General features: G+C 63.4%; 62 protein-coding genes (1 of these 62 running past the window's edge). 27 read left to right on the forward strand and 35 right to left on the reverse strand.

Features of this window, described 5'->3' with window-relative positions:
* Nucleotides 1-34: 34 nt before the first annotated feature.
* Complete coding sequence (locus AC1XDK_RS08470) at nucleotides 35-220, reverse strand: hypothetical protein (protein ID WP_483349395.1); 186 nt, start codon at nucleotides 218-220, stop codon at nucleotides 35-37.
* Nucleotides 221-499: 279 nt separating this feature from the next.
* Complete coding sequence (locus tag AC1XDK_RS08475) at nucleotides 500-1375, reverse strand: deoxyribonuclease IV (RefSeq protein ID WP_483349396.1); 876 nt, start codon at nucleotides 1373-1375, stop codon at nucleotides 500-502.
* A gap of 27 nt (nucleotides 1376-1402) precedes the next feature.
* Between AC1XDK_RS08475 and AC1XDK_RS08480 the strand changes: the two genes are divergently transcribed.
* On the forward strand, nucleotides 1403-1525 hold the full coding sequence (locus AC1XDK_RS08480; protein ID WP_483349398.1) for a hypothetical protein: 123 nt from the start codon (nucleotides 1403-1405) through the stop codon (nucleotides 1523-1525).
* A 7-nt stretch (nucleotides 1526-1532) separates the two neighbouring features.
* Here AC1XDK_RS08480 and AC1XDK_RS08485 read toward each other — a convergent pair whose 3' ends face one another.
* The 3 genes from AC1XDK_RS08485 to AC1XDK_RS08495 form a co-directional block, all read right to left on the reverse strand.
* A complete protein-coding gene (locus AC1XDK_RS08485) occupies nucleotides 1533-2342 on the reverse strand; it encodes a lipoate--protein ligase family protein (protein WP_483349399.1) in 810 nt (269 codons plus the stop codon).
* A gap of 105 nt (nucleotides 2343-2447) precedes the next feature.
* Entirely contained in the window at nucleotides 2448-2924 is a 477-nt protein-coding gene (locus AC1XDK_RS08490) for a YbhB/YbcL family Raf kinase inhibitor-like protein (protein ID WP_483349400.1), read from the reverse strand.
* Between the two features lie 46 nt (nucleotides 2925-2970).
* Complete coding sequence (locus AC1XDK_RS08495; protein WP_483349401.1) at nucleotides 2971-3342, reverse strand: DUF7475 family protein; 372 nt, start codon at nucleotides 3340-3342, stop codon at nucleotides 2971-2973.
* 181 nt (nucleotides 3343-3523) lie between these two features.
* Between AC1XDK_RS08495 and AC1XDK_RS08500 the strand changes: the two genes are divergently transcribed.
* The 3 genes from AC1XDK_RS08500 (at nucleotide 3524) to AC1XDK_RS08510 (ending at nucleotide 5657) form a co-directional block, all read left to right on the forward strand.
* A complete protein-coding gene (locus tag AC1XDK_RS08500) occupies nucleotides 3524-3802 on the forward strand; it encodes an RDD family protein (protein WP_483349402.1) in 279 nt (92 codons plus the stop codon).
* 63 nt (nucleotides 3803-3865) lie between these two features.
* On the forward strand, nucleotides 3866-5152 hold the full coding sequence (locus AC1XDK_RS08505; RefSeq protein ID WP_483349403.1) for a TIGR00341 family protein: 1287 nt from the start codon (nucleotides 3866-3868) through the stop codon (nucleotides 5150-5152).
* Between the two features lie 79 nt (nucleotides 5153-5231).
* The gene (locus AC1XDK_RS08510; RefSeq protein ID WP_483349404.1) at nucleotides 5232-5657 is read left to right on the forward strand and encodes a VOC family protein; all 426 of its coding nucleotides are present in this window, start codon (nucleotides 5232-5234) and stop codon (nucleotides 5655-5657) included.
* Nucleotide 5658: 1 nt separating this feature from the next.
* On the opposite strand, the gene AC1XDK_RS08515 is transcribed toward AC1XDK_RS08510, so the two are convergent.
* Nucleotides 5659-6051 (reverse strand): VOC family protein, encoded by a 393-nt coding sequence (locus AC1XDK_RS08515; RefSeq protein ID WP_483349406.1) that lies wholly within the window; start codon nucleotides 6049-6051, stop codon nucleotides 5659-5661.
* Between the two features lie 65 nt (nucleotides 6052-6116).
* Nucleotides 6117-6467 carry a DsrE family protein gene (locus AC1XDK_RS08520; RefSeq protein ID WP_483349407.1) on the reverse strand — a complete coding sequence of 117 codons (351 nt, stop codon included), beginning with the start codon at nucleotides 6465-6467 and terminating at the stop codon, nucleotides 6117-6119.
* A 119-nt stretch (nucleotides 6468-6586) separates the two neighbouring features.
* On the opposite strand from AC1XDK_RS08520, the gene AC1XDK_RS08525 reads away from it, so the two are divergent.
* Nucleotides 6587-6922 carry a cupin domain-containing protein gene (locus AC1XDK_RS08525; RefSeq protein ID WP_483349408.1) on the forward strand — a complete coding sequence of 112 codons (336 nt, stop codon included), beginning with the start codon at nucleotides 6587-6589 and terminating at the stop codon, nucleotides 6920-6922.
* A gap of 22 nt (nucleotides 6923-6944) precedes the next feature.
* On the opposite strand, the gene AC1XDK_RS08530 is transcribed toward AC1XDK_RS08525, so the two are convergent.
* Both AC1XDK_RS08530 and AC1XDK_RS08535 read right to left on the reverse strand, forming a co-directional pair.
* Nucleotides 6945-8084 carry a pyridoxal phosphate-dependent aminotransferase gene (locus AC1XDK_RS08530; protein WP_483349409.1) on the reverse strand — a complete coding sequence of 380 codons (1140 nt, stop codon included), beginning with the start codon at nucleotides 8082-8084 and terminating at the stop codon, nucleotides 6945-6947.
* Nucleotides 8081-8569: an Lrp/AsnC family transcriptional regulator gene (locus AC1XDK_RS08535; RefSeq protein ID WP_483349411.1), complete on the reverse strand. Its 489-nt coding sequence runs from the start codon at nucleotides 8567-8569 to the stop codon at nucleotides 8081-8083. The genes AC1XDK_RS08530 and AC1XDK_RS08535 overlap by 4 nt, the downstream gene beginning before the upstream one ends.
* A 180-nt stretch (nucleotides 8570-8749) precedes the next feature.
* On the opposite strand from AC1XDK_RS08535, the gene AC1XDK_RS08540 reads away from it, so the two are divergent.
* Nucleotides 8750-9982 carry an ABC transporter substrate-binding protein gene (locus AC1XDK_RS08540; protein ID WP_483349412.1) on the forward strand — a complete coding sequence of 411 codons (1233 nt, stop codon included), beginning with the start codon at nucleotides 8750-8752 and terminating at the stop codon, nucleotides 9980-9982.
* 3 nt (nucleotides 9983-9985) lie between these two features.
* Here the strand turns inward: AC1XDK_RS08540 and AC1XDK_RS08545 are convergent, their stop codons facing one another.
* Entirely contained in the window at nucleotides 9986-10780 is a 795-nt protein-coding gene (locus AC1XDK_RS08545; RefSeq protein ID WP_483349413.1) for a hypothetical protein, read from the reverse strand.
* A 120-nt stretch (nucleotides 10781-10900) separates the two neighbouring features.
* Here AC1XDK_RS08545 and AC1XDK_RS08550 point away from each other — a divergent pair, with 120 nt between their 5' ends.
* The 3 genes from AC1XDK_RS08550 to AC1XDK_RS08560 all read left to right on the forward strand — a co-directional run bounded on the left by AC1XDK_RS08550 (nucleotide 10901) and on the right by AC1XDK_RS08560 (nucleotide 13265).
* Nucleotides 10901-11089, forward strand: a complete 189-nt coding sequence (locus AC1XDK_RS08550; protein ID WP_483349414.1) for a hypothetical protein — start codon at nucleotides 10901-10903, stop codon at nucleotides 11087-11089.
* A 387-nt stretch (nucleotides 11090-11476) separates the two neighbouring features.
* Entirely contained in the window at nucleotides 11477-12946 is a 1470-nt protein-coding gene (locus AC1XDK_RS08555) for a sodium-dependent transporter (protein WP_483349415.1), read from the forward strand.
* Between the two features lies 1 nt (nucleotide 12947).
* Complete coding sequence (locus AC1XDK_RS08560) at nucleotides 12948-13265, forward strand: DUF8026 family protein (protein WP_483349417.1); 318 nt, start codon at nucleotides 12948-12950, stop codon at nucleotides 13263-13265.
* 60 nt (nucleotides 13266-13325) lie between these two features.
* Here the strand turns inward: AC1XDK_RS08560 and AC1XDK_RS08565 are convergent, their stop codons facing one another.
* Nucleotides 13326-14534 (reverse strand): cytochrome P450, encoded by a 1209-nt coding sequence (locus AC1XDK_RS08565; RefSeq protein ID WP_483349418.1) that lies wholly within the window; start codon nucleotides 14532-14534, stop codon nucleotides 13326-13328.
* Nucleotides 14535-14733: 199 nt separating this feature from the next.
* Between AC1XDK_RS08565 and AC1XDK_RS08570 the strand changes: the two genes are divergently transcribed.
* Complete coding sequence (locus AC1XDK_RS08570) at nucleotides 14734-14880, forward strand: hypothetical protein (RefSeq protein ID WP_483349419.1); 147 nt, start codon at nucleotides 14734-14736, stop codon at nucleotides 14878-14880.
* 17 nt (nucleotides 14881-14897) lie between these two features.
* Here AC1XDK_RS08570 and AC1XDK_RS08575 read toward each other — a convergent pair whose 3' ends face one another.
* Complete coding sequence (locus AC1XDK_RS08575; RefSeq protein WP_483349420.1) at nucleotides 14898-15563, reverse strand: HdeD family acid-resistance protein; 666 nt, start codon at nucleotides 15561-15563, stop codon at nucleotides 14898-14900.
* A gap of 85 nt (nucleotides 15564-15648) precedes the next feature.
* The gene (locus AC1XDK_RS08580) at nucleotides 15649-15894 is read right to left on the reverse strand and encodes a DUF202 domain-containing protein (protein ID WP_483349421.1); all 246 of its coding nucleotides are present in this window, start codon (nucleotides 15892-15894) and stop codon (nucleotides 15649-15651) included.
* A 146-nt stretch (nucleotides 15895-16040) separates the two neighbouring features.
* Between AC1XDK_RS08580 and AC1XDK_RS08585 the strand changes: the two genes are divergently transcribed.
* Complete coding sequence (locus AC1XDK_RS08585) at nucleotides 16041-16454, forward strand: DUF5518 domain-containing protein (RefSeq protein WP_483349422.1); 414 nt, start codon at nucleotides 16041-16043, stop codon at nucleotides 16452-16454.
* A 57-nt stretch (nucleotides 16455-16511) separates the two neighbouring features.
* Nucleotides 16512-17429, forward strand: a complete 918-nt coding sequence (locus AC1XDK_RS08590; RefSeq protein ID WP_483349423.1) for a serine/threonine-protein kinase RIO2 — start codon at nucleotides 16512-16514, stop codon at nucleotides 17427-17429.
* Here AC1XDK_RS08590 and AC1XDK_RS08595 read toward each other — a convergent pair.
* Together AC1XDK_RS08595 and AC1XDK_RS08600 are read right to left on the reverse strand one after the other, a co-directional pair.
* Nucleotides 17426-17578, reverse strand: coding sequence for a DUF1328 family protein (locus tag AC1XDK_RS08595; protein WP_483349424.1), 153 nt, complete (start codon nucleotides 17576-17578; stop codon nucleotides 17426-17428). The genes AC1XDK_RS08590 and AC1XDK_RS08595 overlap by 4 nt on opposite strands.
* A gap of 174 nt (nucleotides 17579-17752) precedes the next feature.
* Nucleotides 17753-18454: a DUF7504 family protein gene (locus AC1XDK_RS08600; RefSeq protein WP_483349425.1), complete on the reverse strand. Its 702-nt coding sequence runs from the start codon at nucleotides 18452-18454 to the stop codon at nucleotides 17753-17755.
* 227 nt (nucleotides 18455-18681) lie between these two features.
* Between AC1XDK_RS08600 and AC1XDK_RS08605 the strand changes: the two genes are divergently transcribed.
* Both AC1XDK_RS08605 and AC1XDK_RS08610 read left to right on the forward strand, forming a co-directional pair.
* Nucleotides 18682-19272, forward strand: coding sequence for a 50S ribosomal protein L15e (locus AC1XDK_RS08605; RefSeq protein WP_483349426.1), 591 nt, complete (start codon nucleotides 18682-18684; stop codon nucleotides 19270-19272).
* 162 nt (nucleotides 19273-19434) lie between these two features.
* Entirely contained in the window at nucleotides 19435-20049 is a 615-nt protein-coding gene (locus AC1XDK_RS08610; protein WP_483349427.1) for a TMEM175 family protein, read from the forward strand.
* Between the two features lie 263 nt (nucleotides 20050-20312).
* Here AC1XDK_RS08610 and AC1XDK_RS08615 read toward each other — a convergent pair whose 3' ends face one another.
* Together AC1XDK_RS08615 and AC1XDK_RS08620 are read right to left on the reverse strand one after the other, a co-directional pair.
* Nucleotides 20313-21329 carry an NADP-dependent oxidoreductase gene (locus AC1XDK_RS08615; RefSeq protein WP_483349429.1) on the reverse strand — a complete coding sequence of 339 codons (1017 nt, stop codon included), beginning with the start codon at nucleotides 21327-21329 and terminating at the stop codon, nucleotides 20313-20315.
* A 57-nt stretch (nucleotides 21330-21386) separates the two neighbouring features.
* Nucleotides 21387-22199: a CPBP family intramembrane glutamic endopeptidase gene (locus tag AC1XDK_RS08620; protein WP_483349430.1), complete on the reverse strand. Its 813-nt coding sequence runs from the start codon at nucleotides 22197-22199 to the stop codon at nucleotides 21387-21389.
* Nucleotides 22200-22297: 98 nt separating this feature from the next.
* Between AC1XDK_RS08620 and ubaA the strand changes: the two genes are divergently transcribed.
* The 4 genes from ubaA to AC1XDK_RS08640 all read left to right on the forward strand — a co-directional run bounded on the left by ubaA (nucleotide 22298) and on the right by AC1XDK_RS08640 (nucleotide 25169).
* Nucleotides 22298-23116, forward strand: coding sequence for an SAMP-activating enzyme E1 (gene ubaA / locus AC1XDK_RS08625; protein WP_483349431.1), 819 nt, complete (start codon nucleotides 22298-22300; stop codon nucleotides 23114-23116).
* 110 nt (nucleotides 23117-23226) lie between these two features.
* A complete protein-coding gene (locus AC1XDK_RS08630) occupies nucleotides 23227-23796 on the forward strand; it encodes a DoxX family protein (RefSeq protein ID WP_483349432.1) in 570 nt (189 codons plus the stop codon).
* Nucleotides 23797-23832: 36 nt separating this feature from the next.
* A complete protein-coding gene (locus AC1XDK_RS08635; RefSeq protein WP_483349433.1) occupies nucleotides 23833-23958 on the forward strand; it encodes a hypothetical protein in 126 nt (41 codons plus the stop codon).
* Between the two features lie 92 nt (nucleotides 23959-24050).
* Entirely contained in the window at nucleotides 24051-25169 is a 1119-nt protein-coding gene (locus tag AC1XDK_RS08640; RefSeq protein ID WP_483349434.1) for a hypothetical protein, read from the forward strand.
* Nucleotides 25170-25184: 15 nt separating this feature from the next.
* Here the strand turns inward: AC1XDK_RS08640 and AC1XDK_RS08645 are convergent, their stop codons facing one another.
* From AC1XDK_RS08645 to AC1XDK_RS08655, 3 genes are read right to left on the reverse strand one after another with little or no spacing between them, the layout of a single operon-like run.
* Nucleotides 25185-26354, reverse strand: coding sequence for an NAD(P)/FAD-dependent oxidoreductase (locus AC1XDK_RS08645; RefSeq protein ID WP_483349435.1), 1170 nt, complete (start codon nucleotides 26352-26354; stop codon nucleotides 25185-25187).
* Nucleotides 26355-26388: 34 nt separating this feature from the next.
* Complete coding sequence (locus AC1XDK_RS08650) at nucleotides 26389-26901, reverse strand: winged helix-turn-helix transcriptional regulator (protein ID WP_483349437.1); 513 nt, start codon at nucleotides 26899-26901, stop codon at nucleotides 26389-26391.
* Between the two features lie 23 nt (nucleotides 26902-26924).
* A complete protein-coding gene (locus AC1XDK_RS08655; protein ID WP_483349439.1) occupies nucleotides 26925-27248 on the reverse strand; it encodes a DUF7471 family protein in 324 nt (107 codons plus the stop codon).
* A gap of 110 nt (nucleotides 27249-27358) precedes the next feature.
* Between AC1XDK_RS08655 and AC1XDK_RS08660 the strand changes: the two genes are divergently transcribed.
* The 5 genes from AC1XDK_RS08660 to AC1XDK_RS08680 are packed head-to-tail and all read left to right on the forward strand — an operon-like array spanning nucleotide 27359 to nucleotide 30716.
* Nucleotides 27359-27994 (forward strand): DsbA family oxidoreductase, encoded by a 636-nt coding sequence (locus AC1XDK_RS08660; protein ID WP_483349859.1) that lies wholly within the window; start codon nucleotides 27359-27361, stop codon nucleotides 27992-27994.
* 58 nt (nucleotides 27995-28052) lie between these two features.
* Nucleotides 28053-28772 (forward strand): hypothetical protein, encoded by a 720-nt coding sequence (locus tag AC1XDK_RS08665; protein ID WP_483349440.1) that lies wholly within the window; start codon nucleotides 28053-28055, stop codon nucleotides 28770-28772.
* Nucleotides 28773-28812: 40 nt separating this feature from the next.
* Complete coding sequence (locus AC1XDK_RS08670; RefSeq protein WP_483349441.1) at nucleotides 28813-29409, forward strand: anthranilate synthase component II; 597 nt, start codon at nucleotides 28813-28815, stop codon at nucleotides 29407-29409.
* Nucleotides 29394-30260 carry an aminotransferase class IV gene (locus AC1XDK_RS08675; protein WP_483349442.1) on the forward strand — a complete coding sequence of 289 codons (867 nt, stop codon included), beginning with the start codon at nucleotides 29394-29396 and terminating at the stop codon, nucleotides 30258-30260. Before AC1XDK_RS08670 ends, AC1XDK_RS08675 begins: the two co-directional genes overlap by 16 nt.
* A 48-nt stretch (nucleotides 30261-30308) precedes the next feature.
* On the forward strand, nucleotides 30309-30716 hold the full coding sequence (locus tag AC1XDK_RS08680; RefSeq protein WP_483349443.1) for a Rieske (2Fe-2S) protein: 408 nt from the start codon (nucleotides 30309-30311) through the stop codon (nucleotides 30714-30716).
* Between the two features lie 27 nt (nucleotides 30717-30743).
* Here AC1XDK_RS08680 and AC1XDK_RS08685 read toward each other — a convergent pair whose 3' ends face one another.
* Nucleotides 30744-31040: a transcriptional regulator gene (locus tag AC1XDK_RS08685; protein WP_483349860.1), complete on the reverse strand. Its 297-nt coding sequence runs from the start codon at nucleotides 31038-31040 to the stop codon at nucleotides 30744-30746.
* Between the two features lie 92 nt (nucleotides 31041-31132).
* On the opposite strand from AC1XDK_RS08685, the gene AC1XDK_RS08690 reads away from it, so the two are divergent.
* Both AC1XDK_RS08690 and AC1XDK_RS08695 read left to right on the forward strand, forming a co-directional pair.
* Nucleotides 31133-33148: a bacterio-opsin activator domain-containing protein gene (locus AC1XDK_RS08690; protein ID WP_483349444.1), complete on the forward strand. Its 2016-nt coding sequence runs from the start codon at nucleotides 31133-31135 to the stop codon at nucleotides 33146-33148.
* 78 nt (nucleotides 33149-33226) lie between these two features.
* Nucleotides 33227-34201 (forward strand): nucleotidyltransferase family protein, encoded by a 975-nt coding sequence (locus tag AC1XDK_RS08695; protein WP_483349445.1) that lies wholly within the window; start codon nucleotides 33227-33229, stop codon nucleotides 34199-34201.
* Between the two features lie 180 nt (nucleotides 34202-34381).
* Here the strand turns inward: AC1XDK_RS08695 and AC1XDK_RS08700 are convergent, their stop codons facing one another.
* Nucleotides 34382-35092: a diphthine--ammonia ligase gene (locus AC1XDK_RS08700; RefSeq protein WP_483349446.1), complete on the reverse strand. Its 711-nt coding sequence runs from the start codon at nucleotides 35090-35092 to the stop codon at nucleotides 34382-34384.
* 37 nt (nucleotides 35093-35129) lie between these two features.
* Nucleotides 35130-36269, reverse strand: a complete 1140-nt coding sequence (locus AC1XDK_RS08705; RefSeq protein ID WP_483349448.1) for a DUF373 family protein — start codon at nucleotides 36267-36269, stop codon at nucleotides 35130-35132.
* A gap of 162 nt (nucleotides 36270-36431) precedes the next feature.
* Here AC1XDK_RS08705 and AC1XDK_RS08710 point away from each other — a divergent pair, with 162 nt between their 5' ends.
* Nucleotides 36432-38816, forward strand: coding sequence for a DUF5059 domain-containing protein (locus AC1XDK_RS08710; protein WP_483349450.1), 2385 nt, complete (start codon nucleotides 36432-36434; stop codon nucleotides 38814-38816).
* A gap of 40 nt (nucleotides 38817-38856) precedes the next feature.
* Here the strand turns inward: AC1XDK_RS08710 and AC1XDK_RS08715 are convergent, their stop codons facing one another.
* The 11 genes from AC1XDK_RS08715 to AC1XDK_RS08765 all read right to left on the reverse strand — a co-directional run bounded on the left by AC1XDK_RS08715 (nucleotide 38857) and on the right by AC1XDK_RS08765 (nucleotide 51189).
* On the reverse strand, nucleotides 38857-40038 hold the full coding sequence (locus tag AC1XDK_RS08715; RefSeq protein WP_483349451.1) for a DHH family phosphoesterase: 1182 nt from the start codon (nucleotides 40036-40038) through the stop codon (nucleotides 38857-38859).
* 52 nt (nucleotides 40039-40090) lie between these two features.
* The gene (locus tag AC1XDK_RS08720; protein ID WP_483349452.1) at nucleotides 40091-40945 is read right to left on the reverse strand and encodes an SDR family oxidoreductase; all 855 of its coding nucleotides are present in this window, start codon (nucleotides 40943-40945) and stop codon (nucleotides 40091-40093) included.
* Nucleotides 40946-41012: 67 nt separating this feature from the next.
* Nucleotides 41013-41384 (reverse strand): DUF5791 family protein, encoded by a 372-nt coding sequence (locus tag AC1XDK_RS08725; protein WP_483349861.1) that lies wholly within the window; start codon nucleotides 41382-41384, stop codon nucleotides 41013-41015.
* Entirely contained in the window at nucleotides 41311-44649 is a 3339-nt protein-coding gene (locus tag AC1XDK_RS08730) for a DUF7286 family protein (protein ID WP_483349453.1), read from the reverse strand. Before AC1XDK_RS08730 ends, AC1XDK_RS08725 begins: the two co-directional genes overlap by 74 nt.
* A complete protein-coding gene (locus AC1XDK_RS08735; protein ID WP_483349454.1) occupies nucleotides 44646-45479 on the reverse strand; it encodes a DUF7284 family protein in 834 nt (277 codons plus the stop codon). The genes AC1XDK_RS08730 and AC1XDK_RS08735 overlap by 4 nt, the downstream gene beginning before the upstream one ends.
* Nucleotides 45476-45877: a DUF7285 family protein gene (locus tag AC1XDK_RS08740; protein WP_483349455.1), complete on the reverse strand. Its 402-nt coding sequence runs from the start codon at nucleotides 45875-45877 to the stop codon at nucleotides 45476-45478. The genes AC1XDK_RS08735 and AC1XDK_RS08740 overlap by 4 nt, the downstream gene beginning before the upstream one ends.
* Complete coding sequence (locus tag AC1XDK_RS08745; RefSeq protein ID WP_483349456.1) at nucleotides 45855-46352, reverse strand: DUF7283 family protein; 498 nt, start codon at nucleotides 46350-46352, stop codon at nucleotides 45855-45857. The genes AC1XDK_RS08740 and AC1XDK_RS08745 overlap by 23 nt, the downstream gene beginning before the upstream one ends.
* A 55-nt stretch (nucleotides 46353-46407) precedes the next feature.
* A complete protein-coding gene (locus AC1XDK_RS08750; protein ID WP_483349457.1) occupies nucleotides 46408-48120 on the reverse strand; it encodes a type II secretion system protein in 1713 nt (570 codons plus the stop codon).
* Entirely contained in the window at nucleotides 48117-50153 is a 2037-nt protein-coding gene (locus AC1XDK_RS08755) for an ATPase, T2SS/T4P/T4SS family (RefSeq protein ID WP_483349458.1), read from the reverse strand. The genes AC1XDK_RS08750 and AC1XDK_RS08755 overlap by 4 nt, the downstream gene beginning before the upstream one ends.
* 26 nt (nucleotides 50154-50179) lie before the next feature.
* The gene (locus AC1XDK_RS08760) at nucleotides 50180-50707 is read right to left on the reverse strand and encodes a DUF7311 family protein (RefSeq protein WP_483349459.1); all 528 of its coding nucleotides are present in this window, start codon (nucleotides 50705-50707) and stop codon (nucleotides 50180-50182) included.
* Complete coding sequence (locus tag AC1XDK_RS08765; protein WP_483349460.1) at nucleotides 50704-51189, reverse strand: DUF7310 family coiled-coil domain-containing protein; 486 nt, start codon at nucleotides 51187-51189, stop codon at nucleotides 50704-50706. The genes AC1XDK_RS08760 and AC1XDK_RS08765 overlap by 4 nt, the downstream gene beginning before the upstream one ends.
* 130 nt (nucleotides 51190-51319) lie before the next feature.
* Between AC1XDK_RS08765 and AC1XDK_RS08770 the strand changes: the two genes are divergently transcribed.
* Nucleotides 51320-52396, forward strand: a complete 1077-nt coding sequence (locus AC1XDK_RS08770) for a tubulin/FtsZ family protein (protein WP_483349462.1) — start codon at nucleotides 51320-51322, stop codon at nucleotides 52394-52396.
* Nucleotides 52397-52467: 71 nt separating this feature from the next.
* Here AC1XDK_RS08770 and AC1XDK_RS08775 read toward each other — a convergent pair whose 3' ends face one another.
* Nucleotides 52468-53475 carry the 3' portion of a pyridoxal phosphate-dependent aminotransferase gene (locus AC1XDK_RS08775; RefSeq protein ID WP_483349463.1) on the reverse strand. Its footprint extends 150 nt past the window's final position, so 1008 of the gene's 1158 nt are visible here — the last part of the coding sequence; its start codon lies off the right edge, out of view — the gene reads right to left on this strand; the stop codon is at nucleotides 52468-52470.

Genomic DNA, 53475 nt, shown 5'->3' on the forward strand with positions numbered 1-53475 from the left:
TCGTGTGGTCGTGGTAGACGGTTCCTCGGCAGTCCTACGAACTGCCGACGTTCCGCCAAATCGTCGCCGCGACGGCGACGACGACGCACGCCACCGCGAGCGCGGTCACGACCGAATTGCCGGAGGAGTCGAACCGCCACCCGAAAGCGACGTAGCCGACGACGCCGACGAGGCACGCGAGGAGACCGACGAACCGGAGGGAGGGGGATTGGGAACGCATGACATACATGTCGTCGCTTATTCGACAAAAAACCTGTCCACGTAGCGGGATGTGGACGAGACGGTTTTTCGGCGTTCGCTTTTCGTTCTTCTGCGATGGTACGAGCGGTCGCTGACAACGTCCATACCGCATCCGCCCCCGCACCGCCGGTGTCCCCACACCTCCCCGCCAGCGCGGCGATTCGCTCGCCGTTCGCATCGCTCCCGACTCGCGTAGAGCGCGCTGGCGCAACCTCCCGGCCGAGGAACCGAGCGCAAATCGTGGGGAAAATTCGAAATTTTACTCGTCGTTCTCCCGCAACTCCTTCACGCGGGCGATGTTCCACGAGAAGCCCTTGCCGTCTTCCGTCGGCGTTTCGAGGACGAGCGGCACGTCTTCGAGGTCGGGGTGGTTGATTATCGCGGACATGCCCTCCTCGCCGATGTACCCCTCACCGATGAGGGCGTGTTCGTCCTTGTTCGTGCCGCACTCGTGTTTCGAGTCGTTCAGGTGGATACACTTGAGGTGTTCGAGGCCGACGACGTCGTCGAACTCCTCGATGGTCTCCTCGACGCCCTCCTGCGTGGAGAGGTCGTAACCTGCGGCGAACGCGTGGGCCGTGTCGACACAGACGTCGAGGTCCTGCTCGGACTCCTCAAGTACCGTGGCGAGGTGTTCGAAGTCCCCGCCGAGTTTCGTCCCGCTTCCAGCGTCGCTTTCGATGAGGACGGTGACGCCCTCCGGGATGTCGAGTTCGTCCAGCGCGCTGGCGGCGTTGTCGAGGCCGCCTTCGACGCCCGCGCCGGTGTGCGCGCCGAGATGGACGTTGACGTATTCGACGCCGAGTTCGTCCGCGGCGTCCACCTCGGTCTGCATGCTGGCGATGGATTTCGCCCGGAGGTCGTCCTTCGGAGTGCAAAGGTTGACGAGGTACGAGGAGTGGATGACCCACGGGCCGTCGAGTTTCTCCTCGGTTTCGTCCACGAAGAGGGTGGTCTCCTCGTCGCTGAGGTCCGGGTCCTGCCACACCTGCGGCGAGGTGGTGAAAATCTGTCCGCAGTTGCCACCGAACGTGACCTGCCGACAGACCGCGTTCGCGATGTTGCCGTGTGGTGGTTTCGCTTCGTCGCTCGTGACCTTCGAACTGGAGATGGAAACGTGTGCGCCGACTCTCATAGTCACAGCCTACGGTTCGGAGGAGAAATGTACTTCGAAGCGCCGCCGACATATCCGGCAGGTTTCGCCACTTCTTCGACCCGACTCGTTAAGTCAGCAGTCCGAGAGAAGTTCGTCAGCGCGGCGAAGACGGGACAGTTTACGGCGTAGGAGGAAATTACGCGGTCGGGTCCTCGCGCCGCTTCGTCCACGCGTCGCTTCCGAACTTCGCCTTCGCGTGGTCGCGTGCGCGGGACAGTTCGTCGTCCGTCCACGACCCCGACGCCGCATCACCCCAGTCGCGGAGAGCCTCCTCGACGGCCGTAACCGCGTCGTCCCGGTCGATGCTGACCTCCTCGTTGATGGTCGTCACGCGTTCGTGGAACTCCGCCGCCGACGTTTCGGGCTTCGAAAACGTCGAGAGGTGACGCTTCGCGTCGAGAGCGAACTTCAGCGAGCCGTGTTGAATGACCGCGTCCTTCCGGCGGTACTGTGCGTTCCCGCTGATCTTCCGCCCGTTCGCCACCACGTCGTGTGCGGGGTGCAGTTCCCGGAGGTAACACGCCGGTTCGTGGATGACGGGAAGTTTCTCCTCGGTGAACCCGGCATCGACGCCCATCCGCTCGAACGCGTCGAAAATCGGCTCACAGAGGAGTTCGTAGGTCTCCATGAGGTCGCCCGGCAGTTCGTCGGCGGGGGCGATGATGGTGTAGGAGATGTCGCCGTAGTTGTCGTGATAGATGCCGCCGCCGCCCGTCGGCCGCCGCGTGACGGTGATGCCCTCCTCCTCGCAGAACGCCCAATTCACCGTCTCGGGTTCTTGGCGGTATCCGAGCGACAGCGTACTCGGGTCCCATCGGTACACACGGAGAGTCCGTGGTCCGCCGTCGGCGACGGTTTCGGCCGCGATTTCGTCAAGTGCCATGTTCATCGGGCCGTCCCACGATTCCTCTCGAACGAGTCGCCAGTCCCTATCCGCCAGCGTCATGCCAACATGTTCGCATGGCTGGACGAAATCGGTTACGGACGACGGACCGGCGAAAAGACCCCGACGAAACGGCGTATCCGGCGACGGTTGTAGCGGACGGAACCGCTACGACCGCTCGAAAATCCCCGTGAAACGGTCCTCGACCATCACGTGTCCCGCGAGCGCGTCGTCCAATCCCCGTCGCGGGACACCCGGAGGCAGGTCCAACACGTCATCGACGGCGAGCAGTCGAAACCGGTACTCGTGAGGGCCGTGTCCCTCCGGTGGGCGTGGGCCGCCGTATCCGATGTCGCCGAAGTCGTTCCGTCCCTGCGACGCGTCGCCGAGGGTCGTGACCGTCTCCGTCGTGGGCACGTCCTCCGGGATTTCGACGGTGTCCGGCGGCAGGTTCCACATCGTCCAGTGGGTGAACGTCGTGTTCGGTGCGTCGGGGTCGTCGACGATGAGGGCGAGCGACGCCGCGTCGTCGGGTGCGCCACCGACGGTCAGTTCCGGTGAGACGTCCGCGCCGTCCTTGGTGAACTTCTCGGGAATCGTCTCGCCGTGCGTGAACGCCGACGTTCGAATCGAGAGGTCGGTCATACGTCCCACGTCCGGTTCGCGTTTCAATAGGAATGGCGGCCGGGAGTCACTCCACCGTCTGCCACAACAGGAAGAGGACCACGATGAGCAGGAGTTGAACGAGTTTGTCCACGAGGCCGAGTGGTTCGTACACGTTCGGCCAGCGCAGGCCGAAGTACGCGGCGAACTGGATGCCGGTGTACGCGATACCGACCGGATACAGAATCCGTCGATTGAATCCCATCCAGAGGAGGACGATGGCCCCGAAGAAGCCCAATCCCGCCAAAACGAACAGGATTCCGAAGATACCCTCGCCGAGGTCTTCCACCCCTTCGTAGAGGTGAATGAGTCCGGTAATCGCGGCGAGAACGATGCCGACGTAGTCGAGCGACGCCAGTCCGTCTGTGTTGTCGAACCACGAACGAGTTTCGGTCGCCATACGAGCGGAGCAACCGCGAACGGGTTAGCGATGACGGCCATCGGTGTACCGCCCGACCGTTCGCGATGTTGGTTTACCCGTCCCGACCCGGACACAAAATCGGTGCACTGGTCCGAAACGGTCGGTTTAACAGCATGATGCCGAATAGAGAGCGTTGCGTCCTCTGTTGTTGGCGGAAGTAATGCCGGAGGCTCCCCCGTTTCTCCTCGCGTTCGCCGGCGTCCCGTCGCTGTTTCACTTCTGCCTCGAATCGCTCATGGGACGGACGCCGGGGAAGAAGTCGGTCGGCATCACCGTCGTTTCCGGGGACGGGTCGCCGCCATCGACGCGGGCGTTGGCGATACGGAACCTCCTCCGACCGCTCGACTTCGTGGTGGGCTACGGACTCGGCTTCGTCACGATGGTCATGACGGACCGCCGAAGCGAATCGACGACGCGATGGCGAAAACGGTCGTCGTGAAGGAGTAATCGGAACGTCGGAACTACACAACCAGCTAAATATTCTCCCGTCGTAACAGGTCATATGCGTCTCGTGCAGATACTCGTCCCTCGCGGCAAACGGACGGACGTTCTCGATGCACTGGACGAGGAGGGGGTAGACTACGCCGTGTTCGATGAAACCGGAAGAAAGGCGTACTCGGCGCTGGTCACGTTTCCCGTGCCGCCGAGCGCGGTCGAACCCATCCTCGAAAAACTTCGCGACGTGGGCGTCGAGGAGGACGCCTTTACGATCGTCTTACAGCCGGAAACGGTCGTTTCGAGGCGAATCGGCGAACTCAAGCGGCGGTATGCCGGGGTGAACATCGCCCGCGAGGAACTGCGCGACAGGGCGGCCGAGATGGCTCCCGACCGCTCGACGTTCTTCTCCATGACGGTCATCAGCACCATCATCGCGGCGACGGGGTTGTTGCTCGACTCGTCGGCCGTCATCATCGGCGCGATGGTCATCGCACCCCTGATGGGTCCGGCGATGGCCGCGAGCGTCGGGACGGTCGTGGACGAACCCGATTTGGTATCGCGGGGCGTCTGGTACCAGATTACCGGCCTGCTGGTCGCCATCGCGAGTGCGGCCCTCTTCGGCTTCCTCGTTCAGGGAACCGTCCTCATCCCGCCCGGACTCGACATCCGGACGATTCCGGCGATAACGGAGCGATTCACGCCGAACTTCCTGTCGTTGCTGTTGGCACTCGGTGCGGGTGCGGCGGGCGTCATCAGCCTCATGCGCGGTGCCGGGTCGGTCATCGTCGGCGTGATGATAGCAGTCGCGTTGGTCCCCCCGGCCGCTACCGTCGGTCTCGGAATCGCGTGGCTCGATTTCGGCGTCGCGTTGGGCGGGACGGTGAACGTCCTCGTGAACCTCCTCTCGATAAACCTGACCGCGCTGGCGTTGCTGTGGGTGTCCGGCTATCGCCCCGAACGGGTACGGTCCGTCGGGGAAGCCCGCTCCAGAACGCTCGTGCGAATCGCGGTCATCCTCGTCGCCATTGCGGTCCTCTCGCTCGGGCTGGGACTCGTCACCTACGGAACGAACCGAACGACGGTCTATCAGGAGCAGGCGAACGGCGAAGTTCACTCGCTGTTCGTCGGGGAGAACGCGCCGTATTCGGACTACCAACTCGTGGACTCCTCCGTGACGTACCCACCGCTGGATTTCTATCAGGGGAACCCCGCACACGTCCGAATCGTCACCGACCCGCCGGGCAGACCGCCGGACGACATCGCACAGAGGATCGACCGCGACATCACCCGACGAACGGGACAGCAAACGACCGTCGAAGTCGTGTTCGTGCAGTCACAAGAATCGACGTAAAGCGCGGTTCGGCGCTCCGGTCGAGGATTCGTTCGCCGGTCGGCAGTGATTTGTTGGCACGGACACGACGTCGGCAGTGATGACCGACGCTTCCTCGCGAACTACCTCCCCGACCGGACACCTTCACCACGTCGAACTGTACGCGAGCGACTTCGAGACGTCGGCCCCCTTCTGGGGATGGTTACTTGACGAACTCGGCTACTCGGTGTATCAGGACTGGGACGGCGGACGGTCGTGGGAACGAGGGGAAACGTACATCGTTCTCGTGCAAGCGGACGAGGCGTTCCGGGACGAACCGTACCACCGATGTCGTCCAGGGCTAAATCACCTCGCGTTTCACGCCGAATCGCGTGCGCACGTGGACGAACTGACGGCGAAGTTGCGTTCGCGGGACGTTCCGATTCTGTACGAAGACGACCACCCGTTCGCGGGTGGCGACGACCACTACGCCGTCTATTTCGAGGACCCGGAGCGAATCAAGGTCGAACTCGTCGCGCCGGAGTGACTTACTCGAGCAGTTCGACGAGGACGATTTTGGTTCCGTACAGGTCCTCGAAGTGGACGTAAACGCCGCTCTCGTCCGACGTCGGTTCCCCGAGAAACGTGACGCCCCGGTCGGAGAGCGTTTCGTAGGTTTCCCGACAGTCGCCGGTGTAGAAGACGAACGCCGGTTGGTCACCGGTCTGTCCGCCGACCAACTCCCGTTCATCGTCACCGACGGGTTCCATCAGCCAGATACCGACCGGCGACTGGTCTGAGCGGCCGACGTGAACCGTCCGATAGCCCTCCTCCAGTTCGGCGTCGTGGAGTACCTCGAAGTCGAGCGTTTCGGTGTAGAACTCGATGGCGTCGTCGTAGTCGTCCACCAACAGCGTCGTGCGACCGATTTCAGTCATCATGAACGCGCGGGAAAAGGGACGGTATCGAGATAACGGTGTGCCGTACGTGGAGTGAAAGTGGTCGGTTACGGGGCTTTGATGTACCCGTATTCCTCGTCCTGCAGTCTGGCGAGTTCGCCGGACCCGGAGGGGACGCCCTCGACGCCCGGCAACAAGTCGTCGTCCGTCGCACCCATTCCGTGGAGCGCGTTCCGACACGCGCGGAGGGCGATGTCGTAATTCCGCAGTTCGTTCACGAACTCCTCCAGTGCGGTGGTCGCCTCGACGAACATGCGGACGCCGGCACCGTTCGCGAGAACGATCACGTGGTCACCGGATTCGGAGACGCTCTCGTCGGCGACGAGGTTCAGGGTGTTCGCGATGGCTTCACGTTGCTCGTTCGGGTCAGCACTCGAAACGTGAATCACGGTTTTCATGACATACCGCACGGCGGGGAAGTCGATAACCAGAGTACGAATTCATCAGACGCTTTCACCCCAGAACATTGGCAACGGTTAACATGATTGGCGGCCTCGTATCGGCGGGGGAAACACGTATGAGCGATTCATCGACGCCGAAGTACAGTGCGTTCGTCACGCCGGAGAGCCCGGGCGAGCGGATGGGATTCGAGGGGTGTGACGTCCACGTCGTCCACCACGACCCCGGAACGGAGCGGGAGGAACACACCCACGGGGAAGAGCACATCATCTTCATCCGCTCGGGGCGGATGGAGTGGAGCGTGGACGGCGAAGCGCGCGAAACCGGACCGGGCGACACCATCGTCACGCCGGCCGACGTGCCGCACGGATGGAAGGTTCTCGGCGACGAGGCGTCGCAGGTGGTCTGTGTTACCGCGCCGCCGGAACCCGAAAGCGAACCCGGTGAACGGTAAGAGGTGTTCCGCCGTCCGCGCGTTACCGCCCGCGGACGAACGTTTCGATTCGGTTCGTCGCCTCGCGCAGTTCGGCCATCCCGGTCGCGTAAGAGGCGCGGAAGTGGCCCGCACCGCCCTCGCCGAAGGCGCTTCCGGGCACGACGGCGACGCCCTGTTCTTCGAGGAGTTCCTCCGCGAACACCTCGTCGTCGCCGCCGCACGCGGGGAAGGCGTAGAACGCGCCGCTGGCCTCGAAGCAGTCGAGGCCCATCTCGTCGAACCGCGAGAGGACGAACCGCCGACGGCGGTTGTACTCGTCGTGCATCTCGACGACGCTTCCCTCGCAACTCCGGAGCGCTTCCAACGCGGCGTACTGGGCGGTCACGGGAGCGGAGAGCATCGAATACTGATGAATCCGGTTCATCGCGGCGATGGCGTCGGTCGGACCGAGCGCGTAGCCTAGTCGAAGCCCCGTCATCGCGTAGGCCTTCGAGAAGCCGTTGAACACGATGGTTCGCTCGCGCATGCCGGGGAACGTCGAAATCGACGTGTGGTCGCCCCCGTAGGTCAGCGCGGCGTAAATCTCGTCGGAGAGGACGAACAGGTCGTGTTCCCGAACGAACTCCGCGACCTCCGCGAGTTGGTCCCTGCTCATCGTCGCGCCGGTCGGGTTGTTGGGATAACACAGCATCAGCGCATCGGCGTCGGCCGCACCCGCCGATTCCAGCGCGTCGTAGGTGAGCGCGAAGCCCTCCTCCGCCCGCGTCGGAACCGCCAACGGTTCGCCGCCCGCGAAGACGACGCCGGGGACGTAGGAGATGTACGACGGCTGGTGAACCGCCACGGTGTCGCCGGGGTTCACGAGCGCCCGCATCGCCACGTCGATGGCTTCGCTCGCACCCGCCGTCACTAAAATCTCGTCGTCCGGGTCGTAATCGAGGTCGTAGCGTTCCACGTGGTCCGCGATGGCCATCCGAAGGTCGCGGCGGCCGCGGTTCGCGGTGTAGGACGTTCGTCCCCGTTCCAGCGCGTCGATTGCGGCCGTTCGGGCGGCCCACGGCGCGGAGAAGTCGGGTTCGCCCACGCCGAGCGAGATGACGTCGTCGCGCTCCTCCGCGAGTTCGAAGAAGCGACGAATCCCCGAAGGAGGGACCTGTTGAACGCGGTCGGCGGGTTTCATGGCGAAACCGAGAGACGGTCGTCGTCGTCGCGGTCCTCGAACTCGATGCCGCGTTCCTTGTACGTCTCCATCACGAAGTGCGTCACCGTCTGTGTCACCTCCGGGATGGGCGCGATCTGCTCGGAGACGAAGTTGGACACGTCGTGCATCGACTCGCCTTCCACGTCGACGGCGAAGTCGTAGTCGCCGCTTATCAGTCGCAGCGAGACGACCGCCGGGAATTTCGCGATTCGACGCGCTATCTCCTCGTAGCCGGTTTCCCGGTCGAGTTCGACGTTGAGTTCGACCTCCGCTTGCACGTGTTGGTCGTCGATGTTGTGCCAGTCCACGACCGCCTGATAGCCGCGGACGACGCCCTCGGATTCGAGTTCAGCGACCAGCGATTCCACTTCCGACTCCGACAGGCCGGTCTGTCGTGCGAGGTCGGGGGTGCTCTCGCGGGCGTTCGACAGGAGCAGTTCCAGTAGTTCCCGTTTCGACTCCATAGCACCCCTTTCTGGACGGGAGCACAAGTAGTTTGGCCGCACCTGACAACGGACTGGTGGGACGCGGGGACTGATGGAAGACAGTTACCGCGACGCCTCGCAGTTCTTCCCACAATCTCGACATCTCGTTTTCCGCGAATCAAAAACTACTAACCTCTGTTTAGGCATACCTAAACTCGTATGTCTGGAACACCACCCACTCCGTCCCGACGTGACTATCTCCGGGGCGGCGGTGCGCTCGTCGCTGGCAGTCTCCTCGCCGGTTGTAGTGGCGATGGTTCGAACGCGAACTCCGAGAAAACGTTGGACGAAGGTACGACCGACGAAGGAACGTCCACGGAGTCCGGGAAAACGACGACGGACGGCGGCCCGTACTCGGTGTCGATGGCACCGATGGGCGACGTCGAGTTCGATAGCGTCCCGGAAAGCGCGTTCGTGCTCTTTCCCCAGTACGCGGACATGGCGGTCGCGCTCGGCCACGGCGACGCCGTGAACTCCGTCTACGTCCCCGAGATGTCGGGCAAGACGATGAACACCTACTACGACCGACTCGACGGCGTCTCCTTCGAGTGGAAGGGCCTGCCCGACCCCTTCGGGAACGGCATCAGCAAGGAACTGCTCTACCAACTCGACAGCGACGTTCACTTCCTCGACCCGGCGTACCTCTCCACGCAGAAGAACTGGTCGAAGTCGGACATCGACAAGGTCGGAAACACCCTCGCGCCGTGGTTCGGCAACTTCTACAGCGGAACGAACGGGCAACCGCCGAAGGAGTACCGTGACGGATATCAGTACTACGGTCTCTGGGACATGTTCGGCAAGGTAGCGTCGGTGTTCCAAGAGCAGGAGCGCTACGACGCGCTCACGAAAATCCACTCGAACGTGATTTCGACCATCGAGAAGAAGCTTCCGCCGAAGTCGGAGCGTCCGACCGCCGTCCGCGTCACCTTCAGCGACGGCAAGTTCTACACGTACCACCTCAACAAACCCGGCTACTGGTTAGCGGACACGCGCCCGTTAGGTGCCAAGGACGCCTTCGCGGACAAGGATTGGGGAAACCTGTGGGGCACCGTCGATTACGAGACGATGCTCGAAGTCGATCCGGACGTCATTCTCCACCTGTGGGGCGTCTCGCCGGGCTACTATGTGGACGAGATGGAAAAGAAGATACGGAATCACCCCGCCGGAGGGAAGCTTTCGGCAATCGAGAACGACCGCTTCTACGCCGCTGGGATGCGGTATCAGGGGCCGATAATGAACCTCTTCCAGTTGGAAATGACGGCAAAACAGCTGTATCCCGACCAGTTCGGCGCGTGGCCGGGCTACGAGAAGGGCAAGCCGTACCCGGAGATTCCGAAGGACGAACAGCTGTTCGACCGGAAGAAACTCGCCGCCATCATCACCGGAAAGTAGCCGTCACCACCAGCCGGGACCGTCGTCTGCGGTTTCCGGTTTCGTCCCATATAGCGCGGCCGAGTGAATCTCGACGGGACTCCACGGCTCGAAGTCGCCTTGACCGCACATGTTCCACCACCGTTTCTCTTCTCGGTTCCAGTAGACGCCGTTGAAGTTGAGTTCCGGGCAGTACCACGTCCCCGTCGTGTCCATGATCAAATCGACACTCCACGACTCGGAGAACTCGCCCGCAATCCGGTCGGCGTACCGGCGCGGCGTGGAGAGGTCCACGCTCCGAATCACGGGGTCGAGATAGTCGTAGGTGTCGTCACAGACGTTCCTCGCTCGCTCCGCGGTCGGCGGCGTGTGGCCGAGAACGTCGCCGTCGTCCACGAAGAATCGAACCGACGGGTGGCAGTTGTGGTTCGGGTGCCGACAGAAATCGAAGTCGAGCCACTCGCGCACGACGAGTCCGCCGCCGTGAGGCCAGCCCTGTTCGCCGTTCTGCGTGAGCAACGATTCGACCACCCGGTCTATCACGTCCGCCTCGGGGCGGTAGATGAGCGACCCGTCGCGGAGCCGAACCGTCGCCGCCTTGACCTGCGTCCGGACGAACGCCCGGTCGTACTCGTTTCGCTCCATGAAGTCGAGAATCGCGTCTGTGTCCCAGTGGATTCCCTCCTCATCGGTTTCGAGCGGGACGAGCCTCGTCTTCGGAACCGGCACGTCCAACTCCTCGAGACGGGACCAGTAGCTGTCGAAGCGACAGCGCTCGTCGGCGAAGTCGGAGATGTAGAGCGGAGCGGCGGAGGGCACGGACGAACGTTCAGTATCGAGTACCTTCACAGTGTCGCGAGTGTGACACCGTTTGTCAGCCATCATTCCGCGGACGAACCGCCGAAAACGCATATATGAGATAGCGTGGTATCACTTCGCATGCCAGAAGGCTATATCTGTGACGAATGCGGCGATTTCCTCACCGTCAAACCGCACTCGGTGTTCCGCTACGGCCCAGGGGGGACGGAACAGGACCGCGAATTCACGTTCTGTGAGGAGTGTGCACCCAACATCGTCAAGGAACACGGGTGGTCACCCCCGAGTCGCGATGAGGGACCCTCGGTGTAGGAAAAGCGGCAAGTCAGGTGGGGAGTCGGCGGTCAATCGTCGGCGCGTCGAACCGAGAGCCATCATTTTCGACACAGATGGCCGCGGCCGTGAACGAGGGAAGCGAACGATGAGACGAAGGGGTGTCAGCATCCGTCGGAACGGGGGACCTCCTATCGATGGTCGGTATCCACCGCGCGACCATTTTGTATAGCGATATACAATTTGTGGCCCGAATTGACCCGAGTGAAACGACACGACGGGACGTGCCGCGAGGCACTTCCATACGACAAAGGTAGTATTGGATACATGTATAGAACTGATAGTGTAATAGTTTTAATTTGTTATAAAAAGGTGAGGGAACCGTAGCCTTATAAGACGTTGCCGGACGTTAGCAACGCCGTAACCATGTCAGATGCTAGCGCACGAACTGTACGGGAGCAGTGGGGGAGTCGCTTCGGCTTCCTCATGGCGATGCTCGGCGCGATGGTCGGCGCGGGAAACATATGGCGAATGCCGTTCACGACGGGGGAAAACGGAGGTGGTGCGTTCCTCGTGGCGTACATCATCCTCCTGTTCCTCATCGCCGTTCCCGGCCTGATGGCCGAGACGGTGTTCGGGTCGTACACGAATCGCGGCGTCATCGGGGCGTTCAAATCCGCCTTCGGCGAGGGCCGGGCGGAAGGTCTCGGGTTAGTCGTCGTCCTCGTGAACATCGCGCTCATGTCGTACTATGCGCCCATCATCGGGTGGACGCTGTACTACGCGGCCCACTCGCTCCTCCTGACCTTCTCGCAAGGGGGCTTCGCGTCGGGGGCGTTCTGGGACGCGTTCTCCGGGTCGCCGTTGCTCACCGTCGGGATGGACACTATCGCGATGGCGGCGACGGCGGGCGTCCTGCTGTTCGGCATCAAGGACGGCATCGAACGCGTCGTCAAATGGATGATTCCGTTCCTCGTCCTCGCGCTCATCGCGATCGGAATCAAAGGACTCACGCTCCCCGGTTCGATGGATGGACTCGCGTTCGCGTTCACCCCGAAATGGGAGTACCTCAGTAAATCGTCCACGTGGATCGCCGCGCTCGGACAGGCGCTGTTCTCCACCGGACTCGGTTGGGGTATCGCACTCACCTTCGGGAGCTACCTCAGCAAGAACGACGACGTACCCCTCGGCGGCGGGGTGTTCACCGCCATCGGTAACACGAGCATCGGTCTGCTCGCCATCTTCGCCACCTTCCCGGCGGTGTTCGCGTTCGACCTCGAACCGAGCGCCGGTTCCCAACTGGCGTTCGTCGCGCTCCCCAAAGTGTTCGGAGGCATGGCGGGCGGGCAGGTGTGGGCTATCCTATTCTTCGTCGGTTTCCTGTTCGCGACGTTCTCGTCCGGACTCGCCATCACGGAAGTCGCGGTGACGACGATTTCCGAGGAGACGAGATTGAGCCGGAAGAGCACCGTGCTCGCCGTCGTCGGTATCATTTGGCTGCTCAGCCTACCGAGCGCCTATTCCGGGGACTTCCTCAACACGATGGACTTCATGTTCGGGAACTGGGGCCTGCCGCTCGCGACCCTGCTCATTATCCTGACTGTCGGGTGGAAACTTGAAGCCGAACCCATGCGCGTCATCGCGCTCAACCGCAATTCGGACATCCACGTCGGCAGATGGTGGGTCGGTATCATCAAGTATCTCATCCCGATAGTGATGGTGTTGATAATGGCCATATACGTCGTGACATACGTGAGCAAATCGCTGGCCCAGACGGTCGGCGGCGTCGTGTTGATGGCCGTCCTGCTCGTCGGTTCCGTCATCATCATGGGCGCACTTCGCGGACGGGGTGGAACGAGTGAATCACCCGAAACTGCGACCGAAGGGGGTAACTGAGATGGCGCTCTCGATGATCACGTGGGTAGTCATGCTCGGTGCGATCGCCGTCCTCTGGGGAACCGCGGTGTGGGCGCTCTTCCGCTCGCTACGGGACGAGGACGAAAAGCTCGAACTGCTGAACGAACAGGGAGAAATCGACACCTACTCGCCGCGCTCCTTGACGGAGCTACGGAAGTGGATACGCGACAACCCCGGCGACAAACACGCGTCCGAGGCCCGCGACCGGTACAACGAGTGTGTCGAGACGCTCCGGCGCATCGATACGACGTTCTACGACTGGAGTCGGGAGGAGATCGACTCGCTGGAGAAGCTGTAGCGGCACGGGAGCCGATTTTTTGAACCGCGGAGGGTCGAAGTCAACGGGGACCGTTTCGACTCATTCGGTGCGACAGGGGAGCGATTCGAGTCCGTACAGAATCTGGCTGGGAACCGGTTTCTTGGTCGCTTCGGTGGGTTCGACGACGTCGAACCGTTCGAACAGGGCTTCGAGCGCCACGTCCGCCTCGACGCGCGCGAGCGGGGCACCGAGGCAGTAGTGGATACCCTTCCCGAACGCGATGTGTCGGTTCGGACTTCGTTCGGATCGGAACTCGTCGGGCGCGTCGAACACGTCGGGGTCGCGGTTCGCGGACCCGACCCACGCCGAGATCAGATCACCGGATTCGATGGTTTTTCCGCCGAGTTCGACGTCGCGGGCGGCAACGCGGCGAAGCGACTGCACGGGGGAACGATATCGAAGCACCTCCTCGATGGCCCGTTTCCGGTCGATATCGCCCGTCCGAACGGCGTCGGTCACGCCGTGGTCGTCGAAACACCAGACGGCGTTCGTGATGAGGTTCGTCGTGGTGATGTTGCCCGCGGTGAGAAGGAGCATGCAGAACCCGATCTTCTCGCTTCGTTCGAGGTCGTCGCTGGTCGCGGCGAGCGTGACGAGGTCGTCGCCGTCGCCGTCGGCGCGCTCGTCGAGCAGGTCGGCGAAGTAATCGCTCATCTCACGGGACGCTCGTTGCCGGCGTTCTTGGTTCTTCTCGATCGCCGCTTCCGTCTCGTCGCGTGGGCTGGCGACGAGCGCGTCGGACCACGCCTTGAACTGGTCACGGCGGTCGGCGGGGATACCGAGCAGTTCCGCGATGACGGTCACGGGAAACGGATACGCGAAATCGCCGACGATTTCGATTCGGTCTTCGTCCTCGATAGCGTCCAGAAACTCGTCCGCCAACTCCTCGATTCGCGGTCGGAATTCACGTATCGTTCCCGGCCGAAACCGTTCGTCGACGAAGCCACGAAGCCTGTCGTGTTCCGGTGGTTCCGTGTTGATCATCGTCCGGTTGAACGCCTGGTCGTCCTCGTCGAACGACACCTCCGTTGCGTTCCGCACGCCCGACGTGAAGGCGTCGTGATCGGAGAGAACCCGGTCGACGTCCTCGTACCGGAAGACGTCCCAGATGTTCCGACGCTCGTCGTACCGTATCGGTGCATTCTGGCGCATCTCCGCGTACCAGTCGAACGGTGCGAGTTGTCGCTCTCTGTCGCGCAGTTCCGTGGGAGGGCGGAGGGCCGCGTTCGGTCTGTCGGGGGAATCCATCGACTGAATAATCGTTCAGTCAGTTTGTAGGTTTTTCGGTCGAGTTACCTTCCGGTACGAATGGCATCGAAGTCTGAAATCCACGGATACCTGCGTTTCGACGAGCAGGCGAACCCGACTCATCGTCGCGCTCGAAGACGTCGCCCAAACGTTCAACTCGCCGGGAAGTAGCGCCGCCGCCAGGGGACTCCCGAAAGCGGTGCGAGGACTCCTCGTCAAAATAGTCGAAGATTCGGCCGTCGAGGCGGTTCAGGTCGCGTTCGTTATCGTCGTCATGCTCGTCCTCATTCAGTTGTTACTCTCCGGATTCCTGCCCGGAAACCAGCGGTCAGAGAACGCCGAGTAGCGTGGGAAAAGTCGCTCCTAGCGATGCGGGGCGTCGGTCGGCGGCGCGACGACCGCGTCACGTTCGCGCGCCACCTTTCTCCGCCCCATCGCGGTGGCGACGAGGGAGACGCCGCTCGCGAACAGGTTCACGCCGAAGACGAGGCCGATGGTACGGAGCGCGCCGACCGGCGAGACGAACAGGACGATAGCGCCGGCCACCAACGCGACGACGCCACTGAGGACGAGCCACGGCCATCCCGACTCTGGACGGGTTCGAAGACCCATCCCGAGTTCGAGCAGGCCGCCGAGGAGGAAGAAGACGAGCAGCAGGGCCGTAAACGACGTCGCTTCGACCAGCGGATTGAGGAGGAGCGCGAGGCCGAAGACCGTATAGACGGCCGCGAGGAGCATCTCTAACCGCCTCCCCTTCCACTCCCTCGCGCCGAACCCCGTCGCCGTGAGAACCGTCCCACCGATCAGTAACAACACGCCGAACAGCAACGAGACGGCGATGGCCGCCGCGAACGGGAGCACGATGAGGACGCTCCCCAGTCCGACGAGTACCTGTTCTACACCGACGACGGCGACGATACTCAGGATAACCAGTAGTACCCCGACACTCAGAAAGAGTCGCCAGTTTTCCGCCGCCACGTTCGGTATTCGTTCCCGCGAATGCTCTTCAGGTCGAACGTCGTGACTCATTTTTCCCCCTCCGTTTTGCCCTACGCCGGGGAACAGCATAAACGAATAGTCGACCGGAACGGACCTCTATGGAACGGACGCGACGTCACCTGGAAGCGACGAACAGATAGAGACCGCCGAGGACGAACAACGCACCCACGAACAGGAAGAAGACCCCTGTGTAGTCGACCAGTTTTCCCGCGAACAGGCGAATGAGGGCGATACCGAAGATGAACGACGCGAACCCCGTTCTGATGTACGAGAGAATCGTTCGGGTCCACGCGAGACGCGTCGTTCGGTCGCCGGAAATTCCGCCCCGCCCGTCGGCCACGTCGGTCGAGTCGTTCGACATGGGGTCGAAGTCGACTCGACGACACAAATCTCTGTTTCCGTGCGCAGATGGTTACGGTACTACCGTCGGGTCGTTACCGTTTACACGCACCTGTCACAGTCAAGAGGGGCGACTTCGCTATATCGTCGGCTAGCGTACCTTGACCTATGGCAACGAATTGGAGAGCGGTGATGATCGGATTCATCGTCATGGTCGTCATCGGCACGTTCGGAGGAATCGTCCTGCCAGTCGTCGGTACCATCGGTGGGGGTATAATCGGGGGATTCGTCGCTGGCTACATGGCGGGGGAAGGGATCGGAAACGGAACGTGGAACGGATTGCTCGCAGGCGCGTTCGGCGGCATCGTCGGGGCGATATTGCTCGCGGTCGGCGGCGCGCTCGTCGGGAGTCTCGCGGGACCCGTGGGAAGCGTGTTCGCGGGAACAGGGGTGCTCCTCGCCGGCATCGTCGTCGCCCTCCTGTTCGCCGTTCCGAGCGGTATCGCGGGAGCGCTCGGTGGGTGGTTGAAGGGTTCGCGGCAGAAGCGCGGCGTCAAGCCGCCCGAACCTGCGGCCCGCTGAATCGCTCCCCGACTCGTGGCGCAAGCCCCTTACGCACCGGACGAGTAGGCGAACGCGATGGTTCGGAACGTCGCACCCGAGATGGCCGAGTTGGAACAAGAGGACTTCTATCTCCTCTCGGGCGTCGAACAGGGGATGCGCTTTAGCGAGTGGGTACAGAAGGAGAAGATTCCAAACTTCTCGCGGTTGACCGCCGAGGAAGTGGCGTATCGAATCGACCGCTGTCTCGACCGCGAACTCCTCCAACGTAAGACCATCCAGTACGAGGGCTACACGCTCACGTTCGAAGGGTACGACGCGCTCGCACTCCGGGCGTTTTCCGAACGAGATACGATTCAGGGCGTCGGCTCACCGCTCGGCGTCGGCAAGGAAAGCGACGTGTACGAAGTGCAGTCGTTTCGCCCGTTGGCGTTGAAGTACCACCGCGAGGGGTACACCAACTTCCGCGAGGTGATGAAAGAGCGCGATTACACGTCCGACCGCGAGCACGTCTCGTGGCTCTACACCGCTCGGAAAGCCGCCGAACGGGAGTACGATATCCTCGAAGCGCTGTACCCTGACGTGAGCGTCCCGCGTCCCATCGACCACAATCGCCACGCCATCGTGATGGAGAAGATAGACGGCGTGGAACTCGCGCGCTCGAAGTTCGAGGACGAACAGGTCGTTCCCGTCCTCGACCTCGTGCTCCGCGAGGTAAGCGACGCGTACGAAGGCGGATACGTCCATGCGGACATGAGCGAGTACAACGTGTTCGTCAACAGCGACGGAATCACCATCTTCGACTGGCCGCAATCGATTCCGACCGACCACCAGAACGCAGCGGAGTTCCTCGAACGCGATGTTCGCAACATCGTGGGCTACTTCGAGCGGAAATACCCCCGACTCGTCAGGGACGTGGACGTACCGGAAGTCGCGCGCGCAATCGCAGAAAACGAGTTCGAATCGGTCAGCAACCACGTGGACGACGGGCCCTAAATGACGTAGGACACCACCGCCAACACCAGGAACACGATTATCAACCACTTGGCGATGTCCATCGACATGCCAGCGACGCCACCCGCGCCGAGTACGCCAGCGATGATGGCGAGGACGGCGAACGCGATTGCGAGTCCGAGAATCGCCATTAGCGACTCACCTCGACGACGCCGTATCTGTGTGCGAGATACATGTACGGTGATTACTCGGCTAGTTACTTCCCGTCATGGGCTGAATTAGCAAGTACTGTATGTTATTTGGGGCCGAAAGGAAATTTTATCAACTGTGGGTTCACGATTTCGTGTGTTTCAGACTCCGTACATTTATAGATCCACCCACGCGGTCGTCATACCGAGGGACGGAACGTGCCACCGGTGGTCGGGATGGTCGCCGTTTCGTTGCCGGAGTTCGATGCGCGCGTCGAAGAGGGGGGACAACTCCGCGACAGTGGTGTCATCGTCCGGCATGGTGAGGTGATAGTGGGCCATTCCACGCACGCCTTTGGTGATAGCACAGATGGAACGGAGAAAGCGCTTGAGCGCGAGAAGGTTCTGCTCGTCGACGAGGTAGTTCAGCGAATCGACACAGACCCGAAGCTCCGCCGGGGAGACGCCATCGGTCGCGTCGTCGTAATACCCGATGGCGGTCACTATCTCCTCGCGAAGTTCGTGAAGGCCGTTCTTCCCATCCAACGGCGGGAGAGTTTCGTCGATACTGGCGGCTGCCTGCGGAAGGGCACGGCGGCTGTTCCCGCGGTCGATGAGCCAAACGGAGGAGTCATCGGGTGAAACGTCGGCCGGGAAATGTTCGTCCGCGGTGCTGATTCCCGCGTCGGTGAGTGCGAGGACGCGTTTTCGGTCGTGAATATCGTCACCGAAGAGGGTTCGCGACGCTCGGTTCGTGACGCGTTGTGGCACTTCACCGGTGACGAGGAGATTGCTCCCATGCTGTCGGAGTCTTTCGAGGAACTCCCGGAACACGTACACGTCCTCCTCGTCCCGGAATAACGGCCGACAGTCTTTCATCTTACATAGTATGCCACGTAATTTGATAAAACGTCTCTGGTTCCGACGAGCCAATACGAAGGCCTTAAACCCGACAACCGGGAAGGATCGATAACTCGCTGGGAAACGGGCACCAGTGGGCACCTGCAATCGCAGGACGGAATGTGGCGTACGCGATTCGACCGAATCGCGAGGAGGCGGGACACCGCCGAACACGCTGAACCACTCAACGCCCGTGGTGATAGACAATGGCAAAAAGTTTCTACTCCCACATTCGCGACGCGTGGAAAGACCCGGACGACGGCAAACTCGCCGAACTCCAGTGGCAACGAAAACAGGACTGGCGCAAACAGGGTGCCATCGAGCGAATCGACCACCCGACCCGACTCGACCGCGCCCGCTCGCTCGGCTACAAGGCCAAGCAGGGCGTCGTCGTGGCACGCGCGAGCGTCCGCAAAGGTGGCGCGCGCAAACAACGACACAAGGCCGGACGGCGCTCCAAGCGGCAGGGTGTCAACCGCCTCGGACGGCGCAAGAACATCCAGCGCATCGCCGAAGAGCGCGTCAGCAAGAAGTACCCGAACCTTCGCGTCCTCAACTCCTACTGGGTCGGCGAGGACGGCAGCCAGAAGTGGCACGAAGTGATTCTGGTGGACCCCGAACACCCCGCCATCCAGAACGACACGGACCTCAACTGGATCTGTGACGACTCGCACCGTGGCCGCGCCCACCGTGGCCTCACGAGTGCCGGACAGCGAAACCGCGGTCTCCAACAGCGCGGCAAAGGTACGGAACACACCCGACCGAGCAACAGCAGCGGCAAGGGCCGCGGCAAGTAACACCTCCGGTTCGCGGTTCGGAGTTCGAATTTTTCAGAGCGCAACTCTCGGATAGCGGCCGCTGGCCCGGTCTACTGGGCGAGAAAGGGAGGAAAACTCACGAGTCGAAGCGGTGAGAACCATCTCAACTATTATCACCTCTGCGACCGTTTCTCGTACGCGATGGGGGAATCGGAGGAGGAAGTTCGAAAGCAAACCGAAGGGATGAGTCGGCTCATGGGCTTCAGCGACGGCGTTTTCGCCATCGCCATCACGCTGTTGATACTCAACATCGAAGTACCCAAATCGACGGGAATGGCGGCGGTAGCGGTGAGCCAAATCGTCGACGAGTGGCCCGACGTCCTGAGTTACGTCATCAGTTTTCTCGTCATCGGCAACTACTGGATCGTCCACAACGATATCTTCGGGGACGTCGAACGCTACGACCGAAAACTCCTCTGGCTGAACGTCATCTATCTCATGTTCGTCGCGTTCATCCCGTTTTCCACCTCGCTGATCGGCGACTTTCCGGGGGGTGTTCCCGTGATGATCTACGCCGGAACCCTCACGCTGACGAGCGTCGTCCTCGCCGTTCTCTGGCGGTACGCGTGGTCGAGCGACTTACTCGACGGGGCGGTCGACCGCGATGACGTGCGCGAAGTCACCTACGACATTCTCACCCCCGCAACCGTCTTCGCCGGGTCGGTTTTGATAGCGCTCGTCAGCGCTCAGTGGGCGATGTACTCGTGGTTTCTCCTTCTGTTCGCCGACCCGATTCGGGAGCGGTTGATCGGATGAGACTTCTATCGCTCATATTGACCGGATAAAGACGTTTCAGAGGGGGAACGCGTGAACGGCAATGAACCGACGTAAATCCTATACTGCAATATCAAATGAGGACTGTTGGCGAAAATTCGATTACGGATGCATCTCCCGACGGACGGTGGGAGTGCCGAAGACGGTCTACCGAGCAGAACAGCACAGTTCGTCGCGGCCACGGGAGAACACGACACGAGAAACGATGTCGAACGTCCCGCTGTGACGTGCCGTCAGTTCGGCGACTACTCCTCGGGTTCGCCGACCTTCACCAACTGCTTGCCGATGTTCTCGCCCTCGAACAGGCCGAGGAAGGCGTCGGGGGCGTTCTCAAGTCCCTCGGTGACGGTTTCGCGGTACTCGATTTTATCCTCTGAAATCCACTTGCCGAGCTGTTTCGCGCCCTGCTCGAAGCGCGGCGCGAAGTCGCCGACGAGGAGGCCTTCCACGGTCGCACGTGTCTCGATGAGTTTGCCGAGTTTGCGCGGGCCGGTCGGCACGGATTCGGCGTTGTAGAGCGCGATTTGACCGCAGACGGCGACGCGAGCGTCGACGTTGAGTTTGGAGAAGACGGCGTCCGTGATTTCGCCGCCGACGTTGTCGAAGTAGCGGTCCACGCCCTCGGGTGCGGCGTCGTCGAGCGCCGCGCCGTAGTCGTCCACGTCCTTGTAGTTGATTCCGACGTCGAAGCCGAGTTCGTCTTCGAGGAAGGACACCTTCTCGTCGGACCCGGCGAATCCGACGACTTTGGCACCCGTGAGCTTCGAAACCTGACCGACGACGGAACCGACCGCACCGGCCGCACCGGTGATAACGACCGTATCGCCCGCCCGCGGTTGGAGGACTTCGCGGGTCCCGAAGAAGCCCGTCAGCCCCGGCATGCCGAGGACGCCCAGCGAGGTGGAGATGGGTGCGAGGTCGGGGTCGACCCCTTGGAGCGCGGGACCGGGTGCGGTGACGTAGTCGGCCCATTCGAGGTTCCCGGTCACGATATCGCCCGTCTCGAAGTCGGCGCCGTTGGATTCGACGACTTCGCCGACGACGCCCCCTTCGAGCGGGTCGCCGACCTCCCACGGTTCGGCGTAGGACTCCCCGGCGTCCATCCGACCGCGCATGTACGGGTCCACGGAGAGGTACAACGTGCGGACAAGGGCCTCGCCCGGCCCCGGTTCCGGGACGTCCTCTTCGACCAGTTCGAAGGTGTCTCGGTCGGGCGTTCCGCTCGGGCGCTTCGACAGCAGGAATTTTCGATTCGTCGCCATACTGAACGATACTGGGCACACGGATAAGGGACCTGTGGCGGAAGCCGCCTTTGCCGCTTACAGGAGGATAGCAAATAACACGAGCACGACGACGTGGAAGGTGACGTGGCCTGCCATCGCCGATTCGATGCTGTTCTGCCAGTAGAGCCATCCCAACCCGACGCCGACGAGCGCGTTGAGGAGAACGACCTGCAAGACCAGCGCGGGCGTTAACTGGGTGGCCGTCGCGAGCACGGGGAGATGTCCAGCACCGAACGCCAACGCGGAGACGGCGATTGCGGCCCACATGACGCTGGCGGAGGGACGGTCCCCGCCGGTGAACTTCCAGAGGAGCCACACGACGAGCGTCATGAAGCCGTACCGGACGAGCAACTCCTCCGTGATACCGCCGTAGAGGAATTTGGTCGGGATATCCACCATCATCGAATAGACGGTGACGTCGTTCACACCGACCGCGACGAGGGACGATAGTCCGGGAACGAACGCCGCGAACGCGCCGTCGAAGACGAGGACGGCGAGAGCGAGGACGACGCCGACACCGACCGATGCGGGTAGCTCCTCGGCGAACAGCACCACCGGTTGTGTCGTTCCGACGAGTCGGTAGAGGACGTGCGAATGGAGTCGCACGCGCGGAATGAGGGCGGTACCGACGAGACAGGCGAGCGCGAGGAGGAGGAGCGGTTGTGCGACGGCGAGCAGAAAGAGGAGATGGGTCGGCACGTCGGCGACCTGTGGAAGGCCGTGCAGTTCGTCGAGAGACGACGCACCGACGAACAGGACGCCGGGAATTCCGAGCGCGAATGTCAGGGCGGCCCCTTCGACGAACGAGCGCGTTCGCGGTCGGTCACTCCTCGAACCCCGGGGATTCATACGACCCGGAGCGCACCCGAGGACCAAAAAGGTTCGAGTGACGGTTCCGGGTTCCGGTGGAACCACGGATTTATAGCCGGATGTGCCTACTTGAAACCATGAGCGGCCTTTCGCTCGACGCGACGCAACTCGACCGCTACTCCCGGCACATCATCATGGACGAGGTGGGCGCGGAGGGCCAACAGGCGCTCCTCGACGCCCGCGTCCTCGTGGTCGGTGCCGGCGGCCTCGGCGCACCGGCCATCGAATACCTCGCGGCGGCGGGCGTCGGTACAATCGGTATCGCCGACGACGACGCCGTGGAGCGGAGCAACCTCCAGCGACAGGTGATTCACGGCGACGACGACGTTTCGCGTCCGAAAGTCGATAGCGCCGCCGACTTCGTTCGGAACCTCAACCCGGATATCACCGTCGGGACGCACGAGGTGCGCGTCGAACCCGACAACGCCGAGTCGCTTATCGCGGACTACGATTTCGTCGTGGACGCGAGCGACAACTTCCGAACTCGGTACCTCGTCAACGACGTGTGTACCCTCACCGATACGCCGTTCTCACACGGCGCGATTTACAAGTTCGAGGGACAGGTCACGACGTTTACGACCGACGGACCGTGTTACCGCTGTCTGTTCCCCGAAGCGCCGCCGGAGGGCATGGTCGCGGACTGTGCGACGACGGGCGTCCTCGGCGTCCTCCCCGGAACCGTCGGCTGTATTCAGGCCACCGAGACGGTCAAATCGGTCACGGGAATCGGCGAGGTGTTGGAGGGTCGAATGCTGTTTTACGACGCGATGGACATGCGCTTCGAGGAGGTCCAGTATCGCAAGAATCCCGACTGTCCCGTCTGCGGCACGGACCCCATCGACTCCATCGAGGACGTGGAGTACACCGAATCGTCGTGTGCAGTGCAGGTTGACTGACCGGATTTTCAGACGGTGCTAAACACCCGCAAACACGGTTCTTATGCAATGAGAAGCGCAATATAGGTTTATCTCATCTCCCGTCGTCTCTACAATCGTAGGTGAATACAATGGCAACTAACCAACTCAACACTGGAGCAAACACGTTCGAAAGCAAAATCGGTGGACTAACCGTTCGCGGACAGGCACACAGCCTGAGCGCGTGGTTCGTGTTGGCGCTCCGTCTCATGATGGGCTACGCGTTCCTCGCCGCCGGATGGGCGAAGATAGCGGCGACCGAACCGTTCGATGCGGCGGGCTACCTGACGAACGCGGTTCCCGCGGCGAGCCCGATGGTCGGCGTGTTCCACTGGATGGGCACCACGCCGTGGTTCGTGGACGTCGTGAACGTCGCCGTCCCGTGGGGAGAACTGTTCATCGGCCTCGCGCTCCTCGTCGGCGCGTTCGTCCGCCTCGCGGCGTTCTTCGGCGCGTTCATGATGGCCATGTTCTACTTCGGCAACTGGACCGTCGAACACGGCGTCATCAACGGCGACTTCGCGTACATGCTCGTCTTCCTCGCCGTCGCGGCGTTCGGAGCGGGCTACATCCTCGGCTTGGACACGCTCATCGCGCGCTACGAGGTCGGCGGCAAGGCGTTGGTCGAGCGCTACCCCGCCCTGCAGTACATCCTCGGCTGAGTGACTTTTTTCGCGGACATCGTCGATACGAGAGGCATGGAATCGGGGGACGTGGAACGCTGGCGGGCCAACTGGCAGGACGAGGTGGACGGCGCGGCGCTCTATCGCGCGATGGCAGAGTCGGAGTCGAACCCGGAACTCGCGGAGTTCTCATCGGCGTGACGATTGCGGGGTGATTTCCGAGGGACGGCGCGGTGAAACGACCCTCGACGGAAATCCGTGAGTACATGCCGATGCAACAGAGATGGGGAAATATGGACTCGAACGTGGGGCGGTGGAGCGGTCGAGCGCTCGTCACGGTGGCGGCGCTCGGGGCGCTCCCGGTGGTTTCCGCGCACGGCGGGAGCCATCCACAACCGTATCCGCAATGGCTCGCGCTGGTCGTCATGGCCGTCGGTATCGCCATCGTCGGCGGGAGCGTCCTCCTCGGACGCACCGTGTGGGAACATCGCCGAACCCAAACCCTCTACGGCGTCTACCTCGGCCTGTTCGTCGCCGCCGCGGGTGCGGTCGGGTTGGTACAGTTGTCGCCGGTGCAGACGCTCCGAGCGTCACAGGAACCGATAGCCAGACAGTGGTACCAACCGCTGACGCTGGCGCTCGGGACGATGATAGCCGTCGGAAGCCTCGTCGGCGGCCGTCTGCGGTTCCCCGAGCGTCCGCGCTACGCCGCACTGGGGATGGCCCTCGGCGCGTGGGTCGCCTACCCGACGGTGATGGCGTCCGTCGGCGCGGCCACGAACCCCGTGGGGTACGTCCTCGTCCTCGGACTACCCCTTGGCGTCGGGTACATCCTCTGGCGGGACGCGCGTGAACCCCTATCGCGGGTGTTCAGTAACGGCAAGGCCCGGTGGTTCGGCGTCGGAACGGGCGTCCTCGCGTCGCTGTTCTTCGTCTTCTCGATGGGCATGGTGACGTTCGTCCCCGAACACGGCATCGGCATTCCGAAGGGGTCGTTCGTGACGACGGCACAGGTCGCCAACCCGCTCGTCTACTGGACCGCCGTGGAGTTCGGTTTCCCGTCGATTCCGATTGCGGGAGTGTTCTCGACCGGACTGCTGATTCAGATCGGACTCGTCGGCGTCCTCGTCGGATTGAACGGGGGAATAATCGCCCACCAGTGGCTCGGCGACGCGAAGACCGGGTCCACCGGCGCGGCTTCGGGAACGGCGGCCGTCGCGGCACCAAACGCCTGCTGTTGCTGTGGCCCCGTCATCTCGGAACTCGCCGTCGTGTCGGTCGGCCCGTCGGCCGCGGCCCCGCTCTACTGGCTGTTCGTGGACCTCGCGTCGCCGGTCGGCGCGCTGTTCTTCGTCACCAGCGTCGGCCTGCTGGTCGGCAACCTCGCGCTGTTCGGCATCAGGAACGAGTGAACGGAACTCGGTGGCTCACTTTCGGCGGTCGTACTCCCAGTCGTCGTGGAGCGCCCGCCACACCGACGTTCGAACGGCGGGAATCGTCAGCAGACGGGCGGCGAGGGGCGGATGGGTGAGGAGGCGGTACAGCACTCGGGCGGGGTGTCGGTCGATGTCCTCGATGTCGATACCGGAGGCGGCGGCGAGTAGGTCCGCTAACAGGTCGGTTCGGCCTTCGTCCAAAACGGTCGTGGCGAGCGACGAGAGGAGGTATTCGGCCCGCATGCCGCGATGGAGTCTATCGGGATAGGCGTCCAGTTCCCCCGCCGAGACGCAGTCGCCGAGCAGGAACGCGGAGTGAATCGCCTGTGAGATGCCTTTTCCCGTGAACCGGTTCGCGATGCCAGCGGCGTCGCCGACGCGGACGACGTTGTTCTCCGGGCGGTAGACCCGTTCCGGGTCCAAACTCGGCCCGCGCGGAATGATGGCGACGTTCGTCTCGCTTCGCTCCGGTTTCGGCCAGTCGTTCCGCTCGCACGCGGCGCGGAAGGCGGCGAAGTAGTCGTCGGGAACGTCGCCCTCGTGCCATCCGACGCCGACGTTGGCCCGCGTTTCGTCCTTCGGGAACAGCCACTCGTAGCCGAGATAGTTCTCGAAAACGATGCGCGAGTGGGGGTAGAGCGCGGAAAAATCCCCCGTCACGTCCGCGTTGAGGGCGACCATCCGCCCGGCGTACTCGTCCGTCGTCCCGCGGACCTTGCTCGTGAGCGATGGCTGGCCCGTGGCGTCCACCAACAGGTCGTACTCGCCCGCGAGGCGGCGGAACTCCGCCTTGCTCACCCCGTACTCCTCGCGGATATCGACGTCCCGTTCGGCGAGCCATTTCGCCCACCGCCGCTCGACGACGTTTCGGTCGGTGATGTAAGCGTCCGCCGCGGGAAACCGACCGCTGCCGATGACCCCCTCGTCGCCGCGAACCGCCACCTGAAACGACGGCACGCGGTTCAGAAAGCCGTTCTCCGCAGTCTTCTCCAGCGGAATTTCCGAGGCCGCCGTCATCGCCTCGCCGCAGTTGACCCGCTTTTCGTCGTATCGCTGCCGCTCGTAGAGCGTCACGTCGTCGCCGAGTCGGTGAAAAACGGTGGCGGCGGCGAGACCGCCGACCGCACCGCCGATGACAGCAATTCGTCTCCGACTTCGCATGTCGTCCTCGATACGGTTCGGGACGCGAAAAAACCTACTCAGCCAGCAAACTGTCCACGAGTCTGGTGAAGCGGTCCACCATCCGCTCGGGGAACGACGGCGTGACTGCTGCCAGCAAATGGGCCGTCTCCTCGGGTCGGGTCGGGGCGAGCGTCACCCGGTTTCGGACGTCGTGGCGCTTCTCCACGAGGTCCTGCTCTTCGAGGTGCGAGACGTGCCATTCGAGCGTGCTCCGGGCGATGCCGAGGTCGTCGGCCAGCCTCGCGGGACGCGCGGTGTCGCGTTCCAACAGCGTGACGAGCACGTCGCGGGCGGTTTCCCGGCGGAGCAAGGCGAGCGCCGCCCGCTCCCAGGCGTCGTACTCGGGGGCGTAGTAGTGGGTCTTCCCGTAGAGTTGCTCGCTCACGAGTCGCTCCTCGGCCAGCAACTCCCGCATGTGATACTGTATCTGTCCCGGAGCGATGTCCGACTCCCGGACGAGGTCGTTGAAGTGAATTCCCGGACGGGAGTCCACACATCGCGCGATTCGTGTTCGTGTTTCCGTCATCGTCGTTCGGTCGTCATGGTTCGTTATCGCGTTTCGACGCTTCGTGCGTAGTACACCGCACCCACGAGGAGGGCGATTACCACGATGTCGAGGCCGTGTTCGTACAGGTGGTGTGTGTTCGCGGAGAGGTAGTTCGCCGCCGTCATCCCGCCGACGAACTCGCGGCCCGCGAGCGCCGCGAACGCGAGCGCGACCAGCAGATAGGGAAGCGTCCGCCGCTGGCGAAACGCCGCGAGCGCCAGCAGAAAGACCGCCGCGGACCCGAGCGCCGCCACTGCCAACACGACGTGGAGCGCGAAACTCCCCCCGGAAGCGACGGCGTGGAGCGGGTACAGCGCGGGAGCCATCTGTCGTGGCGTTGGTGCTGGACGTACCTGAGGCGTTCGGTTCGAGCGGACAAGGGGCAACGGCTTCCGGAGACATCCGGTTTTACCGTCTCAGCACACAAGCAACGGGCATGAGCCATCCCGAAGCGACCGACCGACTCGTCGTGTACTCCGATTACGTCTGTCCGTTCTGCTACCTCGGGCGGCAGTCGCTGAAGCGGTACCGGGAGTCGCGCGAGGAACCGCTCACGCTCGACTGGCACCCGTTCGACCTCCGAAGCGGGAAGCGCAACGCGGACGGGTCCATCGACCATGGTGCGGACGACGGGAAGGACGACACGTACTACGAACAGGCGCGGGAGAACGTCCGACGGTTGCAGGAGAAGTACGGCGTCGAGATGGCCCAAGAGATAGCGACCGACGTGGATTCGCTTCCCGCACAAGTCGCCTCCTACTACGTCGAATCCGAGCATCCCGACCGATGGCTCGACTTCGACGAAGCGATCTTCGAGGCGCTGTGGCAGGACGGACGGGACATCGGGAACGAAGACGTTCTCGCCGAGCTCGCGGCGGAGAGCGGACTCGACCCCGAGGAGATACGGGGCGCAATCGAGGACGACACCTTGCACGGAGAGATTGGGGACTGGTTCGCCGAGGCACAACAGCGCGGCGTGACGGGCGTTCCGACGTTCACGTACGACGGCTACGCCGCCCGCGGCGCGGTGCCGCCGGAGCAACTCGAACGACTCGTGGAAGGAACCGAGTAACGCGTTCGAAACCGATTACAGTAGTTTTACCACCGTCCATCGACGCCGTGAAAGATAGATGGCAGGACGGTTCGCACTCGACATCGAGACGGTGAGTCCGAATCTCGAACACTACGAGACACCGCCGGATTTCGACGACCCGGCGTATTTCGAACTCCTCGCGGTCGCGCTCGGCTACGAATCGCCGGACGGGGACAGGGAGACGGAGATGTTGTTCCGGCGGGACGACACCGCGAACGACGAACTCGACTTGGTGGCACGGATGCTCGACTGGCTCGCGGAACGCCGCGGGGACGAGTACGTCACCTACGGCGGCGAGACGTTCGACGTCCCGCAACTCGTCGGCCGAACGAGGGCGGCAGCGGACGGTTTAGCGCGGGACGGTCTCGCCGACCGACTTCGGACTCGCCTCGAAACCGACCTCACGCACGTCGATTTACGGAGACCGGCGTGGGACGCGTTCGGCGACTACACGCGACTCGAAGCCGCCTGCCGGAACGTCGGGATACGGCCGGGGGACACCGACTGGGAGACGTACGACCACGGCATCGACCTCGACGCGCTCCGTCCCGAGAAGTTTCGGGGCTTCGAGAAGGTTATCAACAAGGACGTCCCGGTGTTCGGCGAGCGGTACATCGCGCTGGCGGCCGCCGGTGCGACCGAGACGCTGACGTTCCGGTCGTTGCACGAACTGCTGGACCACTACGGGCGGGAGGACATCGTTCACCTGTTCGACCTCGCCGACGCTCGGCCGTTCGGGGAACCGAACAGCTTTTAGCGGCGGTACGCCCAAGCGACGGCATAGTGAAGGCGTACCAATGATTCTCGTCATCGACAACTACGACTCGTTCGCCTACAACCTCGTCCAGTACCTCGGAGAGTTCGCTGACGACGTGGTCGTCCGGCGGAACGATGCCATCGACGTGGTGGGAATCCGCGACCTCGACCCGGACGGCATCGTCGTCTCGCCGGGACCGGGGACGCCCGACCATGCGGGCGTCTCGATGGACGTGTTCGCGGAGACGACGTATCCCGCGCTCGGGGTCTGTCTCGGCCATCAGGCGCTCTGTGCGACCCACGGTGCGCCGGTCGTTCACGCTCCGGACGTCATCCACGGGAAACCATCGACGGTGACACACGACGGCGAGGGCGTGTTCGCCGGACTCCCGGACGAGTTCGAGGTTGGCCGCTATCACTCGTTAGCGGTCGAACGGGTGGACCTCCCGGACGTACTGGTCGAGACGGCCCGAACCGCGGACGAGCGCCGGACGCTGATGGGGGTTCGCCACGCGACCCTACCGCACGTCGGCGTGCAGTTCCATCCCGAAAGCATCCTGACCGGCGAGGGCAAACATCTCGTTCGAAACTTCTGTAACCTGTGCTACGGGATGGAGGACCGATGTACTATCACGTGAACGGCGACCTCGTCTCCGAATCCGAGGCGACAGTGAGCGTCCGCGACCGGGGATTCATGTACGGCGACGCGGCGTTCGAAACGATTCGCGCCTACGGTGGGACCCCCTTCGAGTGGGACGGCCACGCGGACCGTCTGCGCGCCACCTGTGACGCGCTTTCACTCGACCACGGCGTCCCCGACGGCGAACTCCGGCGGCGAATTCGCGAGACGCTCGACGCAAACGACCTCCGGGAGGCGTACGTCAAACTCTCGATTTCTCGGGGCGTCCAACCCGGAAAGCTCACGCCCGGTCCGGCGACGAATCCCACCGTCGTCGTCATCGTCTCCGAACTGCCGCGCGGAGGGGTCGGTGGTGAATCCGTCTGGAACGGCACCGCAACCGCCGACGTGGTGGAGACGCGACGCATCCCCGACGCCGCGCTTCCCGCACACGCGAAGACGCACAACTACCTAAACGGCATCCTCGCCCGTCTCGAAACCGACGCCGACGAGGCTATCCTGCTCGATTCGTCGGGGGCCGTCGCCGAGGGCGCGACGAGCAACCTGTTTTTCGTCCGCGACGGCACGCTTCACACGCCCTCGCTCTCGGGACCCGTCCTCCCCGGAATCACGCGCAACGTCGTCCTCTCGCTCGCCGAGGCGGAAGGGATTCCGACCGAGACGGGCCGGTACGAACCGGACGACGTGCTGTGCGCCGACGAGGCGTTCCTGACGAACACGACGTGGGAGGTTCGCCCGCTCGCCCGAATCGGTGCGACCGAAATCGGCGGCGGGAACGTGACCGCGGAACTCGCCGACGCGTTCGACGCGCTGGTGGAAACGCGCCACTACGCCGGAAATCGGGACTGACGCCCGGTTTGAAAAAGCTCAAACGCCTCCGCTGGCTACGTGAACGCAATGGACGAGAACCGACGAATCGCCGCCGTCGAGGAGATACCCGACGACACGACGTTCCTGTTCACGATTCGGAACGGTTTCGACGAAGAGGAGGCCGTTCTGGTGGAGGACGACGGCGAGGTACGAGCGTGGAAGAACTACTGCCAGCACTGGACCGACGTGCGCCTCGACAAGGGCGACGGTGCGAGCATGCGCGACGGCGAACTCGTCTGTGGCAAGCACGGCGCGCTGTTCGAGGCCGATTCCGGCGTCTGTACCTACGGCCCGTGTGAAGACGCGGTTCTCGACGAAGTGGACGTGACCGTCGAAGACGGCGCGGTGTTCCTCACCGACTCGGACTACGAGTTCGTCCAGCAGGGGTCGTCCATCGAGTACGACCTGTCCTCGAACCGCTCGCTCGGGTTCTGACGGGACAGGGGAATCAGTACAGTTCCGCTATTCGCCCTCCCGAATCACGAACGTCGGTTCGTCCACTGCCTCGCTCTTGCACTCCGGGCATCGTGACGGTCTGTTCGCCGGGTTGTCGAATCGGTGGAAGCCACAATCCCGGCACTCGGGCGGGGCGACTAACAACTGCTCGCCGTTCGATTCGACCGAACGGGCGACGTGTCGGACGTGTCGCACCGCCGCACCGGCCGTGATTTCGAACTCCGTCGCGAGCACGCTCGGGGACGCCGGTTCGCTTCGGAGGAACGTCGCAATCCGCTCGCGCGTCGTCTCGTCGTCGCGCATACTCATCGTTCGTCGTCGGGGTTCAAATTTGTAGCGCGAAATTTCGGACAACATAAACTGTTTTCCGGTCGGGGTTCATGAGATAATTTGACATGGGGGAGCGATCGACCACCGGCGAATCGACAGGGACTGAAATGACGAGGAATCATACAGTTCTCTTTGTCGAACACGAAACGGATATCGCACGGGTGCTCGACAGTCACGAGGACCTGACCGTACACGTCGAACCGTCCATGAGCGAGTGCCTCTCCCGTCTTTCAAACGAAGCGATAGATTGCATCGTCAGTAACTACGAACTGCCGGATGCGACGGGGTTAGAACTCCTCGATTCCGTGCGCGAGGACCATCCGAACCTCCCGTTCGTCGTGTTCACGGGGGAGGGAAACGAGCGAATCGCCAGCGACGCCATCGACCTCGGCGTGAGCGATTACGTCCCCGAAACGACCATCGAGGATGCCGCCGACCTCCGGAAACGAATCGTGAGCGCGATTCGAACACACCTCCGCGGGCGCGGCGAGAGCCGAATCGATACGCTGATGAGCGCGTTTCCGGACGTCGCGTTCCTCCTCGACGAAGACGGCCGATACCGGGAACTCCTCGTCGGTCCCAACTCCGAAAACCTCGCCTTCACCGCACCGCCTGACCTCGTCGGACGGCGAATTCACGACGTGTTTTCGGCGGATATCGCGGACACGTTTCTGGCCCACATCCACCGGACGCTGGAGAGCGGCCGAGTCGAAACGATGGAGTATCCGATGACCGTCGAGAGCGGGCGGCGGTGGTTCGAAGCGCGTTCGACGCCGCTCGGTCAGGAGATAGACGGAAAGGACGTCGTCGTGTGGGTCGCCCGCGACATCACTGACCGACGAGAGCGCGAGCGGACGCTGACTCGACAGCACGAGGAATTAGAGACACTGAACCGGATTCACTGGGTGATTCAGGAGGTCATCCACGAACTCGTTCACGCCGCGACCCGCGACGACATCGAGCAGTTGGTGTGCGAGCGGTTGGTCGAATCGGGACTGTACGAACTCGCGTGGACCGACGAGAGCGAGGTCAGTCGCGGCGGCGTGACGCCGCGAATCCGGGCCGGCGGTATCGACGGCTATCTCGATACGCTCATCGAATTCGGCGAGGACATCGGCGACGACCTCGCGAGCAGAGCAATGCGGACCGACGAACTACAGGTCATTCAGGACGTTCGAGAAACGTCGATGCTCCCCCAAGAGATACGGGCCGAAGCGACCGCCCGCGACATCGAGTCGGGTATCTCCATCCCGCTCTCGTACGGCAACACGATGTACGGGTCGCTGTCGCTCGTTTCGACCCGCCCGGGCGTCCTCGGCAAGCGGGCACAGGCCGCCCTCGAAACCCTCGGGGACACCATCGGATTCGCCATCAACGCCGCGCGGAACAAGAAGATACTGCTGTCCGACAGCACCGTCGAACTGGAATTTCACGTGAGCGGGTCACGCGACGCGGTTATGGCCGCGTCCCGCGAATTCGACTGCACGTGTCACCTCCTCGGCTTGGTTCCGGCCGCGGGAGGTCAACTTCTCCATTACGTTCGCGTCGAGGACGCTCCCACCGACCGTCTCGAAGCGATGCTGTCCGAGTCGGATGACGTGACGGAGTGTCGATTCATCGAAACGGAGGAGACCGGTGCCGTCATCGAAGTTCGCATGACAGAATCGACGCCCAAGCGATTAGTCGAAGCGGGTGCGGCCGTCCAGTCCGCGACGGCGAATCGAGGGACGGTGTCCATCGTCGCCGAAATTCCGCGCGAGACGGACGTTCGGACGGTCGTCGATACGTTTCAGTCGCGGTATCCGTCCGCGGAACTGGTCGGGAAACGCACCATCGACCGACCGATCCAAACCGCACAGGAGTTCCGTCAGTCGCTGACCGACCGCCTCACCGACCGACAGGAGACGGCGCTTCGGACCGCCTATTTCGCGGGGTACTACGATTGGCCGCGTGGAAGTACCGCCGAGGACGTTGCCGGCGCGCTCGACATCGCCTCGGCGACCCTACACTACCACCTTCGGAAGGCACAGCACGAACTGATCGCCGCGTTGTTCGACGAGACGGGAACTGACGACTCCTGACCGATTACTCGACAGTATTTCCCGCAGAAGGGTCGCGCAATGAAAAAGGACTTAGGGGGGCGCGGTGACGATGTTGCTATGAAAGCCGTCGTCCTCGCGGGCGGATACGCGACGCGCCTGTGGCCGATCACGAAACAGCGCCCGAAGATGTTTCTCCCCATCGGTGAAACCACGGTCATCGACCGTATCTTCGCCGACTTGGAAGCCGACGAGCGCGTCGATACCGTCTATGTGAGCACGAACGAACGATTCGCGGACGATTTCCGTGACCACCTCGCGGAAAGCGAGTTCGAAAAACCGCAACTGAGCGTCGAAGACACCTCCGAGGAGGGCGAGAAGTTCGGTGTGGTCGGCGCGCTCGCGCAACTCGTCGAGCGAGAGGAGGTCGACGATGACCTCGTCGTCATCGCCGGCGACAACCTCATCAGCTTCGACGTCGGCGATTTCGTCGACTTCTTCGAGGAGAAGGGGTCGTCCTGTCTCGCCGCGTACGACGTGGGAAGCAGGGAACTCGCGAAAGCCTACGGTCTCGTCGAACTCGACGGCGACCGAGTCGTAGAGTTTCAGGAAAAGCCGGAAGACCCCAACTCGACGTTGGTATCTATCGCCTGCTATGCGTTCACGCAGGAGACGCTGCCGCTGCTGGAACGGTATCTCGAGGACGGCAACAATCCCGACGAACCGGGGTGGTTCCTCCAGTGGTTGCAGTCCCGAAAACCAGTGTACGCCTACGTCTTCGAGGAGGCGTGGTTCGACATCGGCACGCCCGAGAGCTACCTCGAAGCCGTCGCGTGGTACCTCGGCGGAGACTCCCGTATCGCCGACAGCGCCACGCTGGAGAACACCACGGTCGGTGAAAACGTCCACGTGATGGACGGTGCGGAAGTCACCGACGCAAATCTCGAAAGCGCCATCATCTTCCCCGAGGCGACGGTTCGGGGCGGCGACGTGCGAGATTCCATCATCGACGAGGGAACGCACATCGAGAACATGAACTTGGCGGGCGCACTCATCGGCGCACACACGCAGATAACGAGCGAACCGGACGAGTAGACCCACCTTTCGTTCCCACCTTTTTTCTTCGTCGGGTGTCCTCGCGCCTTCGGCGCTGCGGGAACCCTCCTCGAAAAAATCTGGACCAAAAAAGAGCCGCTCGCTCACCTCGTTCGCTCGCGGGAGGGTTGCTTACCACAACGGGAAGAGAACACCGTAACTGCACCGCGACCGCAAACCCTATTCTTCGCCGAGCCAAGCGTCCGTAATCCGCACCCGTCCACGACTTCCGTCCCATTCGGTGTCGTGCTCCAACTCGATGGGACGGTCCATGTGCGGTGCGTCCGTGACCAAGGTTTCGAATTCGCCGCCTTCGCCCAAGATGTGAACCCCGTACTCGTCGTTGAGGGCTTCGAGTTCGGAAAGCGCGTCGGCGTCCAGCGTCCGTCCGATCCACGATTCGTCCAGTCCGTAAGCCGCGACCTGGACGATTCTGATTTCGAATCCGGCGTCGAGCATGGCGTCGGCGAGTTCGCGGGGGTCCTCCTGCCAGAGCGGCGCGAACAGGTCGATGCCGAGGTCGTCACAGAGGGCCTGAATCCGGTGCGTTTGGAACTCGCTTTCGACCGCACCCGCCGTGACGCCAGCGAGGTCGATATCGAGGTCACGGAGGGCGGCCTCCATGATTTCCGTCTCCATGTCGCCCTGTTCGCCAGCGTCCTCGACGGATTCGGCGTCGAAGTCGCCCTCGACGTTCACGAGCGGAATCCCGATGCTTTCCGCGGCGAGTGCCGTGAGTTCGGTGGCCGGAACGTGATACATGTACGAGTCGCCCGCCGGATGGACGGTGAGGAGTCGTTCGACGTTCAATCCCTCCTCGAGCGCGCGGTAGAGCGCCCACGAGGAGTCCTTACCGCCGGAAAAGAGGCTGACCCACGCCTGCTGATTCATGGGGCAGTTTGCGAGTCGGGGGATAAATGCGCCTCGGTTACTCGGCCAGTTCTTCGCTGATGGCCGTGCCGCTCACGTAGGACGCCACGCGAACGCCGACGAGACTGACGAGGACGCCGAGGACGACGTACACCGCCAGTCGCATTCCGGGGTCGAACGTGAGTTGTTGGACCGTCGTCTGACCGACCGTAATCTTGGGAATCACGACGGGCGGGATTTCGCCCGCTCGCTGGAGGAAGTAGGCCGAAAAGCCCCGCACGACGAGTCCGACCGCGAGGACGCCGAACGGAAGGTTGAGATACGAGTTTCGAACCCGGTCGTTGCGGATGGCCTCGTCCAGCAGGCGGCCCATGCTGGCGGTGAGGGCGGCGACGGCTATCCACGGAACGCTCTCGAAGGCGAACGCCATCGCGGTCATGAGGACGTTGCCGGTCGAATCGACCGGTGCGGCCCGGAGCGCCCCGGCGAACACGCCGATGAGCGACAGGCCGACGGCGACGACGTAGGTGACGATGGACACCCGACCGGAGTAGAGGGCGTCGCGGGCCTCGGCGGGCAGGTTGCGGAAGTAATCGCCGATGGCGAGTCCCTTGTACAGGACGAACAGGCCGATGACGGCGGTGATGGTCGACGTCGCCATGGCGAGTCCCAACTGCAAGAGGAGGACCGGAAACGCGATGAGCGCCACTCCGGTCGGAACGAGGACCGTCTGGCGCAGTTCCTCGTCGGCGAGGAACTGCTTGAGCAGGTAGTAGGTGGATTCGATGTCGCGGGCCTGTCGGACGACGACGCGGTCCACGGCGTCCACGCGGACGCGACTTTCGAGGATGGGGACGAGTCGCTCGTCCTCCGCGCTGTCGATGACGATGATGGCCGAGTCGGGGTCGTAGGTCTCCATGAGTTCGTCCATCTGGGCCGCCACGGCGCGGTCCGCGCCGACCCGCGTATCGCCAGTCCCGGAGATGACGGCGACTATCGACGTTTCGTCGCCGTCTCGCAAGTCGCGGGCGACGCGTAGCGCTTCGAGGAGACAGTTGACACTCGAATCCTCGGGGTCCGCCAAGCCGACATCGGTGACGAGCGCCTGTACGGCCTCCCACCCGGCGACGGGCATCTGTAAGCCGGTTTTACGCCCGATGTCGTCGTTCCTATCGACACACACCACCAGCGTACTCATTCGATATTCGGTTCCAGACGGCGAGAGGATAAAAAGGTCGTCTTTATGCCAACTCTCGCGCTCGCTGATAGGACCTCGTTAGGTACGTCTCCATAGCATTTCGGCTCGCCTAAAAATCGGAACGTTTTAGGTGTTTAGGTTGGCCTAAATCAATATATGCAAATGGACAGGCGGACTCTCTTGAAGGCCGGTGGTGCGACACTCGTAAGCGGACTCCTCGCCGGGTGTAATGCCCCCGACGCCGAATCGAGCGTGAAGGACGTGACCGCGGAGGCTGCCGTCGCGGCCGAGTGGAACGTTTTGCGCGCCCGACTGCACGACGCCTTCGCGCTCGGGATCGCGGGCGAGTTCGATGCCGGTGCGACCGTCGCCGAAGACACCTTCGTCCGGTTCGAGCAGGCGACCGGTGAATGGGGGGCACACGAAAAGCTCGAAGGAACGAGCGAGACACACTACGAGGAGTTCGAGGAGGCTGTCGGCCAGTTGAAGACCCGCCTCCAAGAGGAGAACACGGAGGAGACGAAAGTCGAACTCGGCCTCGGCAACGAACACCTGCGCGAGGCACAGGTGCAACTCGTCGGGGAACGGAACGTCCGTGCCCTCGACCTGCAACTCCTCGGCACGCGATTCGAGAACGCCGCACTGGTCGCCGCCGCCGGTAACCTCTCTGGAGCGCATACCATCGCAAAGCGGGCGCTCTCCGCGTTCGAGGGCGACGACCTCCACGACGAGTTCAAATCGGCGAACGAGAAGACCTACGAAACGTTCGAACAGGCCGCAAAAGCGACGGTTCGGGCCGCGAAGAACGGGAAGGGGGATGTCGTCGCAAAGCGGTCGAACGAGACGGTAACGGCCGCCGTGGCCGGGTCCTACGCCCTCGGTACAGAGAACGTCGCGGGCGCGGGCCACATCGCGCTTATGCAAGCGCAGGGCTTCGACGCGAAGGCCCTCTCCTCGCTCGGCGGTCCATCCTCCTCGTTCGCACACGCCGCCACCCTGAACAGCTACCGCGTCCGGGCCGCCGACTGCAAACGCTTGGTCGCGCGGGGTGAAACGAAGCGAGCGAAAACGGTCGCGGAGGACATCTTCGCCGACTTCGAAGCGTCGAACGCACACGAAGCCCTCGAAGACGGTGACGGAAAGGCCTACGAGGGATTCGAGTCCGGCCTCGAAGCGCTCGCCAGCGCCGCTGAATCCGGGAACGGGAAAGCGGTCGAAACGGCGATTACGAAGGTCGATACCAACCTCCGGGCCGGTATCGAAACCCTCGGGACGGGCGTCCAACCCGCGATTCTCCAAGCGGGGTTCTTCCGCGCCCGGTTCGCCGACGCGCTCGAACGATACGAGCGCGGGGAATCGAAGGCCGCGGCGACCATCGCACAGTCGCTGTTCGCGCGATTCGAGAAGAACGAACTCGACATGCACGAAACGCTGGAGGGGACGAGCGAATCGCTCTACGATCGGTTCGAGCACGAACACCTCGAAGAGGGTCTGATTCCCGCGTTGAAAGGAGACGGCTCCGGCGCGACCACGCACTTCGAGGGGTCGATGAAGGCGCTTCTCGACTTCGAGACGAAAGCCGCGAGCGCGAGCGTCGTGGCCGGCGCGGAGGCGAGCTTCATGTCCGGACGGATTTTCGACGCCGCAGTCGTGGCGACACTCGGCGACACGAAACGGGCGAACGCCATCGTGGAAGCGACGTTCGCACACTTCGAACGCGGCGCAGGTGGCTACCACGAGGCGCTGGAACACGGGGACGCCGAGCGCTACGAATCGTTCGAGACGGCGCTGGGGAACGTCACGGACGCCGAGGATACGTACGCGAAGGCGTTGACGTTCGGCCACGAGGCGGTCAAATCCGTCTACGCCGTCGTGAAAAACACGGGCGGCGACTTCGGGGGCGCGGCGGCCACGGTCGTACGGGACTCGTTCTCCCAGTTCGAGAAATCCGACGTTCACGAGATGCTCGAATCCGAGAACCGCGACGCCTACGAGACGTTTGAGACGAAGCTAACCGCGTATGCCGACACGCTCGAATCGGGAGAGGGAATCGACTCCGCGAACGACGCCTTCGCCACCGCCGCGCTTCGGGCCGAATTCACCGTCGTCGGCGAACTCGATAAGGCACCCGTCGGGGGAACCAAAAACGGCTCCGACGACGAGGGGTCGGAGCCGAAGCTAACGGGCGGTCCGAACGTCAAGCAAGGCGTCCCGAGCGATGCGGACCACGTCATCGACATCAAAGCCGTCTCGTTCGACCCGGAGAAACTGACTATCGAGAAAGGCGACACCGTCGCGTGGAAACACGTCGGCGGCGAGGCACACACCGTCACGGCACGTGAGAAGTCCCTTCCCGAAGGTGCGGCGTACTGGGCCTCCGGCGGGTTCGATTCGGAGAAAAAGGCCACGTCCGGGTGGGATGCAGGTAAGGGAGCGGTACAGTCCGAGCAGTCGTTCGTCCACACGTTCGAAGTGGCGGGGACGTTCGATTACTACTGCATTCCGCACGAGGCAGCGGGCATGACCGGGAAAGTCGTCGTCGAATAGGCCGAATGCGCTCGTCGTCGCTTCGCTGTTTCGCCGTCATTCAGACGTTTCCGTTCAGTGCATCGAAAATACCGTCGGTGAACTCCCGCTCCAACCAGAGTCCCGCTTCCATTCCCCCCGCGACGACGGCGGATTCGACTGGGACCTGTCCACCGCCCATTCGAGCGTGGCCCCCGGCGTTTGCACCCGGAATGTCGGTGACGGCCATCTGCAACGCCTTTCCCATGTGAACCCGGTCGTCCCGCGAGCGGCCAGAAATGTGAAGCGTGTCTTCGCGGCGACCGTAGACCACGACTGCGGTAACGCCTTCGAGGTGCATCAGTTCGTCAGCAGCCTGCGGAATGGCGTCCGCGTTCGAGAGCGCCCCGACGTTACAAACGGCGAACGACCCGCGCACCTCCCGTTCCGTGATTGCGCGCGATTTGATTTCGAGGACTTCCGCGCTCACTTGCGGGTTCGCGATACGGTCGAGGCAGTGTTCGTCCACGCCCTGATACAGATACGCGCTGGCGGAGAACTCCGCCGCACAACACCCGTTCGTGAGATGTTTCGTGTCGGACTGGATGCCGTACAGGAGGCCGGTAGCGATGTCGGACGGGAGGACGAACTCGTCCTCCGGAGGGACCGCCTCCGGGGCGACCGGCGTCGCTCCGAGGTCGTCGAAGTACTCCGCGACGATGGTCGAACACGCGCCGTAGTTCGTTCGCTTGTCCGTAAAGACCTTCCCGGTTCCGTTTCCGGGATGATGGTCGATGACCGCGTACGGTTCGATTCGCTCCGACCCGTCGAACCCGCGCGGCGTGTTGTGGTCCACGAGAACGATGGTAGAAGCAGCGAGGTCGGTGACGTGTTCGACGCGGTCGAGTTCGAGGTCGAGAATGGTCCGAAATGCGCGATTTTCCTGATGTCGAATTTGTCCCGCATATTGAAGCGTCGCCTCCGTCCCGACCGTTTCGGCGAGATACGCGATAGCGATTCCACAGGCCATCGCGTCGGGGTCGGGGTTCGGATGCATCAGGACGACGATTTCGTCCCGCTTGGCCAACGCGCGTTTGAGGCGAGCGCCCTTCGGTCGCCGAATCCAGCGGACGACCAACCAGAGGGACACAGCCAGCACGGCCACACCGACGACGGCCCCGATGACGAGCATCGGGTTGTCGGTGCTGTAGAGCTGTGCCGAGCGGAACAGCCTTTGTGCAGACTGGTCGCCGCGAAACTGCATACCCTCGAAGTCGATACGGGAAACCAAGAACTTTTCCCAACGGTAACAGGTGTCAGACGTTTTGGGAGTGTCGGAACGCTTCTATGGCCGCCCGATAGCCATCCCTGTACGTCGGATATCGGAGTTCGTACCCCAGTTCGCGGAGTTTTTCGTTCGAGCAGCGCTTGCTCGCTCGCGCCCGCTCGCTCGTCTCCGATTCCCGTGGCGGGTGGGACACGGCACACTGGTCGGCGAGCCAATCCGCGAGCGTCGGCTTTCGAACCGGTTCGTCGTCCGAGACGAGGACGACGGCGTTTCGCCCGGTATCGGTTTCGAGGAGATATCGAACCGCACCGGCCGCGTCGTCGCGGTGAATCATGTTTAGGAAACGGTCCGAAACCGGCCCTTCGAGGTATCGCTCCAGTCGATAGCGGTCTGGACCGTACAACCCCGAGAATCGAGTCACCGTCCAATCCCACTCGCGTTCCGCCCGTACTATGGCTTCCGCTTCGGCCAGAATCTCTTCCCGTTCCGTTCGTGGTTCCAACGGCGTCGATTCGTCCACCCACGCGCCGTCGCGGTCGCCGTACACGCCGGTGCTGGACGTGTAGACGACGCGTTCCGGTGACGACTCGCGTGCCGAGAAATGGTCGAGGGTCGTCCGAAGCCCCTCGACGTAGGCAGTCCGTGCCGCCTCCGAGTCGCGGCCGTCCGCGCTCACGGCGTAGACGAGTACGTCCACGTCCGGAATCGAGGAAAGCGACTCATCGTCCGTCACGTCCGCCCGTATCGCGTCGGCACCGACGTCTTCGACCGTACGAAGTCCATCCGCGGAGCGTCGCACGCCGACGACGTCGTGACCGTCCGCGAGCAACCCCCGTGCGAGTTCGCAACCGACGTAGCCGCATCCGAGTACTGCGACGTTCATACGATGCCTTCGAACGGGCCGCGGATAACTCCGCCGTCTCCCCTCGAAAATCCGTCACTGTTCTCGATTATCGGTCGTTTCGTTTCGCGATGGCGTGATGAACGAGCGCATATTCCTCCAACGTCATCGGTGCCCGCCCCTCGATTTTCTGCTGAATGGCACGCGCTTCGAAGTCGCCGTCGATGTCCCGTGCGAGTGTGTCGACGTCCAGCAACCCCGTCGTCATCCCCATGAGCAAGTGGTCGCGCACTTCGAGGAGGATGGAATCCTTCTCCGGCATTCCCTCCTCGGTCGCGAGAATCGCGGCCGCGTCTTCGAGCGTCAAGTCGGCGACGATATCGCCGTCGGCAATCGACTCGACGGTCTCACGGTCGAGTTGGCTCCCCTCGACTACTGCGTCGATACCCTCCGATTCGACGGTCTGTGAGAGTTCCGCCACGTACTGTTCGTGGAGTGCCGTCGGCGTCGTCTCGCCGGGGTCGTCTATCTCGTCGTAGAGCATGGTCGTCACGACGGCCGGGTGCGCCAAATGGGTTGTCACTCCGGTTCGCCCATCCGGGGGAGCGCTCGTCGGCGTTCCCGTCCACGTCGCCGACGCCCGTCTTTCCGGGCGGTACTGCGACGACGACAGTCGTTCCCGTGTCGAACGAAATCGGTGTCGTTCGCCCGAGCGTTTCCATCGCGCCATCGCCGTCGACGTCCAGACGAATGGTCCCCGATTCGCGGGAGTACGCGACCGACGCGCCCGGTGAGGTGGGCGACCCTTCACGTGCACGAACCGTGAACCGGGCATAGGTTCCGGACACGTCCACCTGCCAGACGTTGACAGTCGCGTACCAGTAGCCCGGAATCGGGACGACCGGCAGTCCCGCCGGGAGGTCGCCCACCGTCTCGTCGATGGATTCGTTCAGCCTTCGCTGAACCCGATTCTCGATTCCCTGCTGGACCGCCCCTTTCAGTTCCGCCACGAGAACGCGGCGGGTCGTGGAGACGACCGGCTTGACGTTCGACTGGCGGACGCCATCGACGTCCCGTCGTGCCGATTCGAGCGCGAATCGAACGCGAATCGTCATCGTGTCGCGTCGCATTCGATTCCAGTGGACCCGTTGTTGCCGCTCGATTTCCCGCGCGATTGGTTCGGCGGCGGAGCCGTTCGAGATGGCGATGGCGCGGTCTGCCGTCGTTCGCCAGTCGGCCAGCCCACGGTGAACTGCCAATCGGCGTTCCGTCCGGTCGATGGCGTTACTGGTCGCAAGTTCGTCCCGAAGATTCACCTCGATATCGTCTATCGACGCCGAAATCGACTTCTGTAACTCGTCTCGATGGCGACGTAACGACTCGTTCGCCCCGGTAGCGAGCGTCTCGTTTGCGGCCCGAAGTGCGAAGCCAGCGGCTCGAAGACTCACCCGCTTCGGCTCTCGACCGTCGGGAAGGAACGAAAGGACTCCGTCCGAGATATCGGAGGACGGAACCGTGAACAGGTTGGTATTCCGCGCTGAAAGCGGATAGACCGTCTCGCCCCGTGGAACCGCCGAGACGTGGCCGTGTGTGGCCGCCGAGAGCGTGAGATACGACGGCGAGCCATCGACACTGAGGTTTACCGGTACGCCGGGGGCGCTCGTCGGGAGGGGGCGACTGGACGGCGATGAAACCTCGGACCGGGAGGAGACGAGTCGACGAATTCGGCCGATAGAGACACCTGTTGCGTCGCGTACCTCCTCTTCGAATCCCCTCTGCGTTCGACGGGTGCGTTCCGCTCTGTTTCCGAGTCGGTCGGTGACTGAATCGAGATACGCGACACGTGCCGCGTACTTCGCCCGGTCTCCGGCGTTCTCATATCCTGCGGGAGCATCGACGAGCGCGTTCCGCTGCTCGCGGAGGGTTGCCGCGAGTTTCGCCGCGGGATTCGTTCCGCCCGTGGAGACGGCACCTCGCGAAACCGTTACCGAACAGTTTCGAACCCGCGTCCGAAGCCTCCACACGTCCCGGTAGACGTGCTGACGGAGCGACGGCGGGTATCGGCCTTGCACTGAAACGACCCGCGTATCCATCGTCCCGACGCTCGCGCGTCGCGCGAGGGTGTCCGCGCCACCCCGATGGGTGACCAATCGGAAGATCGCTTTCCCGCGAACGTCCGCGAGGTTCGGTCCCGAACGCTCTCCCGACTCGTGGGCGCTCGTCAAGGGACGGTCCGGAGCGTACTCCGTCGTCACGTGGTCGCCCGCGACGCCGAGCGAGACGACGAACTCCTCGGACCACTGTTGAGTCGTTTCGACGGTTCGATTCGCCGGTTGGGTCGGCCGTGCCGACGTACCGGAGTAAGGGCGTCCGGCGCTCTCCAGCCGATTTCGGTCGGCCGTCGCGTCGTCACGCCCCTCTCCATCCCGTTGCCATCGTCGCACGACGGTGTGCGTCCGAACGACGCGTCGGGCACTGCTCCAGAGGAGGTGCCATCCGCGCTGCGTCGCGGGGGACGATGCCGTGGCGTTTTCGACCGAAACCTGCGTGGAGGTTCGTTCGCTCCGAAGCGTCCATCCGTCACCCGGCGAGTCGGGACGCGGTTCCCGTTCGTTGCGCACGGTGCGAACGTTCGCAACCGGTTTCGCGGAAACCCGATACGCCGACGCGATAGCGTCGTCCAATACGCTGGAGTCGCCGCCGTCGAGGAAGTTCAAGAGCGCCCTGTCTGCGGATTCGTTGACACCGACTTCCATCCCGGTTTCAGGGGTGTACTGTGAGTCGGGCGCTTCTGGAGTCGCATCGAGGTTGCCGTCGACGGTTCCGTCCGAACCGTCTGCGTTCGCCGTGTTCAACACGAAGTCCGTCCACAGCATTCCGCGTTGGGTCGTCGGAACGAGGAGGTCGGTCAGTCCGACGCGCGCGGTCGAACGGCGAACGCCTCGTCGTCCAGCAGGGTCGCTCGCGCCGAACGCGTCCGTCTGCTCTTCCAGAATCGCCCCGTTCGTCATCAGCTCTATGTGGCGATTCCCGAGGACGTTCGCGATGGGTGCACCGCCGTACTGCGCGTAACCACGGGCCCACGTCACTGCATAGAGTCGGGCGGTCAGTCGTCGTCCGAGTCCCGAATCGAGCGCTCCCGTGTCGAGTCGACGTTCGAACCGCTGGACGCGTTCGTGAAGCGCAAGAACGGGAGTTTCCACGACGAGGGTCACATCTCTCGTCGTGGCGGCGACGGTCCTTCCGCCGCGGGTCGCTCGCATGGAGACGTTTTCGATTCGAACGCGAAGCCCAGCGGCAGTGAGTTTCCCGACCGGTTCGACACGGACCCGACGTTTCGCGCGGCGGAGTGCAGTCGCGTTCGGCGTCATCGGGAGCGATGCGGTTCCGCGTACGTCATCGATGTGCACGGAGACGGAGCGTAATCTCCGTCGTGCGGAGAGGTAGATTCGAAGACGGAGATAGTCCCGAAACGGTGTGGAGTCGTTGATGATGCGACCCACAGTCGTGTTCGCCGTGCGAACGAGGGGGGAGGCGGCGGCATCCCGCCCCGCCTGTCGAATCGCCCCCCGGAGTGCGGTGTGCGTCCCGGCGGTCACGGCCCGCATGCTCCGTTCTACGTTCTCGTTCACGTTCGGCGTCGGACGGGTAACGAGCGTACCCGCGAAGGCAACGCTCCCGACGAGGAGCAGAACGCCGACCAGCGCGAACGGAACCCTCCCTCTGGTGTCGTCGGCGAGTTTCATGCGTCCCACGTCCTGACGACGAGTCGCGTCTCCCCGACCGAGACGGACCGTGCCGCATCGGTCGGCGTCTCGAACGTCTTCCGGAGGTCGGCTTCGACAGCGTTCGCTACGGCATCGATGAGTGCCGCTCTCGTTCCCTCGCTGGCGAGGAGATGCGTGTTCGATACGCCCACTCCGTAGAGGCGAGTCATCCGTCGAAGTCGGGAGCCGACCGTCGTACTCGTTTCAGGGTCGGAAAGCGCCAGCCTCGTCGCTCGTTCCGGAACCACCCCCGCGACGATGGCGGCCGCGACGACCGTCGCGACTCCGTGATAACCCTCGCGTCGTGCGGCGTCGATTGCTCGTTTCCGAACCGTCGGCAGTCCGCTCGGAAGCGAGACGACCGTCGCGTGAACGTCCACACGAGGTGAGGGCGATTCGCCGACGACGATGCGTCCTCCGAGATGAGCGTTGCGGTACGGCATCCATCGGACGAGGAGTTGCACGTTGGTCGGATGGTCGAGTCGTTCCCGGACGCGACGCGAAACTCGACGCTCGAACGGATCGGTCGTGCGCGAGAGCTCCGCCCCGCGAACCGTCGTGTTGGCGAAGGCCGCTTCCCCAAGCAATCCGGCGAGGGTCCCGTGCGTCGTTCGACGTAGTCGTCTCGTATCCGTTGGAATCGTGTAGTTCACTTCGGCAGTGCTGGTCGTGAGGACGCTCACCGTCGATTCGGCGGTTCGCATCCGTATCGGTGAGCCGGGTGGCTCCACACCGACGAGGACGAAGGCGCTGGCGCTGACGAGGAGGAGACACAGACTCACGTCGAAAACGGTGCTGATGGCTCTCATTTCCACACCACCACGCGAAGCCGTCCCGGCCGGACGTCGCCGGGGGCGATACGCACGCTGACCCTCGTCGTGGCGGTTTCGGTCGAAGCGTCGGGATTGTGTGGAGGCGATGGGCCGCCATGCCACTTCCGCGACCCTACCGAAAGGGAGACGTTGAGATGGTAGCCCGCGGGATTCGACCGACGGCCAACTGGAAGGTTATCGGGAAGGAGAACGCCGTTCGAACTCATCTCATCGCGGACCGTCGAAAGTGTCGTCGGACCGAGGGTCCGCTCGGACGGAGGCATCACATCACCGAGGACGCCGGAGTAGGTGAGCAGTCCGATACAGACTGCGAAAACGGCGACGATGGCTGCAACAGGCTCCGTCTGTGCTCTACCCGGAGACCAGCGTCGCATCGACTCCCTCCCACGAAACACAGCGAGCGCGAAGCGTTCTCTCCGCCCGTTTCCATACGGGTCGTCGCTCTCGAGAGTTCCGTATCGCCGCACGGAAGTCGGTCGGGGAATCGAACACGGCGGACGGCGGCGAGCCGGACAACACGCGGTCCAATCGCTTGCCGGAACGTCCGTATTTACCCGTCGTAGCTCTGATTACCGGCACGATCGGGCCGTACGCGAACGTCGAGTGGGCGGTTCCACCCGCCCCTTCGAGTCCGAGACGGCGTGGTCCGAGTTTGATCTTCCGCGCCGAAATCGGATGCTCGGCGGTCGCGGTATACGAACAACCGGCGACGGAATCGACCGTATCGGCGACACTGGCTGCGTTCGGCGGCGGTGCGGTCGGCAGTTCGATGGCGACGCCGAGGAGGGCGAGACTGACCACCGTCACGCCGAACCAGACGTACCACGCGTCGAGGGGTGCGTCGAACATGGGCCGGAATCGTTCCGTTTTCGCACTTAAACCTACGTCGGGCGGGATACTCGGGTCAGGTCAACGCTCCCGCGAGCGCAAAGGCGAGGAGATAGACGGCAGTCGCGGAGAGTACCGATTGACCGACGTGATAGCACACGAGCGTTCGGTCGAGTCCGTGTTCGAGTCCAACCGCGAGCGTCGTGACGATTGCGGAAAGGCAGAGGACGTACGCGCCGACGACGAGTCCCAGTACATCGACGGGGAACGCGTTCCCGAACGAACTCCCCACTCCCGCCATTCCGCCCGCCAGCGCGACTGTCGCACCGGAGACGAGTGGCCCGAATATCGCCGCCGTGTGTCGAAGTGTCTCCGTAACCTGTGACAGTTCGCGCCGTGCGTCGCGTTCGACGCTCTGTAGGTCGTCCAAGTGGTCGGCCATCGCCAGTACGGCACCACCCGCGGGTCGCCCTTCGTCTGCGGCAAGCGCGAGGAGGGAGACGGCGCTCCGAGCGCGCGGACTTGGCACCGTCGAAAGCGACCCGTACTCGCCCAAGAACGACTCCTTGACGCCCATCCCGAGTCGGCGCTGGACGCCGGTCGCTCGCTCGAAGACGGCACCGGTTTCTCCAGTGACCTCGTCGGCAGCGGCGACGATAGCCGCCTCGGCTGCCAATCCCTCGCTCACTCGCCGACCGACGAGATAGAGCGCGTCCGTGAGGTTCGATTCGACCGCCCGAACACGATTTCTGACCAGAACGGTCGGGCGCGTGAATCCCACGAGGAGGGTTCCGGCGAGACAGCCGACCCCTGCGACCCAGCGCGTCCATTCGGGAAGCAGGAGGGGCGTGGCGACCAGTGCGACACCGCCTACACCGACGCCGATAATCGCGATGAACCTTCGGTTCTCGGGAACGTCTGGATGCGAACGCGAAACGTCCGGTGGCGGAAACGCGACCGGACGGCGGATGAGCAACCAGACGCTCGTTCCCAGCAAGAGCGCGGGAAGCACGAGGTCGTAGGCGACGACCAACGCGGCGGGCGACACGGGCAGTCCCGCAGTTCGCGCCGCCGGAAGCACCGCGACCAACGCCAGCGGCAGTAGAACGCCGAAGGCGTACAGTGCGGTCGCCGGGCCGCGAATCTCGCCGACGAACTCGGCCATCCGCTCGCGCGTCCCGTCGAGAATCGCGGTGAGCGCCCGGTCGAGGGTCCGCGTTCGCTCTTCCGGTGGGGCCTCGCTCGCCGCCGCGATGAGTACCATCGACCGATGAAGTGCCGGGTTCCATCGCTCCCACTCGGCGGCGAACGTCGTCAAGCCAGCCATCGGGGACCCCGCCGCGCGTCGAACGTGGTCGCCGAGGCTCGCCGCGAGCGGACCGTCGCCGGTTCGCGCCGCGAACGCCGCGGCTCCCTCCGCCGTCGGTTCGATTCGCATCCACAGCACCGCGCGGGCAGCGAGGTCGGGCGCGTCGCCGAGCGCCTGCGTTCGCTTCGCGGCGGCGAGAAGTTCGGGTACGCGTCGAATCAGCGCGGAGAAGCCGACGCCGAGAGCGACCAAAAAGCCCCCGACTACGAGGCGGAGCGGTCGTGGTGCCACGGACGCGCCAAGGAGCGCCACGAGACACCAGAGAATCGCCGCACCGTTCGCCCCGCGAGTGATAACCGTGCTGTCGATATCGCCGTCCAGAAATCCGATAGCGCGGTCGATGTCTGCGTCCGCCGAACCGTCCCATGGGGAGAGTCGTGCGAGGTACGAACACAGTGACTCGAATCGGTTCGAAGTCACGCCGGGTCACGCTCGGTTCGTCCGTTCCCGAGTCGTTCCGTCGTGACCTCGAACGAGGGTGTGAGTCGCTCGATGCGCCGTTCGATGTTTCGCGTTCGGTCGGCGAGCGTCGCTCGAAGGTCGGCGTAGGTTTCGGTCGATTCGGCGAGCGAGGAGACGAGGACACTGTTTCCCCGAGCAACTCTCCCCGTCGGGACGAGTTCCCCATCGTCAAGTTCGTACAGCGGTTCGAACCGTATCGAGTCGGAGCCGTCGGGTTCTCCCGCTCCACTCCCACCTGCGCTCCCGTCGCTTCCGTCCGCGACGACCTCCTCGATACACTTCACCCGCTTTCCGTGCGTCCCATTCGTTTCGTACGATTCGAGCGTGACGACGAACTGGGTCGTCGCGAACGAGGAAGGAGGGACGCCGAGGTCGGTGACGACTCGTTCGTACACCGCGTCGCCGCAGTCGCCGTGTATCGTCCCGAGGACGGCGTTTCCGCTCGCACCGACGCGCATCGCTTCGTACAGCACGCTCGCTTCCTCGCCGCGGACCTCCCCGACGACGAGCGCACCGTCTCCCAACCTGAGGGCCGTCCGAAGCGCCTCCGCCGGGCGGAGTCCCGGTTCGTCGTCGCTCGCCGTCGTCCGCAGCAACTGCACGTCGCGGCCATCGTCCTGTAACGATTCGACCGGTAATTCCGGCGTGTCTTCGAGGATAACGGTCCTGACTCTCGCCGGGAGTTCCCACAGCAACGACCCGAGGAGCGTCGTCTTTCCCGCCCCACGCGGCCCGGCAACGAGTCCGGTTCCGGAACGTTCGACGGCCACCGAGAGGAGGGCCGCCGCCTCCGACGGAAGCGTCCCGTTTTCGGCCAGCGCGGGGAGTGTCCACCGTTCCTCTGATTGGACGCGGAAGGCGAATCCGATACCGTCGCTGACGGGGTCGGTGACGCCCGCGACGCGGACGTTCGTGCCGTCGATTTCGGCCACGGCGTCGAGCGTCGGACTCGCACGCGAGAACGACCTGCCACTCGTTCGCCGGAAGCGCGACGCGAGCGACGCCGCCCCGTCGGGCGTGAGATGGACGTTCGTCTCCATCTCCTCGCCGTCGACCCGTACGCGAAGCGGATTGTCCGCGACAGGGGCGGTAGCGAACACGTCGGAAACGCCCGGGTCGGCGAACAGGTCGGAGAGAACGCCGTATCCCTGCGTGTATTTTCGGAGGACGTCGGTGAGCGTGTCCACGTTCGCCTTCGTGTCCGTCTCCGTTCTCGTTTCCGTGTTCGCCCCGACGACTGCTCTCACGGCACGTCCGGGCGCTCGTTTCCCTCCCGAGACGCCACCGTTTGCGAGGAGCCTCGCGGCCGCGCCGAGCGTCTCGAACGCTTCGTGACGGAGGTCGTACACCGCCGGTTCGAGGTGGTAGATTCGGTGCGGGTCGTGGGTGTCGTTCGTGTCCCCTATATCGTCGAAATCGCCGGAATCGAACTCCGCGTCCCGTTCCGTCTCGTAGTGGCGAACCGTCGCGCCGGTCGAAAGCGAATACCGGTCGGCCAGTCGGGCGTTCGCTGGGGGGCGGAGAGAGACCCGCGACCGGGCGATGGTCGGTCCGACGAACGGACGGAGGAGCGTCGAATACTCCTCGAAGCGATGGACTCCTTCGGCGACGCCGGTTTCTGCGGCGACGTGGGCGACGGGTCCCGCTCGCCCGACGGCATCCATTCCAGCCCGGAGCGGGTCGGTTCGCGCCCGCTCGGCAAGCGTTGCATCGTGAGCAGCGACCCGTTCGATGAACCGGCCGGTCGCGACGAGAAACGCCGCGCCGTCGCCGTCGTAGGTTCGCTCGACGCCCGTCGCACGGGTCACGACGCAGTCCGCGTCGCGTTCGGCAAGCGCGTCGATGACCGTCGCCCGACAGGCGGGTCGTTCGGCGAGTTCGCCGCGCCCCGGGCAGTCGTTCGCATCGACCACGAGCGTCACGCCGTCGAACGACGGATCACATCGGCAGTCGCGTTCCCGGGACCGACCTCTCGACAATGGGTTCCACATGAACCACCGTGGTCGCGTTTTCCGATTTAAAGTTCAGCCGCCGGAACGGCGAGGACGGTCCGGTTACCCCCGTATTCGACCAACAAGAGCGCAATATCGCACCGGGTAGGAGCGCGAACGACGAGCGGTTTGTCGTCCGGTCGAACGACCAATTCGTCCGTCTCGCTTCTCGTCGCCACGCGAACGTCGAACGGGAGGTGGCGAACGTGGGTCGTTCCGCCTTCGACCCGATACGCGAGAACGTCGCCGAAATCGTCTTTCGGGGAGCGGTGGAAACCGGGAACGCCGCCGATTGCGACGAACTCGATTTTCCCCGTCGTCGCGGATTCCGCCGGGAGCGAGAGGGCGACCATTCTACGTGCGCCTATCGGTTCGGTATCGTCGAATGGTACCGCCGTTTCGTCGGCGAGGTCGACCATCGAGCGTGAGACCTCGGCCAGTTCCGCATCGGCGCGGTATGCCGCTCGGTCCCGCCGAGCGCCGTCGATGGCGGGATAGGAGACGCTACAAATCGCGACGACGAGTACCACGGCGAGGACGGTTCGAACGCTCACAGCAGTTCTCGGAGGCGCGTCGTGAGCGAACGGTCGTCGGATTCGTCGCGTTCGTGCTCACACCGTGGAATTTCGTACGGGGACGTCGGACTCGGGGGAGCACCCTTCTCTGGAGGAGCCTCCGAGCGTTGTCGGTCGGCGTTCCGGTTTCCGAGGGAGTCACCCCCACTCGAAAGGGGTCGGGAAGTCCGATTCGAGCGGTCGAAACGACTCGCTTCCGCTGTCTCGGCTTTCGCGAGCGCGGCATCGGCACGGCGTTCGACATCGTCGTTGACCGCGCGGATGTTGCCGACGTAGCCACGCAGGGCCTGTACTGCGGCGTCGAGTTCGTCCAGCTCGGCTTCGAAGTCGTCCATTCGCCCGGCGAGATCCGCAGTCGTTCGGCGGAGTTCCGCGTCCTCCTGTATCGACGGCATCTCTCCGTCGGTTACGGTTCGTTCGAGCGTGGACACGCGTTCCGAAAGCGTTTCGATGTCGGACATCGCCGTGGTTGGTCGCGTCTTCCTATTTAAGGTTCGCCGAGGAGCGAGCGTGGCGTGTCGGGTTTGTTTCCAGAAATTTACATCGAATCCCGTCGGAAAATTCATAAGTCATGAATCAGTTCAATTCCCCATGAAAGTCGTCCTGATTGGCGTGGGGCAAGCGGGTGGGAAACTCACTCAGAGATTGGTCGAATTCGATTCAAGTATGGATTTCAACGCCGTCCAAGGCGCACTAGCTATCAACTCTGCGAAAGCTGATCTGCAGTCGCTGGACCTCGATACCGTCCTCGTCGGACAGGATCGGGTGAAAGGGCACGGCGTCGGTGGAGACAACGAACTCGGCGCGGAAGTGATGCAGGACGATGCTAGCGAAGTGATGAACGCCCTCGACGGTCGAATCACCGCGCAGGCGGACGCCCTCTTCGTCGTCGCGGGACTCGGCGGCGGCACCGGAAGCGGCGGTGCGCCGGTCCTTATTCACGAATTACAGCGAATCTACGAGATTCCCGTCTACGCGCTCGGCATTCTTCCCGGCAAAGGCGAAGGGGCGATGTACCAAGCCAACGCCGGACGGTCGTTGAAAACCGTCGTCCGCGAGTCCGATGCGACCCTGCTCATCGACAACGACGCGTGGCACGAGACGGGCCAGAGCGTCGGCGAAGCGTTCGAGAACATCAACCAGCAGATAGCCCAGCGCGTCGGCCTCCTCCTCGCGTCCGGCGAAGCGGTCGAGGGCGTCGGAGAGAGCGTCGTGGATTCGAGCGAGGTCATCAACACGCTCCGCTCGGGCGGCATCGCGGCGCTCGGATACGCCAGTGCGGGTGCCAGCGAGGAGAGCGGCGAGAACATAAACACGGTGACGAGCAACACTCGGCAAGCCATCCTGAGCAACCTCAGCATGCCGAAGGCGACGGACGCGGACTCCGCACTTCTCGTCGTCGCGGGGGACTCGGACAGGATTCCGCGGAAAGGCGTGGAGAAAGCCCGTCGGTGGCTCGAAGGGGAAACCGGGAGCCTGCAGGTTCGCGGGGGGGACTTCCCGCTCGACAGCGAACGACTCGCCGCCTTGGTTCTCCTCGGCGGCGTGGAGCGCTCGCCGCGGATGCAGGAGTTCATGGAGCGCGCGAAGGAAGCGAACAAACAGGAAACGCGCAAGCAGGACCCGGCCGAGATGTTCCACAACGACGAACTCGACGACCTGTTCTGAGGAGGAATTTGGCGTCGGATGGTGGCGGACGTCGGCGTTCGTCGGTAGTCGTTGGCGGTTGTTGGCGGACGTTACTCCAGTTCGTCCCGGACCATCCGCTCGATTCTATCGAGGCCGAGTTCGAGGCGGTCCATGCCGTTGGCGAAGCTCAATCGGAGAAATCCCTCACCGGCGTCGCTGAACGCGGCACCCGGCGCGGTGACGACGCCGTAGTCGGACAATAGCCGTTCCGCGACGTCGAAGCTCGACCCGTCCAGTTCGGTCACGTCGAGGAGAGCGTAGAAGGCTCCTTCCGGACGCGGGCAGGAGACGTGCGGAATGTCGGCGACGCGCTCGGTCAGGTAATCGCGGCGTTCGCGGAACGCCTCGTACATCTCGCGCACGGGTTCCTGCGTGCCGGCTATCGCCGCGAGTGCAGCGTGCTGACCGACGCTCGACGGGCAGGCGGTCGTACTCTCCCCGAGACTCGTGGCGGCTTCGACGACGGGTTCCGGTCCGACGAGCCACCCGATTCGCCATCCCGTCATCGCGTACGTTTTCGAGCAGGAATCGACGGTCAACAGTCCGTCGTACTCCGTGTACGACGCGATGCGCCGGTGGTCGCCGTCGTAGGTCAACCGAGCGTACACCTCGTCCGCGATGACGTAGGTGTCGTGCTCGGCGGCGGCATCGACGACCTTCTTCACGGCCTCCTCGTCGTAAATGCGACCGGTGGGGTTCGACGGCGTGGTCAGTATCACGGCGGCAGTGTTCTCGTTCAGGTGTTCGACGATGCGGTCCGGGTCGAGGTCGAACCCGTCGTTCGCGGGAAGCGCCACCTCGACGGGTTCCGCACCGGCGAGGATTACCTGATTCCGGTAATTCGGCCACGCTGGCGTAGGAATGATGACTTCCTCACCGGGGTCGGCGATGGCCGAGAGGGCCAACGACAGTGCCTCCATCGCGCCGTTCGTGACGGTCACTTCTTCGGCCGTGACGGGAACGTCGGCCTCGTCTCGCATCCGTTCGGCAATCGCCTCGCGGAGTTCGGGAATCCCGGCCCCGGAGGTGTAGTGCGTCTCGCCGTCGCGTGCGGCCTG

The organism is Haladaptatus sp. HS23 (assembly GCF_056892285.1).

Bases quoted from the DNA above. Each gene is read 5' to 3' on its own strand.
- AC1XDK_RS08470 (WP_483349395.1), bottom strand. From the start codon at position 220: ATGCGTTCCCAATCCCCCTCCCTCCGGTTCGTCGGTCTCCTCGCGTGC.
- AC1XDK_RS08475 (WP_483349396.1), bottom strand. From the start codon at position 1,375: ATGAGAGTCGGCGCACACGTTTCCATCTCCAGTTCGAAGGTCACGAGC.
- AC1XDK_RS08480 (WP_483349398.1), top strand. From the start codon at position 1,403: ATGTACTTCGAAGCGCCGCCGACATATCCGGCAGGTTTCGCCACTTCT.
- AC1XDK_RS08485 (WP_483349399.1), bottom strand. From the start codon at position 2,342: ATGACGCTGGCGGATAGGGACTGGCGACTCGTTCGAGAGGAATCGTGG.
- AC1XDK_RS08490 (WP_483349400.1), bottom strand. From the start codon at position 2,924: ATGACCGACCTCTCGATTCGAACGTCGGCGTTCACGCACGGCGAGACG.
- AC1XDK_RS08495 (WP_483349401.1), bottom strand. From the start codon at position 3,342: ATGGCGACCGAAACTCGTTCGTGGTTCGACAACACAGACGGACTGGCG.
- AC1XDK_RS08500 (WP_483349402.1), top strand. From the start codon at position 3,524: ATGCCGGAGGCTCCCCCGTTTCTCCTCGCGTTCGCCGGCGTCCCGTCG.
- AC1XDK_RS08505 (WP_483349403.1), top strand. From the start codon at position 3,866: ATGCGTCTCGTGCAGATACTCGTCCCTCGCGGCAAACGGACGGACGTT.
- AC1XDK_RS08510 (WP_483349404.1), top strand. From the start codon at position 5,232: ATGACCGACGCTTCCTCGCGAACTACCTCCCCGACCGGACACCTTCAC.
- AC1XDK_RS08515 (WP_483349406.1), bottom strand. From the start codon at position 6,051: ATGATGACTGAAATCGGTCGCACGACGCTGTTGGTGGACGACTACGAC.
- AC1XDK_RS08520 (WP_483349407.1), bottom strand. From the start codon at position 6,467: ATGAAAACCGTGATTCACGTTTCGAGTGCTGACCCGAACGAGCAACGT.
- AC1XDK_RS08525 (WP_483349408.1), top strand. From the start codon at position 6,587: ATGAGCGATTCATCGACGCCGAAGTACAGTGCGTTCGTCACGCCGGAG.
- AC1XDK_RS08530 (WP_483349409.1), bottom strand. From the start codon at position 8,084: ATGAAACCCGCCGACCGCGTTCAACAGGTCCCTCCTTCGGGGATTCGT.
- AC1XDK_RS08535 (WP_483349411.1), bottom strand. From the start codon at position 8,569: ATGGAGTCGAAACGGGAACTACTGGAACTGCTCCTGTCGAACGCCCGC.
- AC1XDK_RS08540 (WP_483349412.1), top strand. From the start codon at position 8,750: ATGTCTGGAACACCACCCACTCCGTCCCGACGTGACTATCTCCGGGGC.
- AC1XDK_RS08550 (WP_483349414.1), top strand. From the start codon at position 10,901: ATGCCAGAAGGCTATATCTGTGACGAATGCGGCGATTTCCTCACCGTC.
- AC1XDK_RS08555 (WP_483349415.1), top strand. From the start codon at position 11,477: ATGTCAGATGCTAGCGCACGAACTGTACGGGAGCAGTGGGGGAGTCGC.
- AC1XDK_RS08560 (WP_483349417.1), top strand. From the start codon at position 12,948: ATGGCGCTCTCGATGATCACGTGGGTAGTCATGCTCGGTGCGATCGCC.
- AC1XDK_RS08565 (WP_483349418.1), bottom strand. From the start codon at position 14,534: ATGGATTCCCCCGACAGACCGAACGCGGCCCTCCGCCCTCCCACGGAA.
- AC1XDK_RS08575 (WP_483349420.1), bottom strand. From the start codon at position 15,563: ATGAGTCACGACGTTCGACCTGAAGAGCATTCGCGGGAACGAATACCG.
- AC1XDK_RS08580 (WP_483349421.1), bottom strand. From the start codon at position 15,894: ATGTCGAACGACTCGACCGACGTGGCCGACGGGCGGGGCGGAATTTCC.
- AC1XDK_RS08585 (WP_483349422.1), top strand. From the start codon at position 16,041: ATGGCAACGAATTGGAGAGCGGTGATGATCGGATTCATCGTCATGGTC.
- AC1XDK_RS08590 (WP_483349423.1), top strand. From the start codon at position 16,512: ATGGTTCGGAACGTCGCACCCGAGATGGCCGAGTTGGAACAAGAGGAC.
- AC1XDK_RS08595 (WP_483349424.1), bottom strand. From the start codon at position 17,578: ATGGCGATTCTCGGACTCGCAATCGCGTTCGCCGTCCTCGCCATCATC.
- AC1XDK_RS08600 (WP_483349425.1), bottom strand. From the start codon at position 18,454: ATGAAAGACTGTCGGCCGTTATTCCGGGACGAGGAGGACGTGTACGTG.
- AC1XDK_RS08605 (WP_483349426.1), top strand. From the start codon at position 18,682: ATGGCAAAAAGTTTCTACTCCCACATTCGCGACGCGTGGAAAGACCCG.
- AC1XDK_RS08610 (WP_483349427.1), top strand. From the start codon at position 19,435: ATGGGGGAATCGGAGGAGGAAGTTCGAAAGCAAACCGAAGGGATGAGT.
- AC1XDK_RS08615 (WP_483349429.1), bottom strand. From the start codon at position 21,329: ATGGCGACGAATCGAAAATTCCTGCTGTCGAAGCGCCCGAGCGGAACG.
- AC1XDK_RS08620 (WP_483349430.1), bottom strand. From the start codon at position 22,199: ATGAATCCCCGGGGTTCGAGGAGTGACCGACCGCGAACGCGCTCGTTC.
- ubaA (WP_483349431.1), top strand. From the start codon at position 22,298: ATGAGCGGCCTTTCGCTCGACGCGACGCAACTCGACCGCTACTCCCGG.
- AC1XDK_RS08630 (WP_483349432.1), top strand. From the start codon at position 23,227: ATGGCAACTAACCAACTCAACACTGGAGCAAACACGTTCGAAAGCAAA.
- AC1XDK_RS08635 (WP_483349433.1), top strand. From the start codon at position 23,833: ATGGAATCGGGGGACGTGGAACGCTGGCGGGCCAACTGGCAGGACGAG.
- AC1XDK_RS08640 (WP_483349434.1), top strand. From the start codon at position 24,051: ATGGACTCGAACGTGGGGCGGTGGAGCGGTCGAGCGCTCGTCACGGTG.
- AC1XDK_RS08645 (WP_483349435.1), bottom strand. From the start codon at position 26,354: ATGCGAAGTCGGAGACGAATTGCTGTCATCGGCGGTGCGGTCGGCGGT.
- AC1XDK_RS08650 (WP_483349437.1), bottom strand. From the start codon at position 26,901: ATGACGGAAACACGAACACGAATCGCGCGATGTGTGGACTCCCGTCCG.
- AC1XDK_RS08655 (WP_483349439.1), bottom strand. From the start codon at position 27,248: ATGGCTCCCGCGCTGTACCCGCTCCACGCCGTCGCTTCCGGGGGGAGT.
- AC1XDK_RS08660 (WP_483349859.1), top strand. From the start codon at position 27,359: ATGAGCCATCCCGAAGCGACCGACCGACTCGTCGTGTACTCCGATTAC.
- AC1XDK_RS08665 (WP_483349440.1), top strand. From the start codon at position 28,053: ATGGCAGGACGGTTCGCACTCGACATCGAGACGGTGAGTCCGAATCTC.
- AC1XDK_RS08670 (WP_483349441.1), top strand. From the start codon at position 28,813: ATGATTCTCGTCATCGACAACTACGACTCGTTCGCCTACAACCTCGTC.
- AC1XDK_RS08675 (WP_483349442.1), top strand. From the start codon at position 29,394: ATGTACTATCACGTGAACGGCGACCTCGTCTCCGAATCCGAGGCGACA.
- AC1XDK_RS08680 (WP_483349443.1), top strand. From the start codon at position 30,309: ATGGACGAGAACCGACGAATCGCCGCCGTCGAGGAGATACCCGACGAC.
- AC1XDK_RS08685 (WP_483349860.1), bottom strand. From the start codon at position 31,040: ATGCGCGACGACGAGACGACGCGCGAGCGGATTGCGACGTTCCTCCGA.
- AC1XDK_RS08690 (WP_483349444.1), top strand. From the start codon at position 31,133: ATGGGGGAGCGATCGACCACCGGCGAATCGACAGGGACTGAAATGACG.
- AC1XDK_RS08695 (WP_483349445.1), top strand. From the start codon at position 33,227: ATGAAAGCCGTCGTCCTCGCGGGCGGATACGCGACGCGCCTGTGGCCG.
- AC1XDK_RS08700 (WP_483349446.1), bottom strand. From the start codon at position 35,092: ATGAATCAGCAGGCGTGGGTCAGCCTCTTTTCCGGCGGTAAGGACTCC.
- AC1XDK_RS08705 (WP_483349448.1), bottom strand. From the start codon at position 36,269: ATGAGTACGCTGGTGGTGTGTGTCGATAGGAACGACGACATCGGGCGT.
- AC1XDK_RS08710 (WP_483349450.1), top strand. From the start codon at position 36,432: ATGGACAGGCGGACTCTCTTGAAGGCCGGTGGTGCGACACTCGTAAGC.
- AC1XDK_RS08715 (WP_483349451.1), bottom strand. From the start codon at position 40,038: ATGCAGTTTCGCGGCGACCAGTCTGCACAAAGGCTGTTCCGCTCGGCA.
- AC1XDK_RS08720 (WP_483349452.1), bottom strand. From the start codon at position 40,945: ATGAACGTCGCAGTACTCGGATGCGGCTACGTCGGTTGCGAACTCGCA.
- AC1XDK_RS08730 (WP_483349453.1), bottom strand. From the start codon at position 44,649: ATGAAACTCGCCGACGACACCAGAGGGAGGGTTCCGTTCGCGCTGGTC.
- AC1XDK_RS08735 (WP_483349454.1), bottom strand. From the start codon at position 45,479: ATGAGAGCCATCAGCACCGTTTTCGACGTGAGTCTGTGTCTCCTCCTC.
- AC1XDK_RS08740 (WP_483349455.1), bottom strand. From the start codon at position 45,877: ATGCGACGCTGGTCTCCGGGTAGAGCACAGACGGAGCCTGTTGCAGCC.
- AC1XDK_RS08745 (WP_483349456.1), bottom strand. From the start codon at position 46,352: ATGTTCGACGCACCCCTCGACGCGTGGTACGTCTGGTTCGGCGTGACG.
- AC1XDK_RS08755 (WP_483349458.1), bottom strand. From the start codon at position 50,153: ATGTGGAACCCATTGTCGAGAGGTCGGTCCCGGGAACGCGACTGCCGA.
- AC1XDK_RS08765 (WP_483349460.1), bottom strand. From the start codon at position 51,189: ATGTCCGACATCGAAACGCTTTCGGAACGCGTGTCCACGCTCGAACGA.
- AC1XDK_RS08770 (WP_483349462.1), top strand. From the start codon at position 51,320: ATGAAAGTCGTCCTGATTGGCGTGGGGCAAGCGGGTGGGAAACTCACT.